General features: G+C 61.5%; 48 protein-coding genes. 18 read left to right on the top strand and 30 right to left on the bottom strand.

The window, feature by feature from the left end; genetic code table 11:
* Positions 1–85 precede the first annotated feature (85 nt).
* Complete coding sequence (locus AC3WQN_RS06360; RefSeq protein WP_103401124.1) at positions 86–274, top strand: hypothetical protein; 189 nt, start codon at positions 86–88, stop codon at positions 272–274.
* Here AC3WQN_RS06360 and AC3WQN_RS06355 read toward each other — a convergent pair.
* Positions 264–647, bottom strand: a complete 384-nt coding sequence (locus AC3WQN_RS06355) for a fe2+ zn2+ uptake regulation protein (RefSeq protein WP_103401123.1) — start codon at positions 645–647, stop codon at positions 264–266. The two genes, AC3WQN_RS06360 and AC3WQN_RS06355, sit on opposite strands and share 11 nt — an antisense overlap.
* A 311-nt stretch (positions 648–958) precedes the next feature.
* Between AC3WQN_RS06355 and pvdQ the strand changes: the two genes are divergently transcribed.
* Positions 959–3,304 carry a bifunctional acylase PvdQ gene (gene pvdQ, locus AC3WQN_RS06350; protein ID WP_103401122.1) on the top strand — a complete coding sequence of 782 codons (2,346 nt, stop codon included), beginning with the start codon at positions 959–961 and terminating at the stop codon, positions 3,302–3,304.
* A 53-nt stretch (positions 3,305–3,357) separates the two neighbouring features.
* Here pvdQ and AC3WQN_RS06345 read toward each other — a convergent pair whose 3' ends face one another.
* The gene (locus AC3WQN_RS06345; protein ID WP_103401121.1) at positions 3,358–4,359 is read right to left on the bottom strand and encodes a FecR family protein; all 1,002 of its coding nucleotides are present in this window, start codon (positions 4,357–4,359) and stop codon (positions 3,358–3,360) included.
* A gap of 339 nt (positions 4,360–4,698) precedes the next feature.
* Here AC3WQN_RS06345 and AC3WQN_RS06340 point away from each other — a divergent pair, with 339 nt between their 5' ends.
* Positions 4,699–5,739: an Ldh family oxidoreductase gene (locus AC3WQN_RS06340; RefSeq protein WP_103401120.1), complete on the top strand. Its 1,041-nt coding sequence runs from the start codon at positions 4,699–4,701 to the stop codon at positions 5,737–5,739.
* A 248-nt stretch (positions 5,740–5,987) separates the two neighbouring features.
* On the opposite strand, the gene AC3WQN_RS06335 is transcribed toward AC3WQN_RS06340, so the two are convergent.
* On the bottom strand, positions 5,988–6,299 hold the full coding sequence (locus tag AC3WQN_RS06335) for an ElaB/YgaM/YqjD family protein (RefSeq protein WP_103401119.1): 312 nt from the start codon (positions 6,297–6,299) through the stop codon (positions 5,988–5,990).
* Positions 6,300–6,464: 165 nt separating this feature from the next.
* On the opposite strand from AC3WQN_RS06335, the gene AC3WQN_RS06330 reads away from it, so the two are divergent.
* Positions 6,465–6,716, top strand: a complete 252-nt coding sequence (locus AC3WQN_RS06330; RefSeq protein WP_019690567.1) for a hypothetical protein — start codon at positions 6,465–6,467, stop codon at positions 6,714–6,716.
* Between the two features lie 24 nt (positions 6,717–6,740).
* On the opposite strand, the gene AC3WQN_RS06325 is transcribed toward AC3WQN_RS06330, so the two are convergent.
* Positions 6,741–7,661 (bottom strand): LysR family transcriptional regulator, encoded by a 921-nt coding sequence (locus AC3WQN_RS06325; protein ID WP_103401118.1) that lies wholly within the window; start codon positions 7,659–7,661, stop codon positions 6,741–6,743.
* Between the two features lie 84 nt (positions 7,662–7,745).
* On the opposite strand from AC3WQN_RS06325, the gene AC3WQN_RS06320 reads away from it, so the two are divergent.
* A complete protein-coding gene (locus AC3WQN_RS06320; protein ID WP_103401117.1) occupies positions 7,746–8,666 on the top strand; it encodes a carbon-nitrogen hydrolase family protein in 921 nt (306 codons plus the stop codon).
* A gap of 38 nt (positions 8,667–8,704) precedes the next feature.
* Here the strand turns inward: AC3WQN_RS06320 and AC3WQN_RS06315 are convergent, their stop codons facing one another.
* The 3 genes from AC3WQN_RS06315 to AC3WQN_RS06305 form a co-directional block, all read right to left on the bottom strand.
* Positions 8,705–9,178 carry an LEA/WHy family protein gene (locus AC3WQN_RS06315; protein ID WP_103401134.1) on the bottom strand — a complete coding sequence of 158 codons (474 nt, stop codon included), beginning with the start codon at positions 9,176–9,178 and terminating at the stop codon, positions 8,705–8,707.
* A 56-nt stretch (positions 9,179–9,234) separates the two neighbouring features.
* Positions 9,235–10,707: a nucleobase:cation symporter-2 family protein gene (locus AC3WQN_RS06310; protein WP_103401116.1), complete on the bottom strand. Its 1,473-nt coding sequence runs from the start codon at positions 10,705–10,707 to the stop codon at positions 9,235–9,237.
* Positions 10,708–10,844: 137 nt separating this feature from the next.
* Positions 10,845–11,756 (bottom strand): LysR family transcriptional regulator, encoded by a 912-nt coding sequence (locus AC3WQN_RS06305; protein WP_103401115.1) that lies wholly within the window; start codon positions 11,754–11,756, stop codon positions 10,845–10,847.
* Positions 11,757–11,857: 101 nt separating this feature from the next.
* Between AC3WQN_RS06305 and AC3WQN_RS06300 the strand changes: the two genes are divergently transcribed.
* The 5 genes from AC3WQN_RS06300 to AC3WQN_RS06280 all read left to right on the top strand — a co-directional run bounded on the left by AC3WQN_RS06300 (position 11,858) and on the right by AC3WQN_RS06280 (position 16,375).
* A complete protein-coding gene (locus AC3WQN_RS06300; RefSeq protein ID WP_103401114.1) occupies positions 11,858–12,952 on the top strand; it encodes a polyamine ABC transporter substrate-binding protein in 1,095 nt (364 codons plus the stop codon).
* Positions 12,953–12,965: 13 nt separating this feature from the next.
* Complete coding sequence (gene speB / locus AC3WQN_RS06295; protein ID WP_103401113.1) at positions 12,966–13,925, top strand: agmatinase; 960 nt, start codon at positions 12,966–12,968, stop codon at positions 13,923–13,925.
* A 101-nt stretch (positions 13,926–14,026) separates the two neighbouring features.
* Positions 14,027–15,145, top strand: coding sequence for a cell division protein ZapE (zapE, locus tag AC3WQN_RS06290; RefSeq protein WP_103401112.1), 1,119 nt, complete (start codon positions 14,027–14,029; stop codon positions 15,143–15,145).
* An 18-nt stretch (positions 15,146–15,163) separates the two neighbouring features.
* Positions 15,164–15,751 (top strand): DinB family protein, encoded by a 588-nt coding sequence (locus AC3WQN_RS06285; protein WP_103401111.1) that lies wholly within the window; start codon positions 15,164–15,166, stop codon positions 15,749–15,751.
* Between the two features lie 132 nt (positions 15,752–15,883).
* Complete coding sequence (locus AC3WQN_RS06280) at positions 15,884–16,375, top strand: GNAT family N-acetyltransferase (protein ID WP_103401110.1); 492 nt, start codon at positions 15,884–15,886, stop codon at positions 16,373–16,375.
* Positions 16,376–16,693: 318 nt separating this feature from the next.
* On the opposite strand, the gene AC3WQN_RS06275 is transcribed toward AC3WQN_RS06280, so the two are convergent.
* Positions 16,694–18,940 carry a TonB-dependent siderophore receptor gene (locus AC3WQN_RS06275; protein ID WP_103401109.1) on the bottom strand — a complete coding sequence of 749 codons (2,247 nt, stop codon included), beginning with the start codon at positions 18,938–18,940 and terminating at the stop codon, positions 16,694–16,696.
* Positions 18,941–19,107: 167 nt separating this feature from the next.
* Positions 19,108–20,850 (bottom strand): phosphoethanolamine transferase CptA, encoded by a 1,743-nt coding sequence (locus AC3WQN_RS06270; protein ID WP_103401108.1) that lies wholly within the window; start codon positions 20,848–20,850, stop codon positions 19,108–19,110.
* A 240-nt stretch (positions 20,851–21,090) separates the two neighbouring features.
* On the opposite strand from AC3WQN_RS06270, the gene AC3WQN_RS06265 reads away from it, so the two are divergent.
* On the top strand, positions 21,091–26,028 hold the full coding sequence (locus AC3WQN_RS06265; protein WP_103401107.1) for a dermonecrotic toxin domain-containing protein: 4,938 nt from the start codon (positions 21,091–21,093) through the stop codon (positions 26,026–26,028).
* Between the two features lie 72 nt (positions 26,029–26,100).
* Here AC3WQN_RS06265 and AC3WQN_RS06260 read toward each other — a convergent pair whose 3' ends face one another.
* Entirely contained in the window at positions 26,101–26,286 is a 186-nt protein-coding gene (locus AC3WQN_RS06260) for a DUF6026 family protein (protein WP_103401106.1), read from the bottom strand.
* Positions 26,287–26,461: 175 nt separating this feature from the next.
* Here AC3WQN_RS06260 and gnd point away from each other — a divergent pair, with 175 nt between their 5' ends.
* Together gnd and zwf are read left to right on the top strand one after the other, a co-directional pair.
* The gene (gnd, locus tag AC3WQN_RS06255; protein WP_256587320.1) at positions 26,462–27,544 is read left to right on the top strand and encodes a phosphogluconate dehydrogenase (NAD(+)-dependent, decarboxylating); all 1,083 of its coding nucleotides are present in this window, start codon (positions 26,462–26,464) and stop codon (positions 27,542–27,544) included.
* A complete protein-coding gene (gene zwf / locus AC3WQN_RS06250) occupies positions 27,541–29,061 on the top strand; it encodes a glucose-6-phosphate dehydrogenase (RefSeq protein ID WP_103401104.1) in 1,521 nt (506 codons plus the stop codon). Before gnd ends, zwf begins: the two co-directional genes overlap by 4 nt.
* Positions 29,062–29,178: 117 nt before the next feature.
* Here the strand turns inward: zwf and nhaB are convergent, their stop codons facing one another.
* From nhaB to AC3WQN_RS06235, 3 genes are all read right to left on the bottom strand, one after another.
* Positions 29,179–30,681 carry a sodium/proton antiporter NhaB gene (nhaB, locus tag AC3WQN_RS06245; RefSeq protein WP_103401103.1) on the bottom strand — a complete coding sequence of 501 codons (1,503 nt, stop codon included), beginning with the start codon at positions 30,679–30,681 and terminating at the stop codon, positions 29,179–29,181.
* A gap of 94 nt (positions 30,682–30,775) precedes the next feature.
* Positions 30,776–32,065 carry a hypothetical protein gene (locus AC3WQN_RS06240; RefSeq protein WP_103401102.1) on the bottom strand — a complete coding sequence of 430 codons (1,290 nt, stop codon included), beginning with the start codon at positions 32,063–32,065 and terminating at the stop codon, positions 30,776–30,778.
* A gap of 327 nt (positions 32,066–32,392) precedes the next feature.
* On the bottom strand, positions 32,393–32,659 hold the full coding sequence (locus AC3WQN_RS06235; RefSeq protein WP_103401101.1) for a hypothetical protein: 267 nt from the start codon (positions 32,657–32,659) through the stop codon (positions 32,393–32,395).
* Between the two features lie 344 nt (positions 32,660–33,003).
* Between AC3WQN_RS06235 and AC3WQN_RS06230 the strand changes: the two genes are divergently transcribed.
* Positions 33,004–34,329: a sigma-54 dependent transcriptional regulator gene (locus tag AC3WQN_RS06230; protein ID WP_103401100.1), complete on the top strand. Its 1,326-nt coding sequence runs from the start codon at positions 33,004–33,006 to the stop codon at positions 34,327–34,329.
* A 219-nt stretch (positions 34,330–34,548) separates the two neighbouring features.
* Here the strand turns inward: AC3WQN_RS06230 and AC3WQN_RS06225 are convergent, their stop codons facing one another.
* The 12 genes from AC3WQN_RS06225 to moaC all read right to left on the bottom strand — a co-directional run bounded on the left by AC3WQN_RS06225 (position 34,549) and on the right by moaC (position 44,781).
* Positions 34,549–36,387, bottom strand: a complete 1,839-nt coding sequence (locus AC3WQN_RS06225) for a nitric oxide reductase activation protein NorD (protein WP_103402031.1) — start codon at positions 36,385–36,387, stop codon at positions 34,549–34,551.
* Between the two features lie 77 nt (positions 36,388–36,464).
* Positions 36,465–37,892: a cbb3-type cytochrome c oxidase subunit I gene (locus tag AC3WQN_RS06220; RefSeq protein ID WP_103402030.1), complete on the bottom strand. Its 1,428-nt coding sequence runs from the start codon at positions 37,890–37,892 to the stop codon at positions 36,465–36,467.
* 3 nt (positions 37,893–37,895) lie between these two features.
* Entirely contained in the window at positions 37,896–38,336 is a 441-nt protein-coding gene (locus AC3WQN_RS06215) for a c-type cytochrome (RefSeq protein WP_095082456.1), read from the bottom strand.
* Positions 38,337–38,595: 259 nt separating this feature from the next.
* A complete protein-coding gene (locus AC3WQN_RS06210) occupies positions 38,596–38,853 on the bottom strand; it encodes a cytochrome C oxidase subunit IV family protein (RefSeq protein ID WP_103402029.1) in 258 nt (85 codons plus the stop codon).
* An 11-nt stretch (positions 38,854–38,864) separates the two neighbouring features.
* On the bottom strand, positions 38,865–39,452 hold the full coding sequence (locus AC3WQN_RS06205; RefSeq protein ID WP_103402028.1) for a cytochrome c oxidase subunit 3: 588 nt from the start codon (positions 39,450–39,452) through the stop codon (positions 38,865–38,867).
* On the bottom strand, positions 39,436–40,227 hold the full coding sequence (locus tag AC3WQN_RS06200) for a CbbQ/NirQ/NorQ/GpvN family protein (protein ID WP_103402027.1): 792 nt from the start codon (positions 40,225–40,227) through the stop codon (positions 39,436–39,438). Before AC3WQN_RS06200 ends, AC3WQN_RS06205 begins: the two co-directional genes overlap by 17 nt.
* A gap of 111 nt (positions 40,228–40,338) precedes the next feature.
* Positions 40,339–41,727: an oxygen-independent coproporphyrinogen III oxidase gene (hemN, locus tag AC3WQN_RS06195; protein WP_103402026.1), complete on the bottom strand. Its 1,389-nt coding sequence runs from the start codon at positions 41,725–41,727 to the stop codon at positions 40,339–40,341.
* Positions 41,711–43,045 (bottom strand): oxygen-independent coproporphyrinogen III oxidase, encoded by a 1,335-nt coding sequence (locus AC3WQN_RS06190; RefSeq protein WP_103402025.1) that lies wholly within the window; start codon positions 43,043–43,045, stop codon positions 41,711–41,713. Before AC3WQN_RS06190 ends, hemN begins: the two co-directional genes overlap by 17 nt.
* A 108-nt stretch (positions 43,046–43,153) precedes the next feature.
* The gene (locus tag AC3WQN_RS06185) at positions 43,154–43,597 is read right to left on the bottom strand and encodes a CopD family copper resistance protein (RefSeq protein WP_103402024.1); all 444 of its coding nucleotides are present in this window, start codon (positions 43,595–43,597) and stop codon (positions 43,154–43,156) included.
* A complete protein-coding gene (gene moaE, locus AC3WQN_RS06180; RefSeq protein ID WP_103402023.1) occupies positions 43,594–44,061 on the bottom strand; it encodes a molybdopterin synthase catalytic subunit MoaE in 468 nt (155 codons plus the stop codon). Before moaE ends, AC3WQN_RS06185 begins: the two co-directional genes overlap by 4 nt.
* Before the next feature lie 4 nt (positions 44,062–44,065).
* On the bottom strand, positions 44,066–44,311 hold the full coding sequence (locus AC3WQN_RS06175) for a MoaD/ThiS family protein (protein WP_103402022.1): 246 nt from the start codon (positions 44,309–44,311) through the stop codon (positions 44,066–44,068).
* Entirely contained in the window at positions 44,308–44,781 is a 474-nt protein-coding gene (gene moaC / locus AC3WQN_RS06170; protein WP_103402033.1) for a cyclic pyranopterin monophosphate synthase MoaC, read from the bottom strand. The genes AC3WQN_RS06175 and moaC overlap by 4 nt, the downstream gene beginning before the upstream one ends.
* A gap of 311 nt (positions 44,782–45,092) precedes the next feature.
* Between moaC and AC3WQN_RS06165 the strand changes: the two genes are divergently transcribed.
* Positions 45,093–46,808 carry an amidase gene (locus AC3WQN_RS06165; RefSeq protein ID WP_103402021.1) on the top strand — a complete coding sequence of 572 codons (1,716 nt, stop codon included), beginning with the start codon at positions 45,093–45,095 and terminating at the stop codon, positions 46,806–46,808.
* A 145-nt stretch (positions 46,809–46,953) separates the two neighbouring features.
* Here AC3WQN_RS06165 and AC3WQN_RS06160 read toward each other — a convergent pair whose 3' ends face one another.
* A complete protein-coding gene (locus tag AC3WQN_RS06160) occupies positions 46,954–47,550 on the bottom strand; it encodes a DJ-1/PfpI family protein (RefSeq protein ID WP_103402020.1) in 597 nt (198 codons plus the stop codon).
* 112 nt (positions 47,551–47,662) lie between these two features.
* Here AC3WQN_RS06160 and AC3WQN_RS06155 point away from each other — a divergent pair, with 112 nt between their 5' ends.
* The 3 genes from AC3WQN_RS06155 (at position 47,663) to AC3WQN_RS06145 (ending at position 51,193) form a co-directional block, all read left to right on the top strand.
* The gene (locus AC3WQN_RS06155; RefSeq protein ID WP_103402019.1) at positions 47,663–48,997 is read left to right on the top strand and encodes an aminotransferase-like domain-containing protein; all 1,335 of its coding nucleotides are present in this window, start codon (positions 47,663–47,665) and stop codon (positions 48,995–48,997) included.
* A 549-nt stretch (positions 48,998–49,546) separates the two neighbouring features.
* On the top strand, positions 49,547–50,572 hold the full coding sequence (locus tag AC3WQN_RS06150) for a hypothetical protein (protein ID WP_103402018.1): 1,026 nt from the start codon (positions 49,547–49,549) through the stop codon (positions 50,570–50,572).
* A 78-nt stretch (positions 50,573–50,650) separates the two neighbouring features.
* Complete coding sequence (locus AC3WQN_RS06145) at positions 50,651–51,193, top strand: hypothetical protein (RefSeq protein ID WP_256587344.1); 543 nt, start codon at positions 50,651–50,653, stop codon at positions 51,191–51,193.
* A 212-nt stretch (positions 51,194–51,405) separates the two neighbouring features.
* On the opposite strand, the gene AC3WQN_RS06140 is transcribed toward AC3WQN_RS06145, so the two are convergent.
* The 4 genes from AC3WQN_RS06140 to AC3WQN_RS06125 form a co-directional block, all read right to left on the bottom strand.
* Positions 51,406–52,818, bottom strand: a complete 1,413-nt coding sequence (locus AC3WQN_RS06140; RefSeq protein ID WP_103402017.1) for a purine-cytosine permease family protein — start codon at positions 52,816–52,818, stop codon at positions 51,406–51,408.
* Positions 52,819–52,877: 59 nt separating this feature from the next.
* Positions 52,878–53,618, bottom strand: a complete 741-nt coding sequence (locus tag AC3WQN_RS06135) for a TorF family putative porin (RefSeq protein ID WP_103402016.1) — start codon at positions 53,616–53,618, stop codon at positions 52,878–52,880.
* A gap of 114 nt (positions 53,619–53,732) precedes the next feature.
* Positions 53,733–55,475, bottom strand: a complete 1,743-nt coding sequence (locus AC3WQN_RS06130) for an amidohydrolase (RefSeq protein ID WP_103402015.1) — start codon at positions 55,473–55,475, stop codon at positions 53,733–53,735.
* A gap of 19 nt (positions 55,476–55,494) precedes the next feature.
* Positions 55,495–57,360 carry an amidohydrolase gene (locus tag AC3WQN_RS06125; protein WP_178081955.1) on the bottom strand — a complete coding sequence of 622 codons (1,866 nt, stop codon included), beginning with the start codon at positions 57,358–57,360 and terminating at the stop codon, positions 55,495–55,497.
* Positions 57,361–57,671 lie beyond the last annotated feature (311 nt).

Raw genomic sequence — 57,671 nt, 5'->3', positions numbered from 1 at the left:
GCTGTTCACTCACGAACGAAGGTGTGGACGTGGCGGGCAGCAGGATTCACACCGGATACCTATCTTCAGATTCAGGACCCCCGCAATGACCCAGTCGCAACGTTTGAAATACTCGTTTCTGATCACCCTGGCCGTACTGGGGATCATGCTTGGCCTGTCTTATCTGCAGAATGCCGGGATCATCAGCGAAACCCTGTTCCAGTACGTCGCCATCGCCGTGGCGGTGTTGGTGGTGGTGATCAACGGAGTGCTGCGCCGCAAGGTCAAGCCCTGAGCGATTCCAGCAAGGCCGCAGCCTGTGGATGCAGGCTGTAGCTTTTGTCGGGGTTCAGGACGATCAGGCCTTCACTGCACAGGCGCTTGAGTACTTCACGCACGCTGAGAAAGGACAGGGGAATATCCAGCTCCAGCAGGTGGCTGTGCACCCCGCGTACCCCCACGGGCTGACCTGCCTGGGCGGCGGACAGCAGCGCGTCGATCACTTTCAGGCGGATCAGGCTTGTGCGCAGGCCGTAGCTTTTAAGCAGCAGCCTGATGCGCTCGTTGCCCTGGCGCTCGGTGCTTTTGGCGAATACGCCGGTATCCAGTCTAAGGGAAACGCCCTTTGGCGCGGCTTTACCATCCGTTGGTAGTTGCGAGTTGTACATGCGAAAAACTCCTTTTCAGAACCTGGCCAGGAAACTGTGTTGAATGCTCCTTAGTCATTAAGACGAACGAGCGGCACAAATCATGAAGGCCTCAATGTAGAAATTTTGTCGAAAGCACGTCAGACACCGGTCAAGTGCCGTCATTTCGGGCTGATGCGCTTTAAATTATTGTCCGCTGATTCGTTCCTATGGCAAGCCACATTCCGCTTCTTCGCCTGTGTGGTCTTTCCCAGGGCAGGGCCGGTTCCCGGCAGCGTCATCGTTCGGCTCGCCTGTCCTGGCTACTGTGTTCTTCGCCATCAGGAGTCAGTGTGATTATTTCCAGGCAGTTGCCCAGGTTGTGCCTAGCGGGTTGGTTACTGGGGCTGAGCGTATCGGCCCAGGCACTCACTCAGACGGTCGAGACCGGCGCCGATATTCGCCGTACCAGCTTTGGCGTGCCACACATTCGAGCCGAGAACGAGCGTGGCCTGGGGTACGGGATTGGCTATGCCTATGCTCAAGACAATCTGTGCCTGCTGGCCAACGAAGTGGTGACGGTCAACGGCGAGCGTTCACGGTATTTCGGCGCGCAGCAGTTCACCCTTGAGCAACGGGAAAACAGCGTCAGCGATGTGTTTTTCAGCTGGCTGAACAACCCCCAGGCGGTGTTCGGCTTCTGGCAGGCGCAAACCCCGGCTGTGCGACAACTGATTGAAGGCTATGTGGCCGGGTATAACCGTTATCTGCATGAACGCGCCGCACAAGGCCTGCCCGAGCATTGCCAGGGGGACTGGGTCCGGCCGATTACCGCACTGGACCTGGTCAAACTGACCCGACGCCTGCTGGTCGAAGGCGGTGTCGGCCAGTTTGCCGAAGCACTGGCCGGTGCCACGCCGCCCAAGGCGGTCGCCCGGGAGCAGGGCGCCCGTGCGGCCTTCGAAGTCGCCGCCACGCGCCTGCAACGCTTTGCCCTGGACCGCGGCAGTAATGCCGTGGCCATTGGCCGGGACCGTTCCTTCAATGGGCGCGGGATGTTGCTGGCCAATCCGCATTTTCCGTGGATCGGCGGCATGCGCTTTTACCAGATGCACCTGACCATCCCTGGCAAGCTGGACGTGATGGGCGCGGCGTTGCCGGGACTGCCGATGATCAACATCGGTTTCAACCAGCACCTGGCATGGACCCACACCGTCGACACGTCCAGGCATTTCACGCTGTACCGTCTGCAACTCGACCCGAAGGACCCCACTCGTTATCTGCTCGACGGCAAATCCCTGCCCTTGAGCCAGCAATCGGTCACGGTCAAGGCCAGGCAGGCCGATGGACAGCTCACGTCAGTCTCCCATGTGCTCTACAGCTCGGTATTTGGCCCCGTCGTGCAATGGCCCGGCAAGCTGGATTGGGATCGGCAGTACGCCTACAGCCTGCGCGACGCCAACCTCGACAACGACCGCGTGCTCGAGCAATGGTATGCGATGAACCAGGCCAGCAACCTCAAGGACCTGCAAACGTCCGTGCACAGGATTCAAGGGGTGCCATGGGTCAATACCCTGGCGGTGGACGATCAGGGGCAGGCGCTGTACATGAACCTGTCGGTGGTGCCCAACGTCGGCGTCGACAAGCTGGAAAAATGCAGCGCACCCCGCGCGGGCCTGGCCATGATCGTGCTGGATGGCTCCCGCAGTGCCTGCGCCTGGGACATCGATAAAAAAGCCGCGCAACCTGGCATTTTTGCCGCGGAGCAACTGCCGCAGCTGATGCGCACTGACTTTGTGCAGCACTCCAATGACTCGGCGTGGATGGCTAACCCGGCTCAGCCACTGACCGGTTACTCGCCCTTGATCAGCCAGTCCGGACACGCCCTGGGGCCGCGCACCCGCTTTGCCCTGGAGTATCTGGGGCAGTTGGCCAAGGCCGGCCCGGTGAAGGTCGAGGACTTGCAACACATGGTCATGGACAACCAGGTTTACCTGGCCGGCCAGGTCATGCCGGACCTGTTGCAGGTGTGCGCTGCTGGCCTAGGGGTTGACAGTGCGCCCCTGGCCTCCTTGTGCGCCAGTCTCAAGGCCTGGGATCGCGCCGCCAATCTGCACAGCGGCGCGGGCTTGGTCCACTTTCAGAATGTCATGGAAGCGTTGCTGCAAGCCCCGGACGTCTGGCGTGTGGCGTTCGACGCGAAAGACCCGCTGCATACCCCTCGCGGGCTGAACATCGAGCGACCCGAAGTGGCGCAGGCGGTACGGCAGGCCATGCTGGCGTCGGTCGAGCAGATGCAACGCGCGGGGCTGACGGACCGACAACTATGGGGTGATATTCAGGTGGCCAGCCGTGGCGGGCAAGCCATTGCCATTCATGGCGGGCCGGCCGAACTTGGGGTCTACAACGCCATGCAAAGCGTGCCGGGCGAAGCCGGCAAGCGTGAGGTGGTCAGCGGCACCAGTTACTTGCAGGTGGTGACGTTTGACGAGCAGGGGCCCCAGGCCCAGGGCTTGCTGGCCTTCTCGATTTCCAGTGACCCTGCCTCGGAGCACGCTCGCGACCAGACGCTGGCGTTTTCGAAGAAGCAGTGGAGTGTCTTGCCGTTCACCGAGCAACAGATCAAGGCCGATCCTCATTACCGGCTGCAAACCATTCGTGAAGCGGTCGAGGGGGCTGGGAGTGTGGCGACGCACTAGGGGGCAGGCCAACTGAAATGGAGCAGGCCGCGGCCCGAAAGGGTGCGGCCTTTTCAGTGTCTGGCAGGTTGGGCAGGCAGGGAATTGAGCACCGGGTTGCCGTCTTCGTTGCGGGTCAGGTAAACCGGGAGCACCTTGGGCAGCGCGGGGACGAGGGTTTTCAGCTCGCTGATGTTGTAGACCCCGCCAATGCGGATCATGCCTGTGGCGTGGTCCGCCACCATCACCGGTGTACTCAGGTAGCGATTGATCAGGGGCAGCGCTTCGTTCAGGGCGAGGTTGTCGATCACCAGCTTGCCATCGCGCCATGCCAGGGAACTGTCATTGGCATAGGTCTGGCTGATCTGCGGTTGATAGTCACCGCTCTTGTAGCGAGCCTGCATGCCCGGATCGAGGCGCAGGCCGTCACCGCCAAGAGCATCGTTGCTGGTGACCAGTACCGAGCCTTCCACCAGCGTCACGCGAACCTGATCCTGATACTTCCAGACATTGAACTGAGTGCCGGTCACCCGAACCTGCCCGTCGGCGGCCTTGACCACAAAGGGGTGCAGCGTGTCGTGGCTCACGCGAAAGAAGGCTTCGCCCTTTTTCAGCGTCACCCGGCGTTGATCCTTGTAGTTGCTGTAGGTCAGCTCGGTGCCCAGGTTCAACTCCACCTCGCTGCCGTCACTCAGGGTCACGGTACGCAAGGCGTTCTGTGCTTCGAAATGCTCGTAGGCATTGGGCAGCCAGCCCAGTTGCCAGCCACTGAAGGCGGCCAGCGGCAAGGCCAGCAGACTGACGGCAGCGGCAACGGCCAGCGGCCGCCAGCCCGAGCGCGGTGCCCGGTGCGCGATGTGCGGCACGTGTTCCGCGCGCGGCAAGTGCTCGGACACCTCCCAGATCTCCAGCATCGCTTCATACTCGAACGCATGCAGTGGGTGGGCATCACGCCATTGCTCGAACGCCCGGCGCTCGGCGGCCGTGCAGTCATTGGAATGCAGGCGCATGCACCAATGCGCGGCGGCGTCGGTGACGGCGTCGAATTCTGCTTGCGAGAGGGGCTTTTCGCTCATTGAGGCTTCCTGATTTCCCACATTCTAACCTTCGCAGTGAGCTGGCGAGAACCGCGATCATGGCGACTGCACATCAATGAAAGGGTTTTTCTGTCGTCTCCAGCCCCACGTCAGGACATGGCTGGGCAGTATCCTGAGTGGGGGTGAAGAAAAGGTCAATGAAACCGGGCGTTTATGGTGCTCGCGGGACCGTCGGGGATGGCTTGCCGAGGGCCGGGCCCTGTTGGCGGTGCAGTGGCGCAAAGGCAGTTGACAGTGGCCGCGCAAAACGGTGTTTAATCCGCGGGTAAGGTCCTGCGAACGCTGTTGCCCCCTCCAATAAAAATTCTGGAGCTTCAGATGTCTGTGCCACACGATCATGCTGTCAATGCAACCTCGCATCACTTGTCGTACGAAGCGTTGGTTGAGCTTCTGGATTCGATCTTTCGCCGACACGGCACTAGTCCCGAGGTCGCCTCGGTGCTGGCCGCCAACTGCGCCGGCGCCGAGCGCGACGGCGCCCACAGCCATGGGGTGTTCCGGATTCCCGGGTACGTATCGACGCTCAACAGCGGTTGGGTCAATGGCCAGGCGGTGCCGGTGGTAGAAGACGTGGCCTCGGGTTTTGTCCGGGTCGATGCCGGCAACGGTTTTGCCCAACCGGCGCTGGCCGCCGGCCGCGCATTACTGGTGGAGAAAGCCCGCAGTGCCGGGATCGCGGTCATGGCGATTCGCAACTCCCATCACTTTGCAGCGCTCTGGCCGGATGTCGAGCCGTTCGCTTATGAAGGCCTGGTCGCGCTGAGCGTGGTCAACAGCATGACCTGCGTCGTGCCCCACGGTGCCGATCGCCCCTTGTTTGGTACCAACCCGATCGCCTTCGCTGCGCCCAGGGCCAATGCCGACCCTATTGTGTTTGACCTGGCCACCAGCGCGATTGCCCACGGCGATGTACAGATCGCTGCGCGCAAAGGTGAACGCCTGCCACCCGGCATGGGGGTGGACAGCCTCGGCCAGCCGACCACCGACCCCAAGGCGATCCTGGAGGGGGGCGCATTGTTGCCCTTTGGCGGGCATAAAGGTTCGGCCCTGTCGATGATGGTCGAGCTGCTGGCCGCTGCGTTGACCGGTGGCAACTTCTCGTTCGAGTTCGACTGGTCCAACCATCCCGGGGCGAAAACCCCGTGGACCGGTCAGTTATTGATTGTCATCGACCCGAGCAAGGCTGCCGGGCAGGGGTTCGCCGAGCGTAGCGAGGAACTGGTGCGGCAGATGCACGGGGTCGGGCTGCGGCGATTGCCGGGGGACCGTCGCCATCGCGAGCGTGCCAGGGCCGTTGCTGAAGGCATCGCGCTGGATGCGCAGACGCTGGCGCAATTGCGGGAGCTGGCGGGGCAGTGAAGCGCTCGTGAGCCACGGGGGATGATGAACATAGGCCCTGTGGCGAGCGAGCTTGCTCGCGCTGGGCTGTGCAGCAGCCCCAAAATCGGTCGCCAGATTTTATCTGAAACCCTGCACAGGTTTGTGGGGGGCGCTTCGCCCTGGAGCGCCAGCCCGGCCCAGCGCGAGCAAGCTCGCTCGCCACGGGAGAGCCGCCATCTGATCAAAACGGCATCTCCCACATGAGTCAGCATTCGCTGGGCCAGGGGTTAGCGACGTCCCAGCAGCAGTCCGACCACCAGGCCGAAACCGGCGGCGATGGCCACGGTTTGCCAAGGGTGACCGCCAATGTAGGTTTCGGTCGCGTCGACCACTGGCTGGGTACGTGCTCGCGCGCTGGACATGGCATCCCTGGCCTGTTGCAGTTTGAGTGCAATTTGCCCGCGCAGGCTTTCGGCTTCCTCGCCCACCAGCGAAGCACTGCGGTTGAGCAATTTCTCCGACTCTTCGATCAGCGCTTGCAGCTCACTGAAGGTCTGATCCTTGATTTGATCGTCTTGCGAGGCGCTTGTGCGAGCCATCGGGTAACTCCTTGCAGGTAAAGGGGCTGTGGGCAATGGAGTGTAGGCGTCAGGCAAAAGTTGCAGTCTGGTTGCCTGGCACCCGCCATGCTCCGGGAAATCCATCTCTGGAGAAGTCCGCCTACAGTGTAAGATGTCGCCTATTTTATGCCGCAGGTAATTTCCATGAGCTTCAATCTGGCCGACAAACCCCTTGCCGAGCGCGCGGCGCTTGAAGATGAAAAATCCCGTCTGTTCGACCTCTGGCAATCCAACCTGGGCAAGTCCAAGGGCGAGGCCGCCCGCTTGTTCGGCGAGCGCTCCAAGCGCAAAGGCAAATGGGCCGAGTGGGTCCGCTCCGAACTGGACGCCATGTCCCCGCCGGAATACGCCAACATGGTGCGCAGCGAAGTCAATCGGTTGATGGCCGCCAAGTAACGGCCGGTTTACGGGCGAAGGTTGTCAGGCGTTGCCCCGGGTAAAACTGGCGACTATCGCTTCGCGCACTTTCAGCAGCAACGGATCGAGCAGGTTGCTGGTGCGCCAACCCAGTTCAATCGGGTAGCGTGGCAGGTCCAGTGGGCAGGGCAGCAGTGCCAGGCCGCTGAGCGAGGCGATGCTGTGAGCGGCATGGGCAGGGATGGTCGCCACCGCCTGGCTGCCCTTGAGCAGGAACGGCAGCGCCGCGAAATGGGTGGTCGATGCGCACACCCGCCGGTTCAACCCCAGCCCCGCCAGACCCTCGTCGGTGATGCCGATAAAGCCCCCCGATGACACCAGAATGTGTTCGCGCGCGACAAACTCGTCGAGGCTGAGCTGCTGCTGCCCGGGCGCGAGGCTGGCGGGGTCGACCAGGCACTGGTAGCGGCCTTCCCCCAGTACCTGGCGGCTGAGCAAGCGTTCGCTCAAGCCGCCGGCCGTGATCGCCAGGTCAAGGCTGCGCTCCATCAGGGCCTGGCCGACGATCTGGCTGTGGGTCTGGCGGAAGATCAGCCGCAGTTTGGGCGCACGCTCGGCGATCTCCTCGATCAGCCGTCGACCATAGGCAATCTCGAAGTCATCCGACATCCCGACGATCACCGATCGACCCTCGTACTGATGGGCAGTCGGATCGACCATGGCCAGGCTCTGCCGGCATTTGTTCAGCGCCTCACTGACCACCGGCTTCAACTGGTTGGCCCGTAGCGTCGGCGCCAGACCTCGACCGGTACGCACGAACAACTGATCGGCGTAGACCTCGCGCAACCGGCGCAAGGCCGCGCTCACCGCCGACTGGGTGACGCCCAGGCGCAGTGCGGCACGGCTGGCGCTGGACTCGTCGTGCAGGGCTTCGAAGACTTTGAGCAGATTGAGGTCAAGGTTGGCGATATTCATGGGGTTCATATCATTCAGCACTGGATTGGGCTTTATTGATGATCGACGGTGGCCGGAGAATGAGCAATACCTCAATGCCCGGGAGTTACCGTGATGCCCAAGTCCATCGTCGCTGCGCTGCAAATCGGTTCGTTGCCAGGGGGCAAGGGCGAGACTCTGGAACAGATCCTGTCGTATGAACGGGCGATCATCGAATCCGGCGCCGGGTTGGTGGTCATGCCCGAAGCGTTGCTCGGTGGCTATCCCAAGGGGGAAGGCTTCGGCACCCGGTTGGGCTATCGGCTGCCGGAGGGACGCGAGGCCTATGCCCGTTACTTTGCCAACGCCATAGACGTGCCAGGGGTCGAAACCGAGGCCCTGGCGGGTTTCAGCGCGCGCACCGGTGCCAGCCTGGTGCTGGGGGTGATCGAGCGCTCGGGCAGTACCTTGTATTGCACGGCGTTGTATTTCGAGCCACAGGCGGGGTTGGTGGCCAAGCACCGCAAACTGATGCCCACCGGTACCGAACGACTGATCTGGGGCCAGGGCGATGGCTCGACGTTGCCGGTGATCGACAGCCAGGTCGGACGAGTGGGCGCGGCGGTGTGCTGGGAGAACATGATGCCGCTGTTGCGCACGGCGATGTATGCCAAGGGCGTCGAGGTCTGGTGCGCGCCCACCGTCGATGAGCGCGAGATGTGGCACGTCAGCATGCGCCATATCGCCCATGAGGGCCGCTGCTTTGTGGTCAGTGCCTGCCAGGTGCAGCCATCACCGGCCGAGTTGGGTGTGCAGATCGCCGACTGGCCGGCCGATCGCCCGTTGATTGCCGGTGGCAGTGTGATCGTCGGCCCCATGGGCGATGTACTGGCCGGGCCGCTGCGAGGCGGTGCAGGGTTGCTGACGACGCAGATCGACACCGATGAACTGGTGCGCGCCCGCTACGACTACGACGTGGTCGGGCACTATGCGCGCCCGGACGTGTTCGAGTTGACCGTGGACGAGCGGCCGAAACCCGGTGTGCGGTTTATCTGAGGCGCTCGCACTCTGATCGGTAGACGGTATCGTTGGATCTACCAGATCACGGAATTGGGTCCGGCGATGCTCAACTGGCCGCTGTCGACAAAGCGCATCGTGCCGAACGCGCCGCTGGCCAGTTTGCCGCGCAGTACGTAGGGCAGCTTGTCGAGGGTTTGTGTCAGGTCCAGCCCCAGGGTCTGGCGCAGCACCGAGAATGCCGAAACGCTCACCGGTACGCTGATGAGCGCCTCGGAAAAGCGCGGGATCGAGCCCCGTTGATCGCTCACGCCCGAGGCCAGCGGCTGGCCATTGACCTCAAGGTTCAGGGCTACGCCGTTGTAGTCGACAGGGGTTTCGTTGGGGTTTTGTACGCGCAGTTTCAGCACAAAGCGCAGTTCCATGCCCTGGCTGGGCAATGGCTCTATGCCGACCACGTTGATGTCCAGCGGATCACGGTTGGGGAGCAGGGCGCAGCCGCTCAGGCCGAGCAGCAACAGGGAAAGGCCAATCACGAGGAATCTGCGCATCGATGCACTCTCGAAAACAAGGGACGAACCGCCAGCGGCTCGTCCCTTGAGCTGCATCAGCGGTTCGCCTGTAAGGCCGCACCCGGCTTGAGGGTGTCCCCGTGCGGCGTGACGTCCGGATTCTCCATGACCTGGAGGATCGAAGCTTCCGGGTCGAAATCGTCTTCTTCCAGCTCGATGAACTCTTCGGGCAGAAAGATATTCAGCACGATAGCGCATAACGCGCCCACGGTGATCGGCGACTCGAAGATGTTGTGCAATGCCTTGGGCAGCTCGCGCAGTACTTCCGGCACGGCCGCGACACCCAGGCCCATACCCAGGGAGATCGCCACGATCAGCATGTTGCGACGATGCAGCCCGGCCTCGGCGAGAATCTTGATCCCGGCGACGGCCACCGTGCCGAACATCACCAGCTCCGCGCCGCCGAGTACCGGCTTGGGCATCAGTTGCAGCACCGCGCCAATCATCGGGAACAGCCCCAGCAGCACTAGCAGGCCGGCAATGAAGAACGCTACATAACGGCTGGCCACGCCCGTGAGCTGGATGACCCCGTTGTTCTGGGCGAAGGTCACCATGGGCATGCTGTTGAACACGGCGGCCATCGCCGAGTTGAGGCCGTCGGCCAACAGGCCGGACTTGATCCGGCGAATGTAGACCGGACCCTTGACCGGTTGCTGGGAAATCATCGAGTTGGCCGTCAGGTCGCCCGCGGCTTCCAGGGGCGAAACCAGGAAGATCACCGCCACCGGAATGAACGCCACCCAGTCAAAGTTGAACCCGTACTTGAAGGGCACCGGCACACTCATCAGCGGGACGTCGGTCATGGTGGCGAAATCGACATCGCCCATCAGCCAGGCGAGCAGGTAACCCAGGGTCAGCCCGATCACAATGGCCCCCAGCCTCAGGAAGGGCACATCGACCCGGTTGAGCACCACGATCACCCCCAGTACCAACGCCGCCAGGGCCAGGTGGTGGGCACCGCCCAGGTCCGGCGCGCCGAAGCCGCCGGCGATGTCGGTCATGGCCACCTTGATCAACGACAGCCCCATCAGGGTGATGATGGTGCCGGTCACCACCGGGGTAATCAGCATCCGCAGCTTGCCAATGAACTGGCTGAGCGCCACTTCGATGAAGGCGGCGAAGAAGCACACGCCGAAAATCGTCGAGAGGATCTCATCGGTGCCGCCACCCCGGGCCTTGACCATGAAGCCGGCACTGAGGATCACGCTGATGAACGAAAAACTGGTGCCTTGCAGGCACAACAGACCGGAACCGATCGGACCAAAGCGTCGCGCCTGGACGAAGGTGCCCAGGCCGGAAACGAACAACGCCATGCTGATCAGGTACGGAATTTCGCTGTGCAGGCCCAGGGCGCTGCCCATGATCAGGGTGGGGGTGATGATCCCGACGAAGCTCGCCAGCACGTGTTGCAAGGCGGCAAAGACCGTTGCGGTGAGGTGCGGGCGATCGTAGAGACCGTAAATCAGGTCGGAACGCGGGGCAGTTTTCGAGTGGTCAGATGAGGTCACGGGGAGGGTGCCAATTAGGCCGGGTCAGAAAATGGAGGCGCAGGATGCCAGAAAGGCACTGCCGCCTAAAGCGACAAACGTCTAAAGCATTGAAAGTTATTGGAGATACCGGGATTACCGTGACTCATGAACCCCTGTTACGGGTGACTGCGTGGCCGTTTGAACGCCGCCAGCAGATCCTCCTCGAACGCCCGCTGCGCATCCCCTGGTACTTGGGCGCGGTGTCGGGCCAGGTGGAACGTCACCTCAAAACTCAGCGCCGGCTGGCCGATGGCCTTGAGCAAACCGCCGTCTTCCCATGAGCGGGCGACATGCTCGGGCAGGTAGCCGATGTGTTTGCCCGACAGAATGAAGGCAAGGGTGCCTTCGACCTGTTCCGAGCGCGCCGAACTGCGCTTGCTGTGCAGCGGTTCGTCATTGCGCAGGAAGCGGTAAGGGTGGTCCACCAGGTCGGTGTCGCCCATGGCCTCGGCATCCGGGGCCGGGTCGTGGAACAGCGGGTGCCCGGTCGCGCAGTACAGGTGCTGGGGCTCGCTGAACAGCGGACGGTAGTCGAAGGCGCTTTGCACTTGGGAAAAGTAACCGATGGCCAGGTCCAGGCGTTGCTGCAATAGCAAGCGTTCCATCTCACCGGGCATGGCGCTGATCAGCTCGATGCGCACCGATTCATCGCGCTCACGAAAACGCCTGATGGCCTCGGCCACCTGTTGCAACACCGATTGATCCAGGGCTTCGGACAGCCCCAGGCGCACTTCGCCGATCAGCCGGCCGGCGACGCCATTGGACTGATGCCGGAACGCCTCGATGGACTGGAACAGCCCGCGGGTCGCCAGCAGCAACTGCTCGCCCTTGGGCGTGAGCTTGAAACCGCCCTTGCCCCGGCTGCACACGCGATAGCCGAGGCGGGTTTCCAGCTTGGCCATTTGCTGGCTGATGCTTGACTGGCTCAACCCCAGTTCACCTTGGGCGGCACTGAAACCGCCGCATTCAACGACGCTGGCGAACAGGCGCAGCAGGTGCAGATCCAGATCGTGGAGTTGACCGAGCATCAAACATTACTCCGGAATAAAGTCAGGTTAATAAACTTAATATTCCGGCAATGTATCTTCCACGGCAAGCTGCAGTCACCTCAATGACTCAGGTGCTTGTCATGGCTACGGCGAAAAGGTTCGCGTTCCCCGCGTTGGCGCTGGCTCTGGCCTTCTCGGCGCAGGCGCAAGAAGAAAAGGTGCTCAACCTCTACAGTTGGGCCGACTATGTCGCGCCGCAAGCCCTGCAACGCTTCGAACAGGAAACCGGGATTCGTGTGCGGTACGACACCTTTGACACCCCGGAAGTCCTGGAAACCAAACTGCTCACCGGTGGCAGCGGCTATGACGTGGTGGTGCCGTCTTCCAGTGTGCTGGCCCGTGGACTGGCGGCCGGGGCGCTGAAGCCGATCCCCCTGAACCTGCTCAAAGGCTACGCGAACCTTGATCCTGACCTGCTGGATAAACTCGCCGCCGTCGACCCGGGTAACCGTTATGGCGTGCCCTATACCTGGGGCACCCTGGGCCTGGGGATGAATGTCGAGGCTGTGACGCAACGTCTGCCGGGTGTGCCGCTGAACAGCCTGGACCTGCTGTTCAAGCCCGAATACGCCAGCAAGCTGAAGGACTGCGGCATCGCGATCATCGATTCGCCCCAGGAAGTCATCGGCCTTGCCTTGCATTACCTGGGCAAGGATCCGTACAGCACCGACAAACACGATCTGGCCGCCGCCGAAGCCTTGTTGCGCCAATTGCAGCCTTCGGTGCTGTATGTCGCCAGCGGTCGCCAGATCAACGACCTGGCCAACGGCAGCGCGTGCCTGGCGCTGACGTACAACGGTGATGCCAGCCTGGCCGCCGATCAGGCCCGCAAGGCCAACAAACCCTTTGAAGTGGCCTATCGCATTCCCCGGGAGGGCACCCTGGTGTGGCAGGACAATCTGGCGATCCCGGCGGATGCCCCGCACCCCGAGGCCGCGCAGGCGTTCATTGAATTCATGCTGCGCCCCGAGTCCGTGGCCGCGCTGACCAACACCCTGTTCTTTGCCTCGGCCAACCAGGCCGCGACGCCCCTGGTTGATGCCGCCGTGCGCAACGACCCCGACATTTACCCGCCTGCCGATGTGCGCGGCCGCCTGTACGCCGACCGCAGCATGAGCCTCAAGGACATGCGCCAGCGCACCCGCCTGTGGACCACTTTCCGTAGCCGCCAATAACCAGGAATGCTTGATGGACATCTCTGAACTGAACGACCAGGCCATGACCCGCGACAGCCTGTACGGGACCGCCGCTGAAAGCACCTATGCCGGTATCACCAGCTTCATGCGCCGGCGTTACAGCCGTGACCTGCGTGGCGTCGACGTGGTGGTCAGCGGCGTGCCGTTCGACACCGCCACCAGCAATCGCCCCGGCGCACGTTTCGGACCGCGGGGGATTCGCGTGGCATCCACCGGGATTGCCTGGGAACGCCACTGGCCGTGGACATTCGACCCTTTCGATCATCTGGCCGTGATTGACTATGGCGATTGCAACTTTGACTCCGGAGTCCCGGAGTCGGTGCCGGACAGCATCGAGGCCCACGCCGAGAAAATACTCGGCGCCGGGTGCGCGATGCTGACCTTCGGCGGCGACCATTTCATCAGTTATCCGTTGCTCAAGGCCCATGCCCGTCGACATGGCGCGTTGTCCTTGATCCACTTCGACGCCCACAGCGACACCTGGCCGGACGAAGAGGGCAAGCGTATCGATCACGGCACCATGTTCTGGCACGCCGCCAGGGAGGGGCTGGTGGATCCCGCCCGCTCCGTGCAGATCGGCCTGCGTACCACCAATGACGATCATCAGGGCTTCGAGGTGCTGGATGCCCGGCAGGTGCATCGGCGCGGGTGCGACGCGATTATCGAAGCAATCCGCGCCCGGGTCGGTGACAGCCCGGTGTACCTGACCTTCGACATCGACTGCCTGGACCCGGCCTTTGCCCCGGGCACCGGCACGCCGGTGTGTGGCGGCTTGAGCACGGTGCAGGCCCTGGAAATTCTCGGCGGGCTGCGCGGGATCAACCTGGTGGGCATGGATGTGGTGGAAGTCGCACCGGCCTATGACAGTGCCGAGATCACCTCCCTGGCCGCTGCGACCCTGGCCATGGAGATGCTGTGCCTGTATGCCGCCCGGCACAAGGTGGACCGCTAGCCCACGGGAGGATCACTCCCACGCCTGGGTGTGGGAGTGGTGACCGGGATCCGCCCACGGACGTGCCATACTGGGGCCTTTGACCTTCGAAACGGGCCGCCATGACCTTCGATTCGCCCCTCAATGCCTACCAGCACGCGCTCACTGAAAACCATTTTGTCCCGGATGCGGCGCAAGAGCATGCGGTCCGGGTGTTGCAGCAATGCCACGAAGCCCTGCACCAGGGCCTGACGCCGATCAGCGGGGTCTATCTCTGGGGGCCGGTGGGGCGGGGCAAGACCTGGTTGATGGATCAGTTCTACCAGACCTTGCGCGTGCCTGCCCGGCGCCAGCACTTTCATCACTTCATGGGCTGGGTGCACCAGCGCTCGTTTCAACTGACCGGTACCGCCGACCCGCTGCGGGCGTTGGCCCGCGAGTTGAGCGAGGAAGTGCGGGTGCTGTGCTTCGACGAGTTGTTCGTCAGCGACATCGGCGACGCCCTGATCCTGGGGCGGTTGTTCCAGGTGATGTTCGATGAAGGCGTGGTGATGGTCTGCACCTCCAATCAACCACCGGAGCAGCTATACGCGGACGGCTTCAATCGCGAGCGCTTCTTGCCGGCCGTCGCTGCGATCAAAAGCCATCTGGAGGTGGTGGCGGTTGACGGCGGGGAAGACCATCGATTGCACCCTGGCGCCGGCCTGCAACGCTATTGGGTCCGGGCACCCGACCGTCCGAGTGTCATGGATGAGGTTTTTCGGCAGTTGGCACACGACCAGCCGGTGTCCAGCGAACCGGTCATGCTCGGTTACCGCTCGCTGGCAGTGGTCAAGGCCACTGACAGCGTGCTCTGGTGCCGCTACGCCGATGTCTGCGAACAGCCGTTCGCGGCGATGGACTTCATGGCTTTGTGTGATCGCTACAGCGCCATGCTGATCAGCGACGTCCCCAATCTCAGTGCTCGGCAGCGGCCAGGCCGCATTGCCCGCGGCACCGAGGATGGCAGCGAGCGCGTGGACGCCGGTGACCGTGAGCTGCCGCAGTTATCGGTGCACGACGACAGCGTGCGGCGATTCATTGCGCTGGTCGATGAATGTTACGACCGCAAGGTGCCGTTGTATCTTGAAGCACAGGTGCCGATGGATGCGCTCTATACCGAGGGTTACCTGGAATTTGCGTTTCGCCGCACCCTGAGCCGCTTGAAGGAAATGCAGTTGCAGCGTTTCGCGCTGCGGTGAAACGCGGGAGGAGACATCATGAAGCAGCCGCTGTCCCATCATTTATTGACCATGGCCTACCAGAACGCCTGGGCCAATCACCGTCTGGGCAAGGCCTGCGCCCAGTTGAGCCAGAGCGATTTCGAGGCCCGGAGGGTGAGCTTTTTTCCGAGCATCAAGGCCACCCTCAATCACATCCTGACGTGCGACTGGTTCTACGTCGACGCTCTGGAGCGAGAGATGCGTGGGGACTTGCCGCATCCGCAGTGCGATGTGTTTTTCCAGGATGAAGAGCCCTTTGCCAGCAGCGCCGAACTGATGCGCGAACAACACCAGGTTGATCTGCGCCTGATCGCTTATTGCGCGCAGCTCAGGGATGCAGGGCTCACTCGGCGGGTGACCACCGCCCGAGAAATTCCCCAGCAGGACACGCGTCTGCGCATGCTCTCCCATCTGTTCGAACACCAGATCCACCATCGTGGGCAGGTGCATGCAATGCTCAGTGGTACCCCGGTTGCTCCGCCGCAACTGGATGAATTCTTTTGCGCCGGGGAAGCCCGCCTCAGGGTCGAGGATTTTGCCGAGCTGGGCTGGACCGAGGCGCAGATCTGGGGCGCTTCGAATTGAATTGGCAACGGGCGCACAAAACAGTGGCGCGGGGCCGGTTCATGGTTGTTCCGGCCTGCTCAGCGCGTTAATGTCATTGGCCCCAAGCGATACCCGCAGGGATGCACATTGATCGTCAGATCGAGGATGGAAATGGAATCCGCAGAAATCCTGGTACTCCAGGCCAGCTATAGCAATCCGACACACGCCGAGGCGATCTGCCTGGTGCTGGATCACTACGCGACAGACCCCATGGGTGGCGGTTCGCCATTGGCGGCCGATGTCCTGCAGCAACTGCCGGCCGAACTGGCCAAGCGTCCTTATGCGTTCAGCGTCCTGGCATTCGTCAACGGCGAACCCGCGGGGCTGGTGAACTGCTTCGAGGGGTTTTCGACGTTCGCCTGCCGGCCGTTGGTCAACGTGCACGACGTCTCGGTAGTCGACAAGTTTCGCGGCCTGGGCCTGAGCCAGAAGATGTTGCAAAAGGTCGAGGACATTGCCCGTCAGCGTGGCTGCTGCAAGATCACCCTGGAGGTGCTGGAAGGTAACGACGTGGCGCAAGCGGCCTATGGCAAGTTTGGCTTTTCTGCCGGCATGTTCGACCCGGCCCACGGGCGCATGCTGTTCTGGACCAAGGCGCTTTAGCACGCAGCCACTGGCGGTGACGAGGACAGTTGCTCCCACAAAGTCGTTCAATCAAGCGTGAGCGCGGTCCTCGTGGCGAGCGAGCTTGCTCGCGCTGGCGTGCGCAGCGCGCCCTGACAAGGCAATGGCGGTCTGTCAGCAACACCTTGATGACTGTTTTGGGGCCGCTGCGCTGCCCAGCGCGAGCAAGCTCGCTCGCCACGGGCCGGTGTTCAGCGCTCCTCTATGTGGGGAGAGCAAGCCATGTGATCAAGACAGTTGCTCCCACAGGGGCGGCGTTGCCCCTGCGAGGCGCCTGTTTTCATGGTTGCCAGGCCGTTAGAGTTTCCAGTCCAGGCTCAAGGTGACGGTACGCGGGTCGCCCCAGAACACACCATTGTAGAAGCCGACGTTGTCGTAGTACTTCTCGTCGAACAGGTTATCGACGTTCAGCGAGGCGCTGAGGTGCTTGTCGATCTCGTAGCGCGACATGAGTTTTACGACGGAGTAGGCCCCTTGCTGGATTCGGGTTTCCTGCGTCTCGATTTTGCCGTTGGCATCGCGACCGACAGGGCGGCTCGCCAAGTCGTAGATATCGCTCTGCCAGTTCACCGCGCCACCGACCGTCAGCGCATTCCATTCACCCGGCAGTCGATACGCCGTCGAAATGCGCAGCATGTTCAACGGTTGTGCGGTGTTGTTGCGTTTGTCCTCGCCATTCACCGAGTGGGTATAGGTGTAGCCGGCGGTCATGTTCCAGCCTGGCATCACTTCGCCGGACACCTCGGCTTCGAATCCCTGGACCTTGTTGCCCTTGCCGCCGGACTGGAAGAACTCTTCACCGGTGACCGGATCCGGCGGTACCGAATCATCCAGTTCGGCCACGTTGTCCTGCTTGCTCCAGAACACCGCGGTGGCGAGGTTCAGGCGTTCCTCCAGCAAACTGCCCTTGAGCCCCAGCTCATAGTTTTTGCCGACGATGGGGTCCAGGTACTTATGACTGGCGTCACGTTCGGTCTGGGGCTTGAAGATATCGGTGTAGCTGACGTACGCGGTGTACTCGGGGGTGATGTCATACAGCAACCCGGCATACGGGGTGAATATGTCGTTTTGTTCCTGGCTGCTGTGGTCGTTGCCGATACGCTGGTAGTGGTCGTCGAATGAATACTCATTGCTGCTGGTTTTCCAGCTGCCGTAACGGCTGCCCAGCACGGCGTGCCACTGGTCGGTCAGGCTCAGGCGCGTGGCCAGGTAGCCAGCCTTCTGCCGGGTGCTGTCGTTCGAGCCTTCGATGCCGGTGTCGGTGTCCCGGAACTTGGCGATGTTGCCCATGTACTTCCAGTCGGCAATGTTGTTGTAGCCCGGTGGCGTCGGGGCTTCCAACAGGTAGGGGTTGCTTGCACTGCGCTCGGCTTCGCCGTAACCGACCATCAACTCATGTTCGCGCCCCAGCAACTGATAGGGACCGGCGAAGTTGAAGTCGTAGACTTCCATTTTCTGTTCGCCCTTCATGTGACCACGGTAGGCGGTCATGCCACTGCGATCGTCATTGGGGAAGCCGCCACCGCCGTAGTAGACCTTGCCATCGGTGTCGCTTTCGCGATGGGTATAGGCGGCTTTCATGTGCCAGCCATTACCCAGGTTCTGGTCCAGGTTGGCAAAGGCGGTTTTGTCTTTCAGTGGCCAGGAACTCCATTTCGTCGCCATGTTGGTCGAGCGCGGCAGATCGGCCTTGTCGCCATTGGAATTCCAGTACGGCACCGTGCCCCAGGAGGTCCCCTGGACCTGTTTGTCCTGATAGTCGTAACCCACTGCCAGCACTGTGTCATCGGTCAGGTCGGCTTCGAGGATCCCGTAGCCGACTTCGCGCTGCAGTTGGTAGTGGTCGCGAAAGGACTGGCTGTCGCGGTAAGCCAGCACGCTACGCCCCCGCAGGCGACCGTCGAACGCCAGTGGGCCGCCGACGTCCACGTAACTGTAGTAATCGTCGTAGCTGCCACCGCTGACCCCGGTTTTGGCTTCCCACTGCTGTGTCGGGCGCTTGCGCACCATGTTGATGGTGGCCGAAGGGTCGCCGGCGCCGGTGGTCAGGCCGGTGGCACCGCGCACGACTTCGATGCGGTCGTAGATGATGGTGTCCGAGTCGGACTTCATGCGGCCGAAGGTGTTGAGCATGCCATCGATCTGGAAGTTGTTGATCGAGTAACCGCGCGAGGAATAGCTGACCCGGTCGGAGTCATTGTGCTGAACCACGATGCCGGTGGTCTGGCCCATGGCTTCGGACAAGGTGTTGAGTTTGAAGTCGTCCATCTGTTGGCGCGTCACCACCGATACGGACTGCGGTGTTTCCTTGATGGAAAGATTCAGGCGCGTCGCGGTGCTCATGGCGCCGGTGGTGTACGAATCGGTGTTTTCGGTGGTGGTGCCAAGGCCTTGGGCTGAAACATTGGTGGGGTCCAGCTCAAGCGGTCTTGCGGCAAGTTCTTGTGACTTGTCTGGTTCATTCTCGGCGTGGGCGGTGGAGCACAGGGCAAGACTGCACAGGCCCAGGGTCAAGGTCATGGAACGGGTGATAGGCGCGAACATCGCAGCCGACTCCTTGTCTTCGATGGAAAATTCCGTTTGCTCAAAGACGAAGGGGGGCGGGGGGATTTAGTCTAAAAGTGAATAATTACCATTCTTGACATGTATCGGGATGTTGCCTGGGCGTCGACGGACGGAAACGGGGGGCTGGAGTCAGCCCCCTGGCGTGCTTATTGTTTGACCACCGCCGGCGCAACAGCGGCCTTGGGCTTCATCAGGCTGAAGTCGATCAGTGCCCGCTGCTCGCGTTCATAGGGGTTGCCGATCAACAACGGACGAGGCTTGAAGCTGGCGCTGACCAGGCTCTTGCTGTGGTCCAGTTCATCGAAGCTCAAACCTGCCAGGTCCGCCCAGGTATGGATCAGGTGCGAACTGCTGTACGGGCGTTGCAGGTCTTGCGCGAAGTTCCAGTCGTGGGTAGCGCGCCATTTTGGCGAGGCCCAGGCCATGAACGGAATGGTGTACATCGGCGCGGTCGGTTTCGACTCATTACGACCCAGCGTGCCATGGCCCGGGGAGTCGAAAACGTCTTCGCCGTGGTCGGAGAGGTACAACAGGAAGCCGTTCGGGTCCGTCTTGGCGTAGTCCTTGATCAGGCTCGAGACCACGAAGTCGTTGTAGCGCACCGCGTTGTCGTAGCTGTTGTAGGTTGGCAGTTGATCGTCGCTCACGCCGCTTGGAACACCCTGGCGATCCTTGAACGTGTCATAGCTCGGTGGGTAGCGGTACTGGTAACTCATGTGGGTGCCCAGCAGATGCACCACGATGAACTTGCGCGGTGCGCCATCGGCCAGGGCCTTGGAAAAGGGCTGCAGCACGTCACCGTCGTATTGACGAGCGTTCTGGTTGCGGTTGTTGTTCAGGTAGACCTGTTCATCCGCCTGCTCGGAAAACGTCGTGAGCATGGTGTTGCGCTTGGTCATGGTCTGCTGGTTGGTGATCCAGTAGGTCTTGTAGCCTGCCTGTTTCATCATGCTGACCAGCGACGGCGTCTTGAGGTACAGGTCGGGGTTCTCTTCGTCGGCGAAGGTCAGCACCTGTTGCAGCGCCTCGATGGTGTAGGGGCGCGGGGTAATGACGTTGTCGAAGACCGCCAGTTGATCCTTGAGCTTGTCCAGTTCCGGCGTGGTGTCACGCGGATAGCCGTACAGGCTCATGCGCTGACGGTTGGTGGATTCGCCGATCACCAGCACCAGGGTCGCCGGCTGGTTGGCGACCGAATCCTTGAGGTTGTGCAGCGGGGGAACCTGGCTGGCGTTGTCGAGCATGCCTTGCATGCTGGCCAGCGTTTCACCGTAGCGGCGGTAGGCAACCAGCATCTGCCAGGGCACGGCCGGCTCGATGCGGGTTTCGAATTTTTCGTAGCCGGCGGCCAGGCTGCCGGTGCGCGCGGTCTGCTTGACCAGTGGGTAGCCGATTACCCCTACCAGAATCGCGGTGGCCGCCAGCAGTGCTTTGCCCCGTGGCAGATAGACCGGGCGCAGACGGGTCCACAGCAACACGGCAACCGCGGTGTGGGCCAGGAACGCCAGGACCATCCACCAGGCAAAGTACTGCGTCATGTATTCGCCCGCTTCAGAGATGTTCGACTCGAACATGATGAAGATGACGCTTTGCGAAAACTCCTGCTGGTAAATGAAGAAGTAGCCCAGGCTGGCCATCGAACAGGCCCAGAGCACCACGCCGATCACGGCTGCCAGCAGGCGGGTGCGCGCCGGGAACAGCAGCATCGGTGCGAGCCAGAGGGCGCTCATCACGAAGGCCTGGCGGAAGCCCGAGAACCCGGAAGTGCCGGTCAACAGGATGAGCAGTTGGGTAATGCCGGAAAAATACCAGAAGAACAGGAACAGCCAGCCCAGGCCAGCCCAATCGAAACCTTTCGCAGACGTACTGCTGCGTTTAAACATCGCCATTCAGCGCTCCAGCTGATTCATGACTTCAAGCACTGAAAGTGTTGAGCGCCAGTGACAAAAAAACGCCCGAAAATCGAGCGTCAACAGTGTTTGCAAGTATCGGTAAGTTCATGTGAAAAGTTTGTGAAGTGCGTGGATGAAGATACTTAGTTACCGCACGCTCTTCAGTGAAACCGCATTACATCCGGTTGAAGCAGGCCAGGGCGCCTGCTGCTCATTCCATGACAACAGGATGCTGAAATGACAGACACTCGCGCAACACCCGAGGACGTTTCCGACACATTGGCGCAGGCGGTATACGAAGAGTTCAAGGGGCGACCGATAGTGGTCATGGCGGCCCTGAAACAATTCGGCGCGGCCCTGAACAATCGGTACCCCGGGCTGAACATCGACGTGTTGACGACCTCGCTCAATTCACCCAACTGGGTCCGCACAAGTCGGGCGGCGCTAGAGGGAGAGGGCGATAGCGGTCACCTCGTCGAGCACGACGATCCCCGGATCGACGGCTACACCACAACACCGCTGTTCGAGGTGATGATTCACGCCATCACTGCTAGGGCCCAATTGACCTTCACCCATGAGCATTATTTGAGCGACGGGCAAAACAGGCGACTCGCCGTCGAAATGCGCGAAGTCGAAGACCTTTTGCGACGACTGCCCAAGGTCATGGTTGCTGCATTGCAGCAGGCGCTGACGGACTACTGGAATGAGCCCGCAGTTGACGGCACCAGCCGCTGGCAATGGCTCAGCGATGTCCTCAGAAGCGCATTGCTGGTCAGCATGGGTCCTTCGGGCAGCGGCGCGTTTCTGGATGCCGGGCAGGTCGATACCGTCCTGCAAGTCATTCGTTGCCCCATCAAGGAGGACCGAGTGGCTCGTTATGGGCCGGACTGCACACAGGTTTTCCTCATCGACTATCACGCCCGGACCGGACGCACTCACAAAGCTCACCTGGCGTTTGATCTGGTGGCCGTGCGCAAGGTGTCGACGCGGGACATTGTGATGGGGTTTGGCACCAGCGGAGTGATCGAGACTTACGACACATGGCAGGCCTTCGCTGATTCAGAGGGCGACAAATGGGGGCGCAGGCAGGAACTCAGTGCGCTTGAGTTGCAACCCTATGAGTCGTTCGGCGATGTCTTTGTGACTCAGGCCCAGGCGCTGCTCAATAATCAACTTGAAGGTTTGAGCTTCTTCGGGGCATTCGAAGGCCAGGACCTGAAAGTGCTGGAAGACCGCTATGCGAGTCTGACGGATCTGGCGCCCCATTTGCTCAAGCAGAACCCCGGTGCGTATGAGCAAGCGCTGTACAACAAAGTCGTCAGCCAGTTGCCTGACTGGATAGAACTGGCCACGCCCGCCGAGACCCAGGAGTACAGTCGCTACATGTTTCGCCTGGCCGCCCTCCAGTTGGCGAGCAAGGGGCAGGTGTACAGTCACGGGATTCGTACGGCTGAGCAATTCGCCCGGGAAGTCCTGCAGGACGGGATGGCCGCGTACGGCGAGGCGGTGGATCCAGACCAGATCGACATCACTCAGTATCGCAATGAAGACGGTTTGCTGGTTATCGCAGGGCCAGGAACCGGACGGTTTACCAGTGAAACGCTCAGCCTGACTCATCGAGCGTTGAACAACCTTGCCGGCGTGCCTTTCCTTGTCTCTGAGTTCAAGCGCAAGGACGGTTCGGCGGCACCGGCCTGGATGACCCTCGACACCGTCAGGGAACTGATTCGCGATGCCGATATCGGCAAAAACTACCCCGATGAAGTCAAAAGGCTACTGCTCGATGATCCGGTACAGCGAGCCGAGCGCGAAAAGCTGTTCAGCGACCAATTGCGCATTCAATTACCGATGCTGGCACTGGAGAACAGGATCCGGAAGCGCTCGGGGTTCACTGATGCCGGGTATCGCTGTGTAGCGGCCATCATGGAACCGGATCCGCAAGCCCGGTGTGTGAGCGGGCAAGTGATGCTGGCCAGGACCCTGGCCTTCAAGACCGACGTATCGAGCCACACGCATGTGGTTGCCGATATGTTTGTGTTTGGCCCTGCGCAGGTGACAGCCGGGCCTCATGTGCTGTATCGGCCGCTGTACCCCGAACCATTGATCGAGTTTGCGTCACTCGATGCCTTGATGGCTGAGATCGTCAGCAACGACCCTCGACCTGCGCTGGTGTCGGTCCCGCAAAGCAAGTCCAATCCATCGTTGCAGCAAAGCATCCTCGACTGGCTGGCGCCCGATGCACGGAAAATCTATGACAATGGCGGTTTTCTGGAACCCCACCCGGTGGGAATCATATTCGAAACGGAGCTATGGCCATCGGCTCCCGCCCGATTCGACCTGCAGCAGCTCGACGACAAGGTGCTGGCTCATCTGTATGAAGCCAACGCCAACGTCCTGGCCCAGTTGGCTGACGAACAGACACTGTCCAATGCCGAGTACCGCTGGAACACGCTGAAAGAGATGGGCTTGATCATCTTCAACAGCGTGCTTAACACGGTATTACCCTTCGTCAGCGGACCTGCAGCCGCCGTTGGCTGGTTGTTTGTGGTGGAAACCGCGGTTCTGGAGGCCCTTGAGCCACTGGCGAGCGGCGACAGCGAGCCGGCCAGGGACTTCACCTACAACCTGCTCATCAATCTGGCAGTGGCCTTGCTGATTCAGCGTCTTTCACCGGGCGCCGGTACAGCGGTCAAACCCTTCGAGCACCATGCGATCGTCTCCCGGCCGGGTGCTCTTGCAATCAGCGCAGTGATCAAACCACCCATCGGGCCGGGTGCGGCCAGCGCCATCAGTGACAGCGTGCTGGACTTCTCTACCCCGGTATCGGGTGACTCGCGTCGATTGCTGGAGCGTTTCCTGAGTACAGAGCAGGCCGGACGCGGGCGGGTGATCACAACGCCAGCGGCCCAAGGCATCGTGGTGGTCGGGGGGCGCTGGTATGCAAAAGTGCCGGCTCGCCTGCGTGGGTACGGATGGGCCAATGTGGAGCCCGCCGAGGGCGGTAATGTGGTCATCCTCGATCATCTTGGGAGGCCGATAAAAGGACTGGAACTGAAGAGCAATGGCCAGGATCTCTGGGAGGTGGCGCCGGAGTTTCGTGTGCGCGGGGGTGGACCGGGCATGAGTCGCTACCTGTCGGATGTCTTCGCTGATTCGCAGTTGCGGGCGCGACGCGCCGACTATGTGTTGAAAGTCAAAAGACTCAAGGATCGCCTGCCGGAACTGGATGCCAGCATCGAGCAGGCACAGGGAGTTGGGCAGAAGGCACAGGACAAGGTGCTGCAACTCGCCGATGAAATTGCGCACAAGACGACGGCGATTGAGGCTTCCAGTGACGCCGAGCGGAGCCGGCTGCTGGAGGAACGTGTGGCGCTGAGAAAGAAATTGCACGCCGCAGACATCGAATACAAGAAGAAGGCCAGGACCTACATTGATGGCCATCTGGGGCGGATCAAACTGTGTGAGGAGATTGATGGCCTGCTTGCAAAGGACAAAGACTACCAGCGTGACGCCATACTGGAAAATCTCCAGGAACTCGTTGCCAGTTATGGGGTTGTCGACGAAAACCTGATCAGGGTGTCGGCGGTATGGGAAGAGTTAGGGGTTTCAATTCGGACCCTTTTTCCACTGGCTTTTGAGCTGCGCACGGCTGTCACCGATGTGCCATACAGCGTGTTGCTGGAAGCCAGGAAACGCATCATCAATGGATTTGCGGAGCGTATCAGGATCAGTGCCCAGCTCGAGAAGACAATGACGGAACTTGAGGTTCTGGATCGCAGCGTCCGAAAAGGCTATCTGCAAAGAACCGGCTATCTATCGGAAAATACTCAAAGGCTCAAGGACGCACTGGACAAGCGGGTGAATAACACCGACTGGCTAATCGTGCACGAGTTGGTGTCTTTGCGCGGTGCATTGGCGGGTGACCCTGCGCTTGAGCCCAGCCTGGCGGAAGTCGCGGGACTGGAAGGGCTGGGCAAGGCGAGGCTGGGCGTGGTGACGGATAACGTCTTGCGTTTGAACGCGACGCAGGGGTTTGAGCCCAGGCAGCGTGTTGAACTGCTGCAGGACGCGGTCAATGTTTACAACGATGCGGAACTGATGGCGGCCAATCTGCGCAAGGTAGGCGATCGACAAAGCTACGTGGCGCAGTTGTTTCTCGAGAAATTTCTTGACGCCTTGAGGCGGGCACGAACGTTCGCGGAAACAGAACTCAGCGAATCAATCAGTGAAGACTTGCAGGAAGAGCCCGCGGAGCAAGAGGGTACGCTACCTGTCGAAGAACGGGTGAAAAAAACCAGAAGGAGAATCAAGCGCCCGACTGAGCGCCTGATCAAAACGGCGGAAGGTTTTCGAGTGGGCGATGTCCGCGAGAAAAGTTCAGGTGAAACCGGCGAAACGGTGGTGGTCCAGGACGCCGCAACGGATAAGCAGATCATTTTCTACAAGGATGAAGGGCAAGATCTTTACCAGCAGCGGCAGGAGGGGCCAGTAGAGCCTGTTGATCCACCGAAGCCGGCCCCGGCGCTCCAATCGCTGCTGGACAAGGGCAGGAAACTGGTCGAAGGGATAACCCCGCTGATCGCAAACTATAAAAAAGATGCCTCCCGATACCGCGAGCCCGCCAGTGTGGAAGACCGGTTTTTGTCTCAGGCAAATAAACTCTCGGAGTTGGCCACGCAAATTCAACAGGGGATGCAAGGTGTTACGGGCGCGGAACATGGAAGGGCGGTCAAGGTATTTCAGGATCTCAGGAGCGCCAGCGAGCGATTGACTCGCGAAGGGAAAAAGCTGCGCGTCGAGATTACCAAGCAGCTGCCACCCAATGCCGGAAGCTTCGAGTACCTGCTGGGGGAGCGGGAGATCGACGTCGAGAACCCGTCCTGGACGGACAAGTCGACGGCCAATCAAACAAGCTATTTGCTGGAATACGACATCGTCGACAGCACCCGCCACAGTGGTAGAAAGGTACTGTGGTACGCACACTTTCACTGTACGGCAAAATCGGTCCTGACCCTGACCGAAGCCCACCTGAAACTGGCGCGCTTGCGGTTCGTCACGGTCAAGGATCAGGTGCAACACCCCGAGCTCAACGCGGGAAAAGTGGTGTACCCGGGGGGAATGAAGGCGGCGTTCGTGAAAAAGTACTTTTTCGATGCCGTTCCACCGACGGCATAGCATGCCCTGGCGTCCTGATCAGTGCGTTGCGCTTGCTGGGGGGAGCAGGCGCAACCTTTCAGGCGGGAGTGATCAATCCAGTGAGCGTATCGGCATGCGCGCAGGCTGCCCTTCGCCGCGCTGCGCCTGTAGCTGCTGACGCAGGTGCGCGACTTCGTTGAGCAACTGCTCGCGTTCGGCCTTGAGTTGGCGCAGTTCGTCGCGACGAACAGTGACGTAAAGGGTCTGTGGAGGCAGTGCGTTTACTACTGAGCCCATTGCTCACCTCGCAAATGGCGTTTCACAACAGTGGCCGAACCGTTCAACGATCAGTGTCCGAGCCACGAACGGCACCGATTTTGATTTCTTTCGCTCCTGAATGGAACTTTTTTATTTTTAGTTGTCCTTGTGTCTTCGCCAACGTTGCGGACGTTATCCCTATAGTTAGGGCAAAATGCCCGGAAACTATGTTGCAGCGCACTGGACTAAGCTTCACTTGGCTCACGGCGCTATCACCATTGGCACACCATTTTTTGTAGTTAAGGAGCATCAGCACATGCAATTGGGGATTATTGGACTGGGCCGCATGGGCGGCAACATTGCGCGGCGCCTGATGCTCAACGGGCACAGCACTGTGGTCTATGACCGCAATACCGCATTCGTTGACACCCTCGGGCAAGAGGGCGCTACTGGCGTTGCCGACTTGCCGAAGCTGGTCGCAGCACTGGATAAACCCCGAGCGGTCTGGGTCATGCTGCCTGCCGGCGCGCCGACCGAAGACACCATCGATACCTTGAGCACGTTGCTGGAGGTCGGCGACGTGATCATCGACGGCGGCAACACCTTCTACAAGGACGACATACGCCGCGCCAAGGCGCTGGCGGAAAAGGGCCTGAAGTACATCGACGTGGGCACGTCCGGTGGCGTCTGGGGCCTGGAGCGCGGCTACTGCATGATGATTGGCGGCGACGCTGACGAAGTGAAGCGACTGGACCCGTTGTTTGCCACACTGGCCCCGGGCATGGGCGACATTCCGCGAACCAAGGATCGGGTGACCGAGGATGATCGTGCCGAACGTGGCTACATCCACGCCGGCCCTGCAGGTTCCGGGCACTTTGTGAAGATGATCCACAATGGCATCGAGTACGGCATGATGCAGGCCTTTGCCGAAGGCTTCGACATCCTCAAGACCAAGGCGTCGGAAATCCTGCCGGAAGATCAGCGTTTTGATCTCAACGTGGCCGACATCGCCGAAGTCTGGCGCCGTGGCAGCGTCGTCTCGTCCTGGTTGCTGGACCTGACCGCCGATGCCCTGGCCAGCGATCCAAAACTGGACGGTTACTCTGGGTCCGTGGCGGACAGCGGCGAAGGTCGCTGGACCATCGAAGCGGCCATGGAGCAAGCGGTGCCGGTACCGGTGCTCTCCAGCTCGCTGTTTTCCCGTTACCGCTCGCGCCAGCAAGGCGCCTATGGCGACAAGATCCTGTCGGCCATGCGTTTCGGCTTTGGCGGCCATGTCGAGACCCCGAAAAAATGACCTCGATCCGCAGGAAGTCCAAGGCACAACCGGCACCACCGACCACGCTGTTTCTGTTCGGTGCCCATGGCGACCTGGTCAAGCGCTTGCTGATGCCGGCGCTGTACAACCTGCGTCGCGATGGGTTGCTGGGGGACGGAATGCGGATCATCGGAGTCGACCACAACGCCATTAGCGATGCGGACTTCGCGAAAAAACTCGAAGATTTCATTCGCGCCGAAGCGGCCAACAAGGTGGGTAGCCATCACGACACCCTGGACCCTGCGCTCTGGGCCAAGCTGGCCCAGGGTATCAGCTACGTCCAGGGCGATTTTCTGGATGACAGCACCTACCAGGCGCTGGCGGCGAAAATCGCCGAGAGCGGCACGGGCAACGCGGTGTTCTATCTCGCGACCGCGCCGCGTTTCTTCAGTGAAGTGGTGCGCCGGCTCGCTTCGGCCGGGCTGCTGGAGGAGGGCACGGATGCCTTCCGCCGGGTGGTGGTGGAAAAGCCCTTTGGCTCCGATCTGCCAACGGCCGAAGCCTTGAACGCGTGTTTGCTCAAGGTCATGACCGAAAAGCAGATCTACCGGATCGACCACTACCTGGGCAAGGAAACCGTGCAGAACATCCTGGTCAGCCGGTTCTCCAACAGCCTGTTCGAAGCGTTCTGGAACAACCATTACATCGATCACGTACAGATCACCGCGGCTGAGACCGTGGGGGTCGAAACCCGCGGCAGTTTCTACGAACACACGGGCGCGTTGCGCGATATGGTGCCCAATCACCTGTTCCAGTTACTGGCCATGGTCGCCATGGAGCCGCCCGCGGCTTTCGGCGCCGATGCGGTACGCGGTGAAAAGGCCAAGGTGGTCGGGGCGATTCGCCCGTGGCCCATTGAAGAGGCACGAGCCAATTCGGTGCGTGGCCAGTACAGCGCCGGCCAGATCGCTGGCAAACCGTTGCCCGGGTATCGTGAAGAGGCCAACGTTGCGGCCGACAGCACCACGGAAACCTTTGTGGCACTCAAGGTCATGATCGACAACTGGCGATGGGTGGGCGTGCCGTTCTACCTGCGCACCGGCAAACGCATGAGCGTGCGTGACACTGAAATTGCCATCTGCTTCAAGCCTGCGCCCTACGCGCAGTTTCGCGATACGGAAGTCGATGAGCTGCAACCGACTTACCTCAGGATTCAGATTCAACCCAATGAAGGCATGTGGTTCGACCTGCTGGCCAAGCGCCCTGGCCCGGCCTTGAACATGGCCAATATCGAGCTCGGGTTTGCCTACAAGGACTACTTCGAAATGCAGCCCTCCACGGGCTACGAGACCTTGATCTACGACTGCCTGACCGGCGACCAGACCCTGTTCCAGCGTGCCGACAATATCGAGAACGGTTGGCGTGCGGTGCAGCCCTTCCTCGACGCCTGGAAGGAGGATGCCGGGGTTCAGACCTACGCCGCCGGTGAGAATGGCCCGAGTGCCGCCGATGAGTTGCTGGCACGCGATGGTCGCGTCTGGCACAGCCTGGGATGAGGCTGTAGAACGATCTGCGCCGGGGTGGCGATGGCGACCTGACAGCCGCCACCTTGCGTTCAGGTGCGTATCGACGAAGGCCAGCGCAGGTGCGTACCTGACACTGGCCAACACCGATTACAACCAGTAACTCACTCCATACCAACCCAGAAGCCCCATCACGAAGGTATACGGCAGCGCCATCCACACCATGCGCCCGTAGGACAAGCGAATCAGTGGGGCGATGGCCGAGGTCAGCAAGAACAGAAACGCGGCCTGACCATTGGGCGTCGCGACGCTGGGCAGGTTGGTGCCGGTATTGATGGCAATGGCCAGGGTTTCGAAGTGCTCACGGCTCATATGGCCGGAGAGGAACGCCTGCTTGACCTCGGTGATGTAGATGGTGGCCACGAAGACGTTGTCGCTGATGGCCGACAACACGCCGTTGGCGATGAACAGCATGCCTGGCTGCTGATCGGCGGGCAGGCTCAGTACCCAGTGAATCAGCGGGGTAAACAGTTGCTGGTCATGAATCACCGCCACCACGGCGAAGAACACCACCAGCAAGGCAGTGAACGGCATGGCGTCCTTGAACGCGTTGCCGACCCGATGTTCGTCGGTGATGCCGGTAAACGCGGTAATCAGCACGATCACCATCAGGCCAATCAACCCGACCTCGGCAATGTGCAAGGCCAGGCCGGCAATCAGAATCAGCGCCGCCGCACCTTGCACCAGCAGTGCGGCACGCTGGCGGGACGTGCGCTCTGCGTTGTCTTGCGCGGCATAGTTGGCCAGCACGGCGCGGACGTTGTCCGGCAGCAGGGTGCCGTAGCCAAACCAGCGCAGTTTCTCCAGCAAGACACAGGTCACCAGGCCGGCCACCAGCACCGGTAGCGAGACGGGCGCGACCTTGAGGAAGAAGTCCGCGAAGTGCCAACCCATTTCATGGCCGATCAGCAGGTTCTGCGGCTCCCCGACCAGGGTGCAGACGCCGCCCAGTGCCGTGCCCACCGCACCATGCATCAACAGGCTGCGCAGGAACGAGCGGAATTGCTCCAGGTCTTCGTGATGCAGCACCGGCAGGTTGTCGTCGTTGCTGAACTCGCTGTCCTGGCGTGGATCATTGCCCGAGGCCACGCGGTGGTACACCGAATAAAATCCCACCGCCGCGCTGATAATCACGGCGGTGACTGTCAAGGCATCGAGAAACGCCGACAGGAAGGCCGAGAGAAAACAGAACATCAGGCTCAGCACGGCCTTGGAGCGAACCCCCAGCAGCAGCCGGGAAAACAGGAACAGCAACAGGTCCTTCATGAAGTAAATGCCTGCCACCATGAACATCAGCAGCAGGATCACCGGGAAGTTGTGCAGCAACTCGTCGTACAGGGCCTGTGGCGTGGTCATGCGCAACAGCAGCGCTTCAACCATCAACAGGCCGCCCGGCATCAGCGGATAGCATTTGAGGGCCATGGCCAGGGTGAAAATGAACTCCGCCACCAGCAACCAGCCGGCCGCCACCGGACCTGCGGTCCACAGCACCAGGGGGTTGAGAATCAGGAACGCGAGAATGGTCGCCTTGTACCAGCGTGGTGAATGCCCGAGGAAATTATGTGCAAACGCCTGGGCCATTGAGCCGGACATCGGTTGCTCCTTTGTTTAAGAAGCGCGCAACTTGCCGTAACACTCCTTGAAGATCAAGTTCTTGATTATTATTGCTGCACGTAGATAGCAAGCGTTAGCCCAGATAACGCACCAGTACGGCACGATGGCGACCGTCCAGAGAGTGCCCTCCAACCACAATCCGCAGGTCCGCCTGCAGCGCCACCGAGGTTGCCGTGTCCTGGCTGCGCCCCAAACGGGTACGGACCCAGCCTTTACCCCTGCCGAAGCCGCGATCGAGCTGTCCGTTCGGCAGGTAGCGCGCCAGAATGAAATCCCCTTCAATCCCGCCGATGGTCGAACCTGCGCTCAGTACCCGACCATTGGGGCAAGCAGTGGCTGCAGTCCATTGGCTGGGGGTGCGGCCGATTTCGAGCACCTCTGCACGTCCGCTATTGCAACGACTGTCAGGTCGGCCATCGCTACGCACATTCAGCATCAGGCAGTGCATGGGGTCGCGACTGCTGCCAAAACACTGCAGGCGTCCATCAGGCTGCTCGATGACATGGCTGACCTGTGCACTGCGGCCCTGGGTGCGGAAACTGAGAAAACCCTGTTCGGCAAAACCGCTGTCCAGCTGCCCATCGCGGTCATAGCGCGCAAGCAAGCCTTCCTGCGGTAGATCGATGGAGCCAGCCACCACGATCCTGCCGTCCTTTTGCAGCAACAAGCGGGCAAGCCAGGTGTTGAGCAGCAGGTGGCGGACCATGATAAAACCGCGGTCGTTGAACGTGGTATCCAAGGATCCGTCCGGTTCAAGGCGGATCAGGATACCCACGTGGTCTGCGAGTTCGTAGTGATGATTGGCCAGCAGGAGAAGGCGGCCGTCAGCCTGAACCTGAGTGTCGCAGGCTTCGGCGCCGGGCACCCCCGGAGGCAGCCAGTCGTCGCGCAACCCTCGGGACAAATCGCCGGGCAGACGCACCACCTGCACGCCTTGATCGCCAAAGGTCGGGTCTGGACGTCCGTCTTGATCAAATCGCGCCAGGGCTGGCAACGTACGGTGGGGGCTTTCATACAGCAAGCCGGACAACAGGATCCGCCCATCGGGCAGTTCCTGAACCTTACTGCCTGTGGCTTCAAAGCCGCCTTCGAACTGTCCGGTCAAACTGCCCTGGGTGCCGAAGCCCAGATCCGGTGAGCCATCGGCATGCAGCCGGGCCAGTCCATAGCAGCAGGTGTCGTTCATGCCAACCTTGGCAGCCACGAGCAGTCGGCCCGTGGCGTCGACGACAACATCGTTGGCCATGCTCCACTGGCTGCCGGCGAAATCGATCCAGGCCTTACCGGCGGACGCAAAGCTCGTATCGAGCTGACCCGCCGGCTCAAGGGCGGGAGCGGAGGCGAAAGCGTGACGGGTGGACATGCCGCATCTCCCTGTGGGTCGACCCGACCCAGAATCAAGGCGCAGGACTCCACGAAGTCATCATTCAAGCGCTGATTGCAGCGATGCACAACTGGCAGAAATCACAGGCGGAGCAGCGTTTTGTGCCAGAACAGTGTCTTTTGAAGACTTTTAGAGTTTTAACGGTCCCGTACGACCGTTGATCGCCAGTCCAGTCGGAAACTATAAGTATGCAGCCATCTGGCAAACACTAATAACGAACTAAGGCCCATTCGTCGGCAGGGGGGCGCGGGGGGGTACATATAAAGAGAAGTGGATAACCTGGCAGTCATCCACCTGCTCTTCAAGTTATTGCGGCATCGTCCAGGATTGCAGTTGATAACCTTCTTCGCTCAGTTCGGCGCGGGCCTGTTTGAGCAGGTTTTCAAGTTGTGCCGGATCGCTGTAGGCGCTGCAAGGGATCTGCTTGCGGCCGATAGGGGTGCTGGTGCGGTCGATGACGGTCAGCGTCAGTTCGCCGGTACCGTCTTGTGGGGCCCAGGCCACGCATTGGAAAGGTGTGAATGCGCGGTCGGCAATCAAAAGAGCTTCGTTGATACGGAGCGGGGCGTTCATGGGGTTTTCTCTCTATGTGCCCAATCAAGTGATGTGCCGTCGGTTGGGCTTACCGTTCGGCTGGTTACTTGTACTGATGCCCGCAACCCATGGGCAGGTCACACACAATCAAAAGAAATTTCAACTTTCTTTCAAATACTCAAGATAACGCGCTGCGTTGAAAGCTGAATGAAAGGTTTCCGGTTGAAAGCGGGCTTGCGAGGCGGGTTGTTATAACGAAAACATGATTAACCTTATAGTTAAACGATACAAGAAAGTGTCAAGATTTTGCTAACGTTAACCGCAGGACCGCCAAACGACTGTTTCTAATACCTTTTCTACTATTTTGGCGTCAAGGAACAGTCATGATCGATACACCCGCAGTGCGCCGTTTATTGGTGGTAGATCCCTGTGAGGATTGCCACCGCCTGTTACCAGGCTTGTGTGACATCGGTTGGGATGTCGACAGCTGCACCCTCGAAAACGCCGCCGATTTCACCTGCGATGTCGGGTTGCTGCGTCTGCAGCCTTTTCATCTGGAGCGGCCAGAGGCGGTCAAGGAGCTCATCAGCCGTAGTGGCGCGGAGTGGATTGCCGTCCTCAATCAGGAAATGTTGCGCTTGCAGAATGTCGGTGACTTTGTCTGCGAGTGGTTTTTCGATTTTCATACCTTGCCGTTTGACGTTTCCCGGGTCCAGGTGACACTCGGCCGCGCGTTTGGCATGGCGCGGCTACGTGGCATGGGCACGATTCACGTCGATCAGCTGGAGCACGAGCTGCTGGGCACCAGCAAACCGATCCGGGAGTTGCGCAGACTGCTGAGCAAACTGGCGCCCACCGAGTCCCCGGTGTTGATCCGCGGAGAAAGCGGCACCGGCAAGGAACTGGTGGCCAGAACCCTGCACCGCCAGTCGCAACGCCACAGCAAACCCTTCGTAGCGATCAATTGCGGGGCGATTCCCGAACACTTGATCCAGTCCGAGCTGTTTGGCCATGAGAAGGGCGCCTTTACCGGTGCCCATCAACGCAAGGTCGGGCGTATCGAGGCCGCCAACGGTGGCACGCTGTTCCTCGACGAGATCGGTGACCTGCCCCTGGAGCTGCAAGCCAATCTGTTGCGATTTCTCCAGGAAAAACACATCGAGCGCGTGGGCGGCAGCCAGCCGATACCGGTGGACGTCCGGGTGCTGGCGGCCACCCACGTCGACCTCGAGTCGGCCATCGAAGCCAAGCGCTTTCGTGAGGACCTGTACTACCGGCTCAACGTGTTGCAGGTGGTCACCGCACCCTTGCGCGAACGACAGGGTGACTTGTCGATGCTGGCCAGCCATTTTTCCCATTTCTACAGCCAGGAAACCGGACGCCGCCCCCGTAGCTTCAGCGAGGATGCATTGGTCGCCATGGGCAAGCACGATTGGCCGGGCAATGTTCGCGAGCTGGCCAACCGGGTACGTCGCGGGTTGGTACTGGCCGAAGGCCGGCAGATCGAAGCGCGAGACCTGGGGCTGATCAGCCATCAGGCCGTTGCCGCGCCGATAGGCACGCTGGAAGACTACAAGCACCGGGCAGAGCGCCAGGCCTTGTGCGATGTACTTAATCGTCACAGCGATAATTTGAGCATGGCCGCCAAAGTGCTGGGGATATCCAGGCCTACCTTCTACCGTTTGTTGCACAAGCATCAGATACGTTGAGCTGCAAGTTTTCAGCTGCAAGTAAAAGCGCTGAACACCTCCCGTGGCGAGCGAGCTTGCTCGCGCTGGGCTGCACAGCAGCCCCAAAAACTATCGCCGAGTTCGTTCTGAAAGGCCGCAGTCGCTTTGTTGGGGCGCTTCACGCCCCAGCGCGAGCAAGCTCGCTCGCCACGGGGCTTTTACTCGCTTTAAGCGCTTCTTAACTGAACCGCATTACCCTCAAGGCTGGGTCAATTGCCGATACAGCTGCGGCAAGCGCAGGGGCAGTTGTTGCGGTTGGTGGATCAGGGTGTAGCCATGGCCGCCGAACATGTACGGCAGGTACGCACCGGCTTCACGATCGATGGTGATGCAAAACGGCGTCAGCCCCTGTCGCCTGGCCTCCAGCACCGCCTGGCGGGTGTCTTCAACGCCGTAGCGCCCCTCGTACAGATCCAGGTCATTGGGCTTGCCGTCCGTGAGCAACAGCAACAGCTTGCGCCGCCGCTTGCAGCCGCCCAGCAGTTGGGTGGCCTGGCGGATGGCGGCCCCCATGCGCGTGTAGTAACCCGGCTTGAGCCCCTGAATGCGCCCCCGGGTAGTGTCGTCGTAACGCTGATCGAACGCCTTGAGTTCCTGCATTCGCACCTGCTGGCGGCGCAGCGAGGAAAACCCGTACAGGGCGAAGTCGTCGCCGAGCACCGACAGGGTTTCGCCAAACAGCAGCAGGCTGTCGCGGATCACATCGATCACCCGATGTTCAGTGTTCAGGTGGGCGTCGGTGGACATCGAGAGATCGGCCAGCAACAGGCACGCCAGATCGCGGCGAGTCTGGCGTTGCTCCATGAACAGGCCACGCTCGGCGCACTGCCCATGCGCACGCTCGACGTGAAAATCCAGCCAGGCCTGCATATCCAACTCGCTGCCCTGGGGCTGCTGCCGCAACCACTGCCGGTCGTTGCGCAGGTGTTCGAACTGTCGCCGCAAGCGCTGCGCCGAGGGCTTGAGCCGCGCAGGCAGCGGCTGCGCCTGAGAATCACGGGGCACGAGCACTTGCAGGTTGACGAAGTCGTCTCGCAAGCGCGCCTGGCGATAGTCCCATTCCGGCAACTTGATGCCCGCCCCCAGGGGGATGTCATCGACGTCCGCCGGTGGCAGATCCAGGTGCAGCTTGAGACCACCGCCCTTACGCAGGCGGGTGCGCGACAAGGTCAGTTGGTCCAGGTCATCGGCGACCCTTGCGGCGTCGGGGTCTTCGCGGTCATCCGACCAGCGATCCAGGTCCACGTGCTCGGTCCAGCTGAACAGGTTCTCCAGGCGCACCACCAGCAGCCCACCCTGGCGCGTGCTGTCGTCGATCCGCGTGGCGCGCTTGCGACCGCCTTGCTGTTCGCCGGGAGGTGTCGCCAGGCACTCATCCGACTCCTCGAGATCCGCCGCTTGCGGGCTGGCCAGATGCAGCGGCGGATACAGCCACAGCGGTACCGGCCAGGCCGCCCGCTCGCTGCGCACAAACTCGCTGACACTGCCCGGTTCGCGCAGGGCCTGACACACACTGCGCTCCAGCGCGGCTTCGGCAGGGCTCAGCGACGCCGGATCCGGGCGCAGTTGCAGATGGGCCTCGACCAGGCGCCGATAGCGTGCGCGCAACGGCGGATAGCGCTGCAACAGGGTCTGGGTCCAGCGTTGATTGTCCCGGCCCCAGTGCCGCATCGGCCCGGAATGCGCCGCCAACAGTGCCAGCCAGCGATAGAGTTCCTCATTCAGTCCGGCGTCGGGAAACACCGCCAGGCTCGCCGGCAGACGCAGATTCTGCGCGTCGCACCAGGCCAACGGCACTTGCCGGCAGGTGCCGGCGATCTGCTGCAACAGGGTGCGCCGCAGCAGCAGGTCACGCTCGCTGGCAGCTTCCACGCCCCGGTTGCCGACATCGCCCATGGCCCGCTGCAACAGCGCCAGCGAGCGTTGCCGCGGGGCCAGTTCGACCCGGGCCTCGGGGAAGTCCGGGCTCGCGCGGCGGGTGATGAAGCGATGCCAGACGCTACCGACCCATTCTTCCAATTCAAGGGTGAAGGCCATGGAGCCTCCTGGTTTCATGTGCCAAAAAACGGCCCGGCGTCGCCGCCGGACCGACCCTTTCCAGACCTAACGGCGACTCATGATGGAACCACCGCCGCCGGTGCGCGCAACGCGGCACGAGCGCGCTGGCGGAAGCTCGCCAGGTAGCAGAGCAGCCCCGCGAAGAACCCCAGCCCACTGACCAGGCGCGCCCAGAACAAGCCTTGCAGATGCTCGACCGTGGCCATGAACGGCAATGCACTGCCGTCCTCTGCCCAACGTTGCAGCAACACCTGCACCACGCCGGCGGCGGTGAGCATCAGGGTGATCAGCACCATCGACAGGGTCATCAACCAGAAGCCCCATATCTCCAGGGTCTGCGAGCGTTCGTCGGCGGCCTCACCGAGCCCGCGCAGGCGTGGCATGGCGTAGCTGATCAAGGTCATCACGATCATCGCGTAAGCGCCATAGAACGCCAGGTGCCCGTGGGCGGCGGTCAGTTGCGAGCCATGGGTGTAGAAGTTGACCGGTGCCAGGGTGTGCAGGAAACCCCAGACCCCGGCGCCGAAGAAGGCGGTCACGGTGGTGCCCTTGGCCCACAGCGTGGCGGCGCGGTTCGGGTGCTGCCGGCGGCGGTTCTTCACCATGCTGAAGGCAAAGATCACCATGGCCAGGAAGGGCAGCGGCTCCAGGGCCGAGAAGATCGAGCCCACCCACAGCCAGACCTCGGGTGCGCCGATCCAGAAGAAGTGGTGACCGGTGCCGATGATCCCGGTGATCAGCGCCATGGCGATGATCACGTAGAGCCATTTTTCCACCACTTCCCGGTCCACCCCGGTGATCTTGATCAGCACGAAGGCCAGCATCGAGCCCATGATCAGTTCCCACACACCCTCTACCCACAGGTGCACCACCCACCACCAGTAGAACTTGTCGCGGGCCAGGTTGCCGGGGTTGTAGAAGGAGAACAGGAAGAACACCGCCAGGCCGATCAACCCGGTCATCATGACCATGCTGACGGTGGTCTTGCGGCCTTTGAGCAGGGTCATGCCGATGTTGTAGAGGAAGCCCAGGCACACCACCACGATGCCCATCTTGGTGATGGTCGGCTGCTCCAGGAACTCCCGGCCCATGGTCGGCAACAGCTCGTTGTGGGTCAGCTTCGCCAGGCCCGCATAAGGCACCAGCAAGTAACCGAGAATGGTCAGTACACCGGCGGCGGCGAACACCCAGAACAGGATCAGCGCCAGCTTCGGGCTGTGCAGCTCACGGTCGGCCTCCTCCGGAATCAGGTAGTAGGCGGCCCCCATGAAACCGAACAGCAGCCAGACAATCAGCAGGTTGGTGTGCACCATCCGCGCGACGTTGAAGGGAATGACCGGGAACAGGAAGTCCCCTATCACGTACTGCAGGCCCATGATCAAACCGAACAACACTTGGCCCAGGAACAGGATCAGGGCAAATACGAAGTAAGGTTTGGCCACGGCTTGCGAGGCGAACTTCAGATGTGGATTGGCAATGCTCATCACTCAGCCCTCCTTGTTTGGCGGCCAGCCATTGGTATTGATTTTCGAGCTCCACTTGAGGAACTCGGCGATGTCGTCGACTTCCTGCTCACTCAGGTTGAATTGCGGCATCGCCCTACGCCCGGGTACGCCCAGGGGCTGCATCTTCATCCAGGCATGCAAGAAGGGTTTGAACGCCTCCTCGCCGCCTCGGCGCTGAAACACATTGCCCAGTTCAGGCGCGAAGTAAGCGCCCTCGCCCAACAACGTGTGGCAACCGATGCAGTTGTTTTGCTCCCAGACCGTCTTGCCGCGGATCACTGATTCGGTCAATTGCGCTGCATTGCTGCGGTCGGGAAAGGTCTGCTCGGTGTGATAGGTCAAGGCCAGGAATATCAGGAAGAAGAACACACTCCCCCCGAAATAGATGTTCCTGGCCATGCCTTTGGTGAAGGTCTCTGACATGGTCGCTTCCTCTTTGCTTGGCCCGTCCATGATAGGAAGCGAGGGTCTGGAATCTGCTTGATGACGATCAAGAAACGCCGATGGTTTCACTCGGGTATTGGCGCCAGGAAGCCAGGCACATACCTGCGGCGAGGGAGCTTGCTCCCGCTCGGCTGCGTAGCGGCCGCATTTGCACCTGCTTTCTATCCGAATATCGCGGTGACTGGTTTTAGGGCCGCTGCGCGCCCCAGCGGGAGCAAGCTCCCTCGCCACAGGTTGGTTAGCTGCCTGACACCAGCATCAATCCCACAACGGCTGCCAACACCAGCGCCCAGCTCACCATCAACCCTCGCCACAATCGTGGTGCGCGGCGCAGCTCCATGAAGCCATCGGTGATCAGCCAGGCCTTGCCGACCGCCACCAGCAAAATGGCCACGGACAGCGACCACGTCGCGCCGGACTGTGCCAGCACCACCGTGCACACGCTTAACGTCGCCAGTGCGGCCCAACAGACGAGCAAAAACCTGGAAACTGACATCAGCCCCCCCATCAATTCAGAACGTAGACCAGCGGAAAAAGCACGACCCAGATCAGATCGACCATGTGCCAATACAGCACGCCGGATTCAAATCCGCTGCGGTTGCCGGCGTCGTACAGGCCACGACAGCAACGCTCGGCCAGCCATCCGAGAATGACCATGCCAAGCAATACGTGAAGAAAATGAAACCCGGTGAGGATCCAGTAGAGGGTGAAAAAGGTGTTGTGCTCCATGCCCAGCCCCGAGGCCAGCAAGTGCCGGTATTCAGTGAGCTTCAACACCACGTAGACGCTGGCGGCGAACAGCGCTGCCAGCAGGTAGACAGCGCCGTGGCGAGGCAATGAGCGCCTGACTTGCTCCTGGGCCAGCGCGGCGAACAGCCCGGCGGTGAGAAGGCTCAGGGTCATCGCCAGGCCAGTGGACGTATTGAGCAACTGACGGCTTTCGACGAACAGTTGCGGCTTGATTGCCTGGGTCACGGCGAATGCCAGAATCAGGATGGCGAACACCGTCAGCTCGGCGAGGATGAAAAACCACATCGCCAGGTCCCCCGGCAAGTGGCGACGCGAGCGCCCGGCGGTGTCAGCCGAAGTAGACATCAACCACGTCCATCAGCGCGGCCACCGTCACCCCGTCATCGCTCAGCGGCTCGGCCAGGCAGGCCAGGCAGGCCTCGCGGGGATTCATGCCGGCACCGATCATGCGCGCGGTGAAGATCAGCAAGCGTGTGGACGCCACTTCTTCCAGGTCATGTTGATCCAGGCGACGCAATGCCTGCCCCAACCCGACCACCTGGTTTGCCAGCGCGGCGTCCACCCGGGCCTCGCGAGCGACGATGCGCGCTTCCTCGGCGGGCGCCGGGTAGTCGAAGCGCATCGCCACGAAACGTTGGCGGGTACTGGGCTTCATGCCCTTGAGCAAGTTCTGGTAACCGGGGTTATAGGACACCACCAACATGAAGGATGGCGGTGCCCGCAGCACTTCGCCGGTGCGCTCCAGGAACAACTCACGACGGTCGTCGGCCAATGGATGCAGGACCACCACGGTGTCCTGGCGGGCCTCGACCACTTCGTCGAGGTAACAGATGCCCCCTTCGCGCACCGCGCGGGTCAGCGGCCCGTCCTGCCACCAGGTGCCCTCGGCGCCAATCAGGTGCCGGCCGATCAGGTCGGCGGCGCTCAAGTCATCGTGGCACGCCACGGTATGCAACGGCAGGTTCAGGCGGTGGGCCATGTGCTGGACGAAGCGGGTCTTGCCACAGCCCGTGGGGCCCTTGATCAGGACTGGCATGCCATGCTGCCAGGCCTGTTCGAACAGCGCCTGCTCATTGTTCAGCGGTTGGTAGAAGGGTTCGCACGCATGCCTGGGGTCCATGGGATACCTGATTCGATAGCGGGTTCAAGGAACACGCTACGGGCCCCAGCGATCACTCGGCAAGCGCCACGGCCGGCAAACTTGATCGCCGTCAAGCGCACGGCCAGCGGCTCACACCGTGCGCGAAAACAGGCCTTTTTGCCCGTCCCCGAGGTAGGCGTCAAACGCCATGGCCGTACTGCGCATCATCAGGTACCCCTGCGGCAGCAGGTGCAAAGCGTCGGCATGAATCTGCACCAGACCGTCACGAACATGCTCCTGGAGTTGCCCCAGAGCGTCGGCAAAGTACTCTCGAAAATCGATGCCATGGCGCCTTTCGTACCGGGCGAATTCGACTCGGCCATGGCACATCAGGTCGCTGATCACCTCCCGGCGCAACAGGTCGTCGGCACTCAGGCGGTAACCGCGATGCACCGGCAACAGGCCTTGATCGATCCGCGCGTAGTACTGCGAAAGCTCCTTGACGCTCTGGCTGTAGCTGTCGCCGACCTTGCCGATCGACGACACGCCCAGGCCGATCAAGTCACAGTCGGCATGGGTCGAATACCCCTGGAAGTTACGCTGCAAGGTGCCATTGGCCCGGGCCCGTGTCAGCTCGTCCTCGGGCAAGGCGAAGTGATCCATGCCGATGTAGACGTAACCGGCCTCGGTCAGACGGCGGATGGTCAGTTCCAGCAACTCCAGCTTGCGCTCGGGCGGCGGCATGTCGGCCGGGCGAATCAGCCGTTGCGCGCGCACCAGTTCCGGCATGTGGGCGTAACTGTAGGCGGCGATCCGGTCGGGGTGCAGTGCAATGATCTTGTCCAGGGTGACACCGAAGCTGTCCACCGTTTGCAACGGCAGGCCATAGATCAGGTCGACGCTGACCGACTTGAAGTGCGCCTCGCGCGCGGCAGCGACCAACCCATAGATCTGCTCTTCGCTTTGCTGGCGATTGACCGCCGCCTGTACCGCCGGATCGAAATCCTGCACGCCGAAGCTCAGGCGATTGAAGCCCAGCCCACGCAGCGTGTGCACCTGCCCGGTGCTGATGGTGCGCGGGTCGACCTCAATGGAGAACTCGTGGTCATCGCTGTCATCCAGGTTGAAGGCCTGATGCAGGCACGCCATCAGCTCGGCCAATTGTTCGTCGCTCAGGTAAGTCGGTGTGCCGCCCCCCAGGTGCAGTTGCGTGAGTGTTCGAGTGCGGTCGAACAAGGCCGCCTGCATAGCGATCTCGCGCTTGAGGTAGCCCAGGTACTCCACGGCGCGCTGGGGCTTGCGGGTGATGATCTTGTTGCAGGCGCAGTAGTAACAAAGGCTCTGGCAGAACGGAATGTGGATGTAGGCGGACAGCGGCTTGGGCACGGCCAACTGGTTGCTGGCCTGCACCGCTTGCCGATAGTCGTCGACCGCAAAGGCCTGATGGAACTGCGGCGCGGTGGGATAGGAGGTGTAGCGCGGCCCTGGGCGGTCATATTTGCGGACCAGGGCACGATTGAAATCAAAGACAGGCATCATGATCGATCAACTCTTGAGAGGATGAGTGCCCAGGAGGGTTCACGTCCTGTTCGAACACCCGGCAGATAGCGTCCACCTCCAGCCGTCCGGCCGGAAGAATGCTGATAAAGCGCTCCGAGAGCTCGACCAGGCCGTCCTCGCTCATCTGCTGGAGGCACTGCCAGGCGGCGGCGAAGTACTGGCGGAAAATCAGTCCGTAACGGCTTTCGATGGCCCGGATATCCAGCTCCAGGTCACAGGCCAGGCGCTCCATCACCAACTGCCTGACCTGATCGCCCGCCTCGCAGCGCCAGCCACGGCAGATTGCCAACTGGCCGCTGTGCAACTGCTGCAGATAGTGCTCAGGGTCCTCGGTATTTTGCGCATACAACTCGTCAAACTGGCTGATGGCGCCCGGCCCGAAGCCGACATGATCGCAGTAGCCGTGGCGGGTGAAGCCGTGGCAGGTACGACGCAAGCGGCCGCGTTCCTGCGCGATCGCCAGGTCATCGTCGGGGCGGACAAACTGCCCCAGGCCAATGGGCTGATACCCGGCGGCCAGCAGCTGTTCAAAACTGATCCGGCGCATCGCGCCCTTGGCGTCCTCGCTGCAGGCATCGGCAGCGTGGTGCCCATGCCGGTAGCGCGGTGGCGGCTGGGCGTAGTCGAATACCTGCACGCGATCCGGCTCCAGCTCGATGATGGCCGCCAGTTTCAGGGCGAAGCTGTGCGGGGTCTGCCAGGCGTGGCCGTACCCCAGGTCGACGTTGACGGAGCGATAACCGAAGGTACGGGCGGCATCGATCAGCGAGTGAATGGGTGCGGGGTTCTGGTAGCAGGTCGCTGACCGCTCGCCGTCGGTGCCGATGTCCGGGACACCGATGCTCACATGATTGAACCCCTGGTCACGCAGCAAGCCCATCATCGCCCAATCGGTGTGATGCAGATCGACATCGACGCTGTAGTCGCCACACTCGTGGCCGAGAAAGTTGAACCGGTTGCGCAGGTGCGCCATCAGCCGCTGCAAAGGCTGCGCCTGCGGGGTTCCACCGCCCAGGTGGAATTGCTCGACACGTTGCCCCGCCCCCAGGTGACACCCCAGCAGGTCGATCTCGCGCAGCAGACACTGAAAATGGGGGTCAGACCTGAAGCCTGCGGGAAGCTGCACGTTCAACGACAGCGGACGACACTTCTGGCGACTGACGCGCAATGCCCGCAGCACATCCAGAGATCCGATCCCGCCATGAAACTTGCGGGTGTCGGCATGACAATTGGGGTCGAGCACGCCTTGGTCGTGGCGAACGAAAGGCTCGCGGCGGGCGTGGAGTAAATCGGCCATGACAGAGCTCCGAGACTGGCTGCAGGTCGCCAGTGTCCGGCGTTATCGCTCAAGGCTCCTTGATTTGCATCAAGCACCGGTGCCGCGCCGCACCACCGTCTGTCCCGTTCACCAGGTCAGATAGAACATGCCTTTGGCCAACAGTACGATGGCCACCATGTGCCCGAACAGGCTGTGGTGAATCACATTCAGGTAACGGGCCTTCATGCGCCCGCGCCTGAACAGGAACATCGCGGTGAAGAAATGCATGAGCACGCTGACGGCCAACAGGATTTTCAACAGCAGCAAGGTGCCGAACGACGATGCCAGCGGCGCGGCCAGGACCGGCAGGTAGCGCAACCAGACCATGCCCAGCCCGGCACCGAACAACGCCAGCAAGACCCAGGGCATCAGGGTCCTGGCGCGCCGACCGATGCCCTGCTCGAGCAACAGCATGACCTTGGCCGGTAGCTGCTTGCGGATGCTTTCCAGGAACAGGACTTCGAAGAACACCGTGCCGATAAACACCAGCGCAGCAAACAGATGCACGATCAGCAGCAGCGGATAGCTCATGTGCCCCCCGGAACAGCTTCGGCCCAGCGTTGTGCCGCCTGGTGATCGCTGTCGCGCCCCTCGACCCACTGCGCGCCTTGTGCCCCCTGCTCCTTCTTCCAGAACGGCGCACGGGTTTTCAGGTAATCCATGACAAAGGCACAGGCCTCGAAAGCCGCCTGACGGTGACTGCTGGTGACGCCGACGAAAACGATCGGGTCCCCCGGCTGCAAGGCGCCGACCCGATGGATGAGTTCCAGGCCTAGCAGCGACCAGCGCTGGTGGGCCTCGTCGGCGATCTTGCCCAGGGCCTTTTCGGTCATGCCCGGGTAGTGTTCAAGGAACATCCCGCACACGTCCTGGCCCGCGTTGAAATCCCGCACATATCCGACAAAGCTCACCACCGCGCCCACCCCTGCGCTGCCGGCCTGCAGGGCGTTGACTTCGGCGCCGGGATCAAAACAGGCGGCCTGCACTCGAATCATCGTCTCAGCCCCCTGTCACGGTGGGGAAGAACGCCACTTCATCGCCGTCCTTCAGGGGTTCGTCGAGCCCACACATGTCCTGGTTGCGGGCACACATGAGGTGCTGCTCGGCCAGTACCTGCCAGGCGCCGGAGCGGCCTGCCAGGTGCTGGCGCAATTGATCGAGCGAGGCGAACTGCCCCTCGATGACTTCGGCGTCGCGCCCCACGGTTTCGCGGTAGCGGGAGAAATAATGCACAGTGAGTTTCATGGGGTTGGCGCCTCATAGATGCCGCTCTTGCCGCCGCTCTTGTGCAGCAAACGCACCGACTCGATGCTCATGCCACGGTCCACCGCCTTGCACATGTCATACAACGTCAAGGCGGAGACACTGGCGGCGGTCAACGCTTCCATCTCGACCCCGGTCTGCCCGGCCAGCTTGCAGCCTGCGACGATGCGCACTCGATTGTCGCTCTCCAGGCTCAACGTCACGCTGACGCTGCTCAGGAGCAACGGATGACACAGCGGAATCAATTCGCTGGTGCGCTTGGCCGCCTGGATCCCGGCAATCCGCGCCACCGCGAACACGTCTCCCTTGGGATGGCCACCGCTGACAATCAACTGCGCGGTGTCGGCACGCATCCGCACCCAGGCTTCGGCAATGGCTTCGCGGCAGGTCACGCTTTTTTCGGTGACATCGACCATCCGCGCGTGGCCATCGGAATCGAGGTGAGTCAGCACAACTTCGCTCATGGGCAACAGACCTTGTGGTTTCGACGACAGCAACGGGTTGTCGTGCAGGCTACAGCGTCGGCTGACTCGGGCGATTGACGGTGATCAAGAATCCCTCACGACCGGGAAAACCCGAAAGGTGCAGACGGGTGCTTTTCGAATGGGCAATCGCCAGTAAACTATGCGCTTACCACCTGACGCATGCTGCGCATGAGAACCGATATGAACACCCAGTTTGAGACAAGTGATGCCCCTGAGCACAGGATCCCGCGTGATGGAAACCTTCACCACGCCCCTCATCTGCCGACGGTGGTAACCCCATGATCGAGGTCACCGAGGTTTCCATTGCCCAACTGCGCGCAGCGCTCGAATCAGGCCAGACCACGGCGGTTGAGCTGGTCCAGGCCTATCTCGCCAGGATCGAGGCCTACGACGGCCCCGAGACGTCCACCGCCCTCAACGCGGTGGTGGTGCGCAACCCCGACGCACTCATTGAGGCGCAGGCCTCCGATGCCCGTCGGGCCAAGGGCCAGACACTGGGTCCGCTCGATGGCATCCCCTACACCGCCAAGGACAGTTACCTGGTCAAGGGGCTCACCGCAGCCTCTGGCAGCCCGGCCTTCGCCACCCTGATCGCCCATCGCGATGCGTTCACCATCGAACGGCTGCGCGGCGCGGGCGCGATCTGCCTGGGCAAGACCAATATGCCGCCCATGGCCAACGGCGGCATGCAGCGCGGGGTCTATGGTCGGGCGGAGAGTCCGTACAATGCGGACTACCTCACCGCCCCCTTCGCCTCGGGCTCGTCCAACGGCGCAGGCACCGCCACCGCGGCCAGTTTCGCCGCGTTCGGCCTGGCGGAAGAAACCTGGTCCAGCGGACGGGGTCCGGCCTCGAACAATGGCTTGTGTGCCTATACACCGTCACGCGGGGTGATCTCGGTACGCGGCAACTGGCCGCTGACACCCACCATGGACGTTGTGGTGCCGTTCGCCCGAACCATGGCGGACCTGCTCGAGGTGCTCGACGTGGTGGTCGCGGAGGACCCCGACACCCGGGGCGACCTGTGGCGCATGCAACCCTGGGTGCCCCTGCCGAGCGTCGCCTCGGTGCGTCCGGCCTCCTATCTGGAGCTCGCCGCGAATGCCTCGGCACTGGCGGGCAAGCGCCTGGGCGTGCCGCGCATGTACATCAACGCCGACCCCGAAGCGGGCACGGCGGATGCGCCAGGTATCGGTGGCCCGACAGGCCAGCGAATCAATACCCGGCCCTCGGTGATCGGGCTCTGGGAAGCGGCTCGCCAGGCACTTGAAGCCGCTGGCGCCGAAGTGATCGAGGTCGATTTCCCGCTGGTCTCCAATTGCGAGGGTGATCGTCCCGGTGCGCCGACCGTATACAACCGGGGCCTGGTGTCCAAGGAGTTCCTGCACCATGAGTTGTGGGACCTGACGGCCTGGGCGTTCGATGACTTTCTCCAGGCCAATGGCGACCCCAGGTTGAACCGCCTGGTCGACGTGGACGGACCGCTGATTTTCCCCCACGACCCGGGAACCCTCCCCAACCGGGAAGGCGACCTTGCCGCGGGCATGGATGAGTACGTTCGGATGGCCGAGCGAGGCATTACCCCCTGGGACCAGATCAGCACCGTGCCTGACGGTCTGCGGGGCCTGGAACAGACCCGGCGCATCGATCTCGAGGACTGGATGGACCGGCTGGGGCTCGATGCGGTGCTGTTCCCGACAGTGGCCGACGTGGCGCCGGCGAATGCCGATGTCGATCCGCAGTCGGCGGACATTGCCTGGAGCAACGGTGTCTGGGTCGCCAACGGCAACCTTGCCATCCGCCATCTGGGCGTGCCCACGGTCACCGTGCCAATGGGCGTCATGCCGGACATCGGCATGCCCGTCGGGCTGACCTTTGCCGGTCGGGCCTATGACGATTCGACGCTGCTGCGCTTGGCCTCGGCATTTGAGTCGACCGGGACCCAGCGCCTGATCCCGCCTCGAACCCCACCGCTGCTGGCGGACAAGCCATAGCCGTTGGCGGGATTGGGGCCGTGTACGCTCCAATCCCGCCCGGGGCCTCGGCCCGGAAGCCGTCGCTGCCAACCGATCGCATCCAGTACCACGAGGCCGTTGACGCCACCGAGTAACGGCAGCATCTGGCCGTTAACCGCTGCGCCTACAGATACCGCGCGATATTGCCCATCCCGCGCGCCACGTACGCTTCCTTTTCCCCCACCGGGGCCACGTAGTGCAATGCGCTTTCGGCCGCTTCGACACCTTCCAGGCGCGCAATGACCCAGGCCGCGAGATAGGGCGAGGCCAGGCATCCGCCAGCCGTGGCGACGTTGCCTTTGGCGAAGAACGCCTGGTTCAGCACATCAACGCCAGCCGCCTGGACCCAGGGCTTGGTGGTCAGGTCGGTACACGCCGGCACGCCATCGAGCAGACCCAGTTTTGCCAACACCAGGGTGCCCGAACATTGCGCCCCCAGCAGTTGCCGTGACGGATCAAGTTGCAGTTGCCCCATCAGGGCGCTGTCGGCGACGACTTCGCGTGTCAGCGAGCCACTGCCGATGATGACCGCCTCGGCTTCACTGGCCTCATGCAGCGTGGCAGTGGACTCGATCACCACCCCGTTCATCGAGCGGACGCGGGCGCTCGGGCTGGCAATCGATACGCGCCATCCCGGTTTCTTGACGCGGTTGAGAACGCCGAGCGCGATGAGGGAGTCGAGTTCGTTGTAACCTTCGAACGTGAGAATCGCGATATGCATGAGGGGGCCTTCGCACAGACGTGACTGGCAGCCGCCGCAGGTCGGCGGTTGTACAGGCGCAGGCTATGGCGAATAATCAGTACAATCAAATTATTGTACTGGATACAACGCCATGGCCCGCTCCCGCTACAAGTCCCTGGTGGACGCGTTCGCCGCCGACATTCGTGCCGGACGCCTGACACCGGGTACGCGCCTGCCCACCCACCGCGAACTGGCGACCCGCGAAGGCCTGGCACTGGCCACCGCGACCCGTGTCTATGGGGAGCTGGAGGCCATGGGGCTGGTCAGCGGCGAAGCCGGGCGCGGCACCTTTGTCCGGGAGACCTCGTTACCGCCAGGGTTGGGCATCGACCAGCACGCAGTCGCTTCGGGCGTACTGGATCTGAACTTCAACTACCCCGCCCTACCCGGTCAGGCCGAGTTGCTGCGGGGCGCCTTGCGCCAGTTGGCGACGTCGGGCGATCTGGAAGCCTTGCTGCGCTATCAGCCCCACGGCGGCCGTCCCCATGAGCGCGCCGCCGTGGCCCGGCATCTGCGTTGCAGGGGCCTGGACGTCGGTGAGGAACAGGTGCTGATGGTCAGTGGCGCTCAGCACGGCCTGGCGACGACCGTCATGGGGTTGCTGCGCCCGGGCGATGTGGTGGCGACGGATGCGCTGACCTACCCCGGTTTTAAAGTCCTCGCCGACACCCAGCGCCTGGAGTTGGCGCCCATCCCCTCTGCCGGCTGCGAACCGGACCTGGATGCCCTGGCGCACCTGTGCAAACGCAGAAAGGTACGGGCGGTGTACACCATGCCGACCCTGCACAACCCGTTAAGCTGGGTCGCCAGCGAGGACTGGCGGCAACGCCTGGTGCGCATCGCCCGCGAGCATGATCTGATCATCATCGAAGACGCCGCCTATGCCTTCCTCGCCGAAGATCCGCCGGCGCCCCTGGCGGCACGGGCGCCGGAAAGAACGGTGTACGTGTCCGGCCTGTCGAAAAGCGTCGCCACCGGCCTGCGCGTCGGCTTTGTCGCGGCGCCTGTCGGCTGGGTCCCAGCCCTGGAAAGAGCCATCCGCGCCACGGTCTGGAACACCCCGGGCGTGATGACCTCGATTGCCTGCCAGTGGCTCGACGACGGCACGGTCACGCGCCTGGAGGGAGAGAAACGTCGGGATGCCGCCCACCGGCAAACCCTGGCCAGGGCCGCGTTGTCCGGCTTGACCTGCATCAGCCATCCCAACTCCTACTGCCTCTGGCTGCCGCTGGGCGAAGAGGTTCGAGCCGACCGGATCGCGACGGCACTGATGGAGCAGCAGGTTTCAGTGTCCACCGCCGAGCCCTTCGCAACCTCCGCCCACCCGCCTCACGCGATCAGGCTCGCATTGGGTTCGCTGGCGCTGGACACGCTTGAGCAAGCGCTCGCCAGGGTCAAGCAGGTGGTAGAGGCTCATTCTTTCTGAGGGCCGCCGGGAGAGCCGGCAGGCGATAGCATTTTTCCAGCTTGCCGCCTTTTCCCTTGAGCGCAATCGGTCTAACAAGCCCGACTTGCTTCGAGCAAGCTTTGCTATCCTGAAGGTGTAGGTGAAGACGCAGACTGATGCGCAAGAGGATAGCAAGGAAACGTGGGGCGCGTTCCGAAGGGTACACGGTTAGAAAGATCTCCGCGCTGGGATCCAGCCCTTATGCCGTGTGAAGCAGAAAAGCCCAATTTGAATAATCTTTTCTGTGAGAGGCCTGATAAACCTTGTAAGCCGGAGACCAGCACCGGCCACCTACTCGATTTCCAAAGCCCGCCTTGTGCGGGCTTTTTCGTATTTGAGACCAAGCGCGGGCTCCCTCGAAAATCCGATACCGGATGTCTGGTATCGGACTTTTTACATCCTTTTCAACTGCACTTACTCGGTCCAGGTGATTTCTCCATAGCCCCACACCAAGCTGTAATCTACTTTTTTGACTCGTAAACAATCATGACTTACAGTGATAAAAATTAGTTTACACGATGACTTGAAATGACCAGGTTACGAGACGACATTAAGGTTTACATCGAATCGACACTGGGTGTGGAGGCGCACCTGAACCCGACCTCTGAACTGAGGGTTCCCTTTCATATCAAGGATGCCTACACCCTCCTCCACCTGAACATTCTGATCAGCAGCAAATCGACACTCTCGATGCTTCTGCTACTGCCTGTGGAAGATGAATACCCCGGCGCCGTGGCACTCGCAAAACACATCACGCTAGTACGAAAAGCAACGGACGAGGTGGTGGTGTACGTGTGCAAATCCCTATCGGCGCCTGAGCGCCGCAGCCTGATCGCACATCACATCAATTTCATCCAGCCCGGCTACCAGATGTTCATTCCTGAGCTTGCCATGGATCTGCGCGAGAGCGTTCGCACCCGTAGAAATGAAGAAGAGGTAACGGTCTTGCTACCCGCAGCACAGGCCATGTTACTGGGCTGTCTGACTCAAGACTGGGGAAGCGATACGCTCTATACGTCTAATGCCATCATGGGCGGGTTCAACTACAGCCGCGTTACCCTCTCCAAAGTGATTAACCAGCTTCTGAAACTACGCATTCTGGAAGCCGCGCCAAGCCAGGGGTTCATGAATTTGTATTCGTTCGGATCTTCTCGTACTCGGGTTTTCAGCCATGCACGCCGGTACATGCGCTCACCCGTCAAGCGAAAGGTCGCCATCGACAGAAAGCTACCCTTGGTGAACGGCGTTTTTCTCGCCGGCGAGACCGCGCTCGCGAAATACACAATGCTTGCCGAGCCCGTACAGCCGGTCTATGGCATGACCAAGAAACAGTTCGATGCCATGGTCGAACAGAACGCGCTCAAGGTGGCGGACTCAGTGGATGAAACCAGGGCATGGGTCGAAATCTGGGCCTACAGAAGCCTAAAGACTGAAAACCATATAGCAGATGAAGCATCGTTACTGCTGAGTCTGGAGGACAACCCGGATGAACGTATCCAGATAGCACTGGATGAAATCAAGGAGAAGGTCGAATGGCTGAAATCAGAGGACTAGATGTTTTCGCAAAGCACTTCATCGCCTATCGCGATCAGTACGTACTGATTGGTGGTGTTGCCTCCTGGCTGACGATGGATGAGGCCGGGGGAATCGTTCCGGACCACCAAGGATCTGGACATCGTTCTGGTCATTGAGGCACTGAATACTGAGTTTGTTGTCCACTTCTGGGACTTCATCAAGGCAGGTGGATACCAGATCAAGCAAGTTGGTGGCGAAAGACCCATTTTCTACCGTTTTCAGAATCCGGAAAATGATACTTTCCCCGTACAGATTGAACTGTTTTCTCGTGCTCCCGAAGGGCTTGAGCACCCCGAGAATGCCACCCTGAGACCCATTCCCACAGACGAATCGGTATCCAGTCTGTCCGCAATTCTGCTCGACGATACCTACTATGCATTTCTCATGGATGGCCTGCAGAACACTGCAGCAGTGACCTACATCAAGGCCGACCGGCTGATTCCATTCAAAGCGGTTGCTTGGCTCGACTTGTCAGCCCGTAAACGGGCCGGGGAGCAAGTAGACAGTAAGAACATTCGCAAGCATCGAAATGATGTATTGCAGCTGAGCGGTCAATTGACAGATGACCCCCATTCAATTGCCAGACAGCATCTGGAATGACATGAGAGCGTTTCTGGATCGCCTGGCGAAAGAAGAAATTGATCTGAAGGCCATTGGCCTGAAGGGAACGCTGGACAGGATCATTGAGCGCCTGACGGCGAGTTTCGGATTGCAGTAACAAGACACCTGACGTTTCGTATTGGGCGCCAGGCCAGCCCCCTCGGACCGAGGAACGCCCACCCGTCCGGGTGAGCGCTCGCTGGTCTATACACTCAAGCCTTGCTGCCTGGCTCGGGCAACGCGGCCATGGCGGACGAGCGGGCCAGCAGGTAATACAGCAGGCCTGGCACCACCAGCCCGACGATCCAGGAAATATCCACGCCACCCAACTGCGCGACCATCGGTCCCGAGTAGAAATGGGTGTCGACAAACGGCAACTGGATCAACACGCCGACGACGTACGTCCCGATCCCCAACAGGTTCCAGCGACCATACCGCCCCGCTGGATCGGACAATGCCGGGATGTCATAGCGCTCTTTGTTGATGAAGTAGTAATCCACCAGGTTGATCGCGCTCCAGGGGGTGAAGAAGGTCAGCAGGAACAGGATGAAATATTTGAACGAGGTGAGAAACGAGTACTGCCCCAGCAGCGCCAGCGTGGTGGATGCCGCGACAATCAGCAGCACGAACACCATGCGTTGCCCGGCGGTAATCTCCAGGCGACGGCGGAAGCCGCTGATGATGGTGGCCACGCACATGAAGCTGCCGTAGGCGTTGAGGGTGGACACCGTGACCTTGCCGAAGACCACGCTCAGGTACAGCAAGGAGGCCATCACCCCGGTGCTGCCCAGGCCGACGATGGTCGCGACTTCATGCCCACGAAAATTGGCCCCGGCCAACGCCGCGGCAAACACCCCCAGCACCATCGACGCCTGGGCGCCCAGCACCGTACCCAGGCCGACGGCGGCGAAGGTTTTCCACGACGACGTCTTGCTCGGCAGGTAGCGCGAGTAGTCGGCCACGTAGGGACCAAAGGCGATCTGCCAGGATGCCGACAGGGACACCGCCAGCAGGAAGGTGCTCCAGCTGAAGTGGCGATTGTCCAGCAACAGGCCGATGTCGTTGAGGGTCATCAGGCGGGTAAACAGGTAAGCAAAGGCAATGATGCCCAGCACACTGGCCACCCGGCCCACCAGGTGAATGACCCGATAGCCGAAGATCGTCAGGAACGCGATGCAGGCGGCAAAAATCAGGATGCCGGCGCTGTCGCTGACACTGATCAACTGGGCGATGGCCTGCCCTGACAGCACCGCGCCGGTGGCGCTGAAACCCAGGTACATCAGGCACACCAGCACAATCGGGATGGCCGCGCCATAGACGCCGAACTGCACGCGGCTGGAGATCATCTGCGGCAACCCGAGCTTGGGCCCCTGCGCTGCGTGCAGCGCTACCACCGCGCCGCCCAGCAGTTGACCGATCAGCAAGCCGATCAGCGACCAGAACACATCGCCACCCAGCACCACGGCCAGGGCCCCGGTGACGATGGCGGTGATCTGCAGGTTGGCGCCGAGCCACAAGGTGAACTGACTGTAGAGACTGCCGTGACGCTCGGCCTCGGGAATGAAATCGATCGAGCGTGTCTCGATCAGTGAACTGCGTTTGGGACTATCGATGACCTGGGTCATGGGGGTGTTTCCTTGGCGGAACCGAAAGCGGCTGTTGTTTTTGTTGTACGGCCGTGAACTTAGAATGTTTTGCTGGCGCTGGCTACCACCGTGGCCCCGCACAGGTCGTCATAGCCATACCAACTGGCGCATTCGCTTTTTGACAGGTCGGTGTCGACATAGCTCAGCCCCCAGGTCACGCCCACGAAGTCACGGGTCAGCTTGGCCTCCCACTCGTAGTAGGACTCGCGATTATCACCGCTGGCAGTCCAGAACGCCGGATCCTTCACGTCGTTGTGCCCCACGCGCAGGTCCAAGCCGAACTCGGCCGGTAAGGCGAGTGTGTAGCCCAGGTAGGCGTACAGGGTGTCCTGGTCTTCACCAAAGTAGTTGGGCGTATCGTTGGAGTAGTTGGCGCCAAGCTTGACCCCGTACAGGTCAAGGACGGCGTAGACCTCACTCATGTTGAATTGGCCTTCCTTGGGGTAGTCGTACTTGATGTAGCCAAGGTCGAGGCTGATGGCCTCGGTCGCCTGCCAGTAGTAGCCGGCGTAGTACTCGAGCTCCTGGCGCGTCTTGTAGCCACCGCCAAAGTCCACGTTCGAGGTCCAGGCGCCGATGTACAGGCCACTGCTGTGCAGCAATGTGGCGCCACCCTGAATCGCCGGGTCGCCCAGGGTCTGCGAAATACCACGGGTGCGATAGTCGCTGACGGCGCCCAGGGTGACGTCGAGGCTGAAGTCGTCATTGAGGGTCAGGGCCTGTGCGGTCAGGGGGGCCAGTATCAGGCCGGCCAGGGCGAAGATTGAGCGTGCGTTCATGTAAAACCCTTATTGTTGTTTTTGAGTGTGCGGGTAATTTCGGGCAAGGCGATGCCAGGCCCCTCGATGCGGGAGGAGCCAGGCAGTTGTTGCGTGCGACGGGTGAAGCGCTGGTCAGGACGCCGGGCCGTACACCTGTTTGCCGGCAAAGAAGGTGTTCAGGACCTTGGTTTCGGACAGGTCCTCGTTGCTGACCTTGAACACATCGCGGTCGAGGATGATCAGGTCAGCCTGCTTGCCGGGCGCCAGCGAGCCGATCTGTTTCTCCAGGCGCAGGGTCTTGGCGGCGTTGAGGGTGTAGGCCTGGAACATGGTCTGGCGGTCGACGCTTTCCTTGGCGTTCAACACTCCCAGCGGCCCCTTGCGCGTGATGGCCTGGGCAATGGCGTTCCATGGGTTGGGGCTGGACACCGGCCAGTCACTGGCACCGGCGATCATCGCCCCGGCGTGTTGCAGGGAATTGGCCGGGTACTGGTAACCGTAGGCAAAGGCGCTGATGTACGGCTTGACCAGTTCGACCGTGTAGCTCTCACCGGTGGCCCAGAGCAATTGCATGGAGGCGATCACCCCCAGTTGCTTGAAGCGCGGGAACTCCTTGGGGTTGACCAGTTGCAGGTGGCTGATGCTATGGGGCATCGGCTGCGGATTGAGCTTGCGCGCGTATTCGAAGCCATTGAGCGACTCACGCACGGCCCGGTCGCCGACCGCATGCATGTGCACGATCCAGTCACGCTTCTCCGCCGCCACCACCAGCTCACCGAAGTGCGCCGGGTCGATCAGCAGTTGCCCGTTCTTGTGGCTGTTCTTGAACGGTACGATGACCGCGGCCGTTTGCCCCGGGTACTCCAGGACACCGTCGGCAAACACCTTGATCCCGGGGAACGTCAGGTTGGGCACACCCTCGAACTTCTTCATCACCGTGGCCAGGACTTCCAGGTCTGCGGGCTTGCTCTTGGGGTTGGTCACCAGCAGCGCCGCGACGTGGGCAGTGAGTTCGCCCTTCTGCGCCAGCTCACGGTACAGCGGCAGTACGCCGACACTGTCCGGGGTGGCCTTGAAGTCGAACAGCGAATCTTCGCTGCCGCCGTTCGAGGCCGCGTCCATCCAGGCGGTGACGCCATATTCATTGTTGATCTTCACCGCCTCGCGGGCGGCCTTGACCATGGTCGCTTCATCCGGCGCGGGAATGCCGTTGCGCACCTTGTCCCAAAGCGACTCGGCAAAGTAGCCGTTAGGGGTGAAGTCCTTCTCGTGGCCCACATAGCTGCGCTCTTGTTCCGACAGGCCCTTGACCATGACCGCGTCGATCTTCAGGCGCTTGAGCATGGCGTTGTTGGCCCAGCCGGTATGCCCATCGATCCCGCTGAAAACGATCGGCTGGTCGGCCCAGCGGCCCTGGTTGAATACCTTCCCGAGCTCGCGGCTTTTTTCCCAGTAAGCCGAACTCGTCCCGGCAATGCTGATCACGTCACCGGCACGGGCTCGGCCTGCCTTATCCTGCTCGATCAACCACTGCTCAAGCTCCGGCATCGGCTTGACTTCGTCCAGCAGGTTGGCGCGCAGGCTGTCGAACGCGCCCACCACCGGGTGGCTATGGGTATCGATCATCCCGGGCATCAGCACCTTGCCCGCCAGATCGATACGCTGGGTACTGGCGTCGGCCAAGGCGTTGATTTCGGCATCGCTGCCGACCTTGAGAATCTTGCCATCCTGCACCGCCACCGCCTGGACCAGCCCCTGCCCGGGTTCGGCGGTAAACACCTTGCCGTTGAACAGTACGAGATCGGCGGCGGCCATCGCCTGCACCGAGGATAAGGCCAATGCGGCGGCCAACAGGTTTGGAATAAATCTTTGCATCGGAACGCTCTCTAGTTTTCTATTGGGCGGATCGGGAAATCGAAGCCTGGGTCGACGCCGTCGGCGCAAGGCCGGTGAACGGTGCCTTGGCCCACACCACCTTGCCGCCGACCAGGGTCAGCAGCACGCTGTTGCGAGCCAGTTCCTCTTCAGGTGCTTGCATGAAGTTCTTGTCCAGCACGATCAGGTCAGCGAACTTGCCGACCTCAAGCGAGCCGACGACGGCCTCCAGGCGCAGTTGCTCGGCGGCATTCAAGGTGATGGACCGCAGCACTTCGGCCCGCGTCAATGCAGGGTCGCCATTGAGCCTGCCGGCGTACTTGGGGCCATAGCTGTGGGGGTTCAGCGGATCGCCCGAGCGGGTTACGCCAATCTTCAGCGCGAGGAATTCATCCAGCGGGTCAACCGGCCAGTCACTGCCATAGGCCACCCGACCACCTGCGCGGCTGATGCTGCCCGAGGGCTCCATGCGGGCAAAACGCTCGGCGCCCAGGTGCTCGTTGGTGCCGTCGACCGTGGACGGCGCCTGCTGGGCCCACTGGAATGACATGTTGGCGGTCACATCCAGCGCCTTGAAGCGTCCGTAATCGGCGGGGTCCACCGTCTCGGCATGGGTGATCGCCGGGCGGAACCCATTGCCGGGCATTTGGCGGCGCACGTATTCGATGCTATTGAGCGCGTCGCGCACCGCCCGCTCCCCAGTGGCGTGCAGATGCGGGTCAAGGCCGGCCTGGACCGCCTGCAGCAGCAACGGATTGAGCACTTGCGCCGGGAAGTACAGTTCGCCGAGGTTTTTCCCGGGGGTCCACTGGGGCGCCTTGTCGGTTCCGGTGTTGTGCAGGTAGGGGGTCAACAGGGCTCCGGTATCGGCCGGGGCGTTGATGATGCCGTCCATGAACAGTTTGACGTGACGCATGTTCACCCCCGGCGCCACCTTGGCCTCGCCCTGGTCGAAGGTGCTGGCCAGCGCCTTGGCCTCGGCGATGGTCTTGGCCGGGTCCGCTGAGGCGGCGGCCGGGTCCAGTTTGATCGCCAGCAAGGCCCGGGCCGTCAACTCACCTGACTGTTGCAGGGCGCTGAAGGCCTTGGCGTTTTCCGGGCCCGACAGGGCGTCGAAGAAGCTGGTAATGCCCTGCTGACGCAGAGCATCCAGCGCGGCACGGGCCTGGTTCAGCTTCTCGGCGTCAGTGGCCGGCGGCACCACCGCGGCCATGGCCTCGGCCGCTCCGTCCTCGCAGATGCCAGTCGGATTGCCGGCACTGTCGCGGGCGTACTTGCCGTCGCCCGGGTTGACGGTGTCCTTGTTGATGCCGGCGAGCGCCAGGCCACGGGAGTTGGTCAACACGGTATGGAAGTCGGTGGAACGGACCTGAATCGGGCGATCCGTCTTCAGTGCGTCCAGGGTCGACTTGTCGGCGTCGCCGTCGAGCCCGGTCATGCCCATGCGGTCCCAGCTGCCCACTTCGAGCCAGACATCGGGCCCCTTGTCCTTGTCGGCATCCAGGCACGCCTGAATGCTCGCCTGGAACGCCGCCCGGGTCATCGTCTGGTACTTCAGGTCGCACAAGGTCATGGCGCGCCCGCCGTCACCCGGGTGCATGTGGGCGTCGATGAAGCCCGGCATCAGCATGCGCCCCGCCAGGTCCACCTGCCGTGTCTGCGCACCGATGTACGGGCCGAGCCCGGCATCGCTGCCCACATAGACGATCTTGCCGCCCGCGATGGCAATCGCCTGCTGCACGGAGTTGCGACCATCGACGGTGTAGACGTAACCGTTGCGCATGACCATGTCTGCCGGCGCTGCGGCCTGCACCTGCCCCATCAGGGCCGTGCAGGAAAGCGCCGTTGTCGTGGTAATGGCGATAAACAGCCTGGACAATCTCAAATGCCTCACCCCTGTTCTTATAATTGTGGAAGTGGCCCTGACACGCTGCCGTGCAACCTGTGAGGTATGCAGGGCACACCCTATAGAACGCAGGAGCGGAAAGGACCTCCACAAATGAGGAGGGGCAAGAGCAGGCTTACGCCCACAAAGACAGGTAAGCACCCACCAATCAAGCCGCGGAGCATGTGTACGACGCCTCTGTTCTTGACTGAACGTTGTCTTCGTGGCGAGGGAGCTTGCTCCCGCTGGGGCGTGAAACGCCCCCAACAAGATGGTTGCGGTCTTTCAGGTAAACCCCGGTGACGGGCCCT

Source organism: Pseudomonas sp. FW300-N1A1, from assembly GCF_058789115.1.
The sequence above is the reverse complement of the archived record's forward strand: the minus strand, read 5'-3'. Positions and strand labels throughout refer to the sequence as shown.

Bases quoted from the DNA above. Each gene is read 5' to 3' on its own strand.
- AC3WQN_RS06320 (WP_103401117.1), top strand. From the start codon at position 7,746: ATGCCCAAGTCCATCGTCGCTGCGCTGCAAATCGGTTCGTTGCCAGGG.
- AC3WQN_RS06160 (WP_103402020.1), bottom strand. From the start codon at position 47,550: ATGCATATCGCGATTCTCACGTTCGAAGGTTACAACGAACTCGACTCC.
- AC3WQN_RS06165 (WP_103402021.1), top strand. From the start codon at position 45,093: ATGATCGAGGTCACCGAGGTTTCCATTGCCCAACTGCGCGCAGCGCTC.
- AC3WQN_RS06315 (WP_103401134.1), bottom strand. From the start codon at position 9,178: ATGCGCAGATTCCTCGTGATTGGCCTTTCCCTGTTGCTGCTCGGCCTG.
- AC3WQN_RS06265 (WP_103401107.1), top strand. From the start codon at position 21,091: ATGACAGACACTCGCGCAACACCCGAGGACGTTTCCGACACATTGGCG.
- AC3WQN_RS06300 (WP_103401114.1), top strand. From the start codon at position 11,858: ATGGCTACGGCGAAAAGGTTCGCGTTCCCCGCGTTGGCGCTGGCTCTG.
- AC3WQN_RS06150 (WP_103402018.1), top strand. From the start codon at position 49,547: ATGACCAGGTTACGAGACGACATTAAGGTTTACATCGAATCGACACTG.
- AC3WQN_RS06215 (WP_095082456.1), bottom strand. From the start codon at position 38,336: ATGTCAGAGACCTTCACCAAAGGCATGGCCAGGAACATCTATTTCGGG.
- AC3WQN_RS06155 (WP_103402019.1), top strand. From the start codon at position 47,663: ATGGCCCGCTCCCGCTACAAGTCCCTGGTGGACGCGTTCGCCGCCGAC.
- AC3WQN_RS06355 (WP_103401123.1), bottom strand. From the start codon at position 647: ATGTACAACTCGCAACTACCAACGGATGGTAAAGCCGCGCCAAAGGGC.
- AC3WQN_RS06190 (WP_103402025.1), bottom strand. From the start codon at position 43,045: ATGGCCGATTTACTCCACGCCCGCCGCGAGCCTTTCGTTCGCCACGAC.
- AC3WQN_RS06340 (WP_103401120.1), top strand. From the start codon at position 4,699: ATGTCTGTGCCACACGATCATGCTGTCAATGCAACCTCGCATCACTTG.
- AC3WQN_RS06235 (WP_103401101.1), bottom strand. From the start codon at position 32,659: ATGAACGCCCCGCTCCGTATCAACGAAGCTCTTTTGATTGCCGACCGC.
- AC3WQN_RS06345 (WP_103401121.1), bottom strand. From the start codon at position 4,359: ATGAGCGAAAAGCCCCTCTCGCAAGCAGAATTCGACGCCGTCACCGAC.
- hemN (WP_103402026.1), bottom strand. From the start codon at position 41,727: ATGATGCCTGTCTTTGATTTCAATCGTGCCCTGGTCCGCAAATATGAC.
- AC3WQN_RS06335 (WP_103401119.1), bottom strand. From the start codon at position 6,299: ATGGCTCGCACAAGCGCCTCGCAAGACGATCAAATCAAGGATCAGACC.
- AC3WQN_RS06205 (WP_103402028.1), bottom strand. From the start codon at position 39,452: ATGTCTACTTCGGCTGACACCGCCGGGCGCTCGCGTCGCCACTTGCCG.
- AC3WQN_RS06330 (WP_019690567.1), top strand. From the start codon at position 6,465: ATGAGCTTCAATCTGGCCGACAAACCCCTTGCCGAGCGCGCGGCGCTT.
- AC3WQN_RS06185 (WP_103402024.1), bottom strand. From the start codon at position 43,597: ATGAGCTATCCGCTGCTGCTGATCGTGCATCTGTTTGCTGCGCTGGTG.
- AC3WQN_RS06270 (WP_103401108.1), bottom strand. From the start codon at position 20,850: ATGGCGATGTTTAAACGCAGCAGTACGTCTGCGAAAGGTTTCGATTGG.
- moaE (WP_103402023.1), bottom strand. From the start codon at position 44,061: ATGATTCGAGTGCAGGCCGCCTGTTTTGATCCCGGCGCCGAAGTCAAC.
- AC3WQN_RS06140 (WP_103402017.1), bottom strand. From the start codon at position 52,818: ATGACCCAGGTCATCGATAGTCCCAAACGCAGTTCACTGATCGAGACA.
- AC3WQN_RS06325 (WP_103401118.1), bottom strand. From the start codon at position 7,661: ATGAACCCCATGAATATCGCCAACCTTGACCTCAATCTGCTCAAAGTC.
- AC3WQN_RS06280 (WP_103401110.1), top strand. From the start codon at position 15,884: ATGGAATCCGCAGAAATCCTGGTACTCCAGGCCAGCTATAGCAATCCG.
- AC3WQN_RS06260 (WP_103401106.1), bottom strand. From the start codon at position 26,286: ATGGGCTCAGTAGTAAACGCACTGCCTCCACAGACCCTTTACGTCACT.
- AC3WQN_RS06230 (WP_103401100.1), top strand. From the start codon at position 33,004: ATGATCGATACACCCGCAGTGCGCCGTTTATTGGTGGTAGATCCCTGT.
- AC3WQN_RS06275 (WP_103401109.1), bottom strand. From the start codon at position 18,940: ATGTTCGCGCCTATCACCCGTTCCATGACCTTGACCCTGGGCCTGTGC.
- AC3WQN_RS06200 (WP_103402027.1), bottom strand. From the start codon at position 40,227: ATGGACCCCAGGCATGCGTGCGAACCCTTCTACCAACCGCTGAACAAT.
- nhaB (WP_103401103.1), bottom strand. From the start codon at position 30,681: ATGTCCGGCTCAATGGCCCAGGCGTTTGCACATAATTTCCTCGGGCAT.
- zapE (WP_103401112.1), top strand. From the start codon at position 14,027: ATGACCTTCGATTCGCCCCTCAATGCCTACCAGCACGCGCTCACTGAA.
- zwf (WP_103401104.1), top strand. From the start codon at position 27,541: ATGACCTCGATCCGCAGGAAGTCCAAGGCACAACCGGCACCACCGACC.
- AC3WQN_RS06240 (WP_103401102.1), bottom strand. From the start codon at position 32,065: ATGTCCACCCGTCACGCTTTCGCCTCCGCTCCCGCCCTTGAGCCGGCG.
- AC3WQN_RS06360 (WP_103401124.1), top strand. From the start codon at position 86: ATGACCCAGTCGCAACGTTTGAAATACTCGTTTCTGATCACCCTGGCC.
- AC3WQN_RS06305 (WP_103401115.1), bottom strand. From the start codon at position 11,756: ATGCTCGGTCAACTCCACGATCTGGATCTGCACCTGCTGCGCCTGTTC.
- AC3WQN_RS06210 (WP_103402029.1), bottom strand. From the start codon at position 38,853: ATGTCAGTTTCCAGGTTTTTGCTCGTCTGTTGGGCCGCACTGGCGACG.
- AC3WQN_RS06135 (WP_103402016.1), bottom strand. From the start codon at position 53,618: ATGAACGCACGCTCAATCTTCGCCCTGGCCGGCCTGATACTGGCCCCC.
- AC3WQN_RS06285 (WP_103401111.1), top strand. From the start codon at position 15,164: ATGAAGCAGCCGCTGTCCCATCATTTATTGACCATGGCCTACCAGAAC.
- gnd (WP_256587320.1), top strand. From the start codon at position 26,462: ATGCCCGGAAACTATGTTGCAGCGCACTGGACTAAGCTTCACTTGGCT.
- AC3WQN_RS06175 (WP_103402022.1), bottom strand. From the start codon at position 44,311: ATGAAACTCACTGTGCATTATTTCTCCCGCTACCGCGAAACCGTGGGG.
- AC3WQN_RS06130 (WP_103402015.1), bottom strand. From the start codon at position 55,475: ATGCAAAGATTTATTCCAAACCTGTTGGCCGCCGCATTGGCCTTATCC.
- AC3WQN_RS06225 (WP_103402031.1), bottom strand. From the start codon at position 36,387: ATGGCCTTCACCCTTGAATTGGAAGAATGGGTCGGTAGCGTCTGGCAT.
- AC3WQN_RS06220 (WP_103402030.1), bottom strand. From the start codon at position 37,892: ATGAGCATTGCCAATCCACATCTGAAGTTCGCCTCGCAAGCCGTGGCC.
- speB (WP_103401113.1), top strand. From the start codon at position 12,966: ATGGACATCTCTGAACTGAACGACCAGGCCATGACCCGCGACAGCCTG.
- AC3WQN_RS06145 (WP_256587344.1), top strand. From the start codon at position 50,651: ATGAGGCCGGGGGAATCGTTCCGGACCACCAAGGATCTGGACATCGTT.